The sequence below is a fragment of the Enterobacter ludwigii genome, assembly GCA_023023105.1.
GTDB classification, from domain to species: Bacteria; Pseudomonadota; Gammaproteobacteria; order Enterobacterales; family Enterobacteriaceae; genus Enterobacter; species Enterobacter adelaidei.
Genome location: CP083824.1, coordinates 4030046 through 4087716, shown reverse-complemented (window position 1 = coordinate 4087716; position 57671 = coordinate 4030046). Strand labels below are relative to the sequence as shown.

General features: G+C 52.1%; 52 protein-coding genes and 2 pseudogenes (2 of these 54 running past the window's edge). 23 read left to right on the top strand and 31 right to left on the bottom strand.

All coding sequences use genetic code 11. The features are described 5' to 3' along the window. On the top strand, nt 1–398 hold the 3' portion of the coding sequence (locus LCD46_19760) for a LysR family transcriptional regulator (protein ID UOY70247.1). Its footprint begins 505 nt before the window's first position; 398 of the gene's 903 nt are visible here — the last part of the coding sequence; its start codon lies off the left edge, out of view; the stop codon is at nt 396–398. Nucleotides 399–439: 41 nt separating this feature from the next. Here the strand turns inward: LCD46_19760 and LCD46_19755 are convergent, their stop codons facing one another. From LCD46_19755 to LCD46_19705, 11 genes are all read right to left on the bottom strand, one after another. After that, on the bottom strand, nt 440–805 hold the full coding sequence (locus tag LCD46_19755; GenBank protein UOY70246.1) for a DUF805 domain-containing protein: 366 nt from the start codon (nt 803–805) through the stop codon (nt 440–442). Between the two features lie 107 nt (nt 806–912). Next, on the bottom strand, nt 913–1899 hold the full coding sequence (locus tag LCD46_19750) for a glutathione S-transferase family protein (protein UOY70245.1): 987 nt from the start codon (nt 1897–1899) through the stop codon (nt 913–915). Between the two features lie 74 nt (nt 1900–1973). Then, on the bottom strand, nt 1974–2366 hold the full coding sequence (locus LCD46_19745) for a DoxX family protein (GenBank protein ID UOY70244.1): 393 nt from the start codon (nt 2364–2366) through the stop codon (nt 1974–1976). 221 nt (nt 2367–2587) lie between these two features. Beyond that, entirely contained in the window at nt 2588–2884 is a 297-nt protein-coding gene (locus tag LCD46_19740; protein UOY70243.1) for a YqjK-like family protein, read from the bottom strand. Continuing rightward, nucleotides 2881–3279 (bottom strand): phage holin family protein, encoded by a 399-nt coding sequence (locus LCD46_19735; protein UOY70242.1) that lies wholly within the window; start codon nt 3277–3279, stop codon nt 2881–2883. Before LCD46_19735 ends, LCD46_19740 begins: the two co-directional genes overlap by 4 nt. Before the next feature lie 2 nt (nt 3280–3281). Then, the gene (locus LCD46_19730; GenBank protein ID UOY70241.1) at nt 3282–3587 is read right to left on the bottom strand and encodes a YqjD family protein; all 306 of its coding nucleotides are present in this window, start codon (nt 3585–3587) and stop codon (nt 3282–3284) included. Nucleotides 3588–3616: 29 nt separating this feature from the next. Next, complete coding sequence (locus LCD46_19725) at nt 3617–3985, bottom strand: DUF1090 domain-containing protein (protein ID UOY70240.1); 369 nt, start codon at nt 3983–3985, stop codon at nt 3617–3619. Between the two features lie 143 nt (nt 3986–4128). Then, nucleotides 4129–4512, bottom strand: coding sequence for an EnvZ/OmpR regulon moderator MzrA (gene mzrA, locus LCD46_19720; protein UOY70239.1), 384 nt, complete (start codon nt 4510–4512; stop codon nt 4129–4131). Between the two features lie 2 nt (nt 4513–4514). Further along, nucleotides 4515–5177, bottom strand: coding sequence for a DedA family protein (locus tag LCD46_19715; protein UOY70238.1), 663 nt, complete (start codon nt 5175–5177; stop codon nt 4515–4517). Between the two features lie 343 nt (nt 5178–5520). Beyond that, nucleotides 5521–6297 (bottom strand): transcriptional regulator ExuR, encoded by a 777-nt coding sequence (gene exuR, locus LCD46_19710; protein UOY70237.1) that lies wholly within the window; start codon nt 6295–6297, stop codon nt 5521–5523. A gap of 117 nt (nt 6298–6414) precedes the next feature. After that, a complete protein-coding gene (locus tag LCD46_19705) occupies nt 6415–7713 on the bottom strand; it encodes an MFS transporter (GenBank protein ID UOY70236.1) in 1299 nt (432 codons plus the stop codon). A gap of 477 nt (nt 7714–8190) precedes the next feature. Here LCD46_19705 and uxaC point away from each other — a divergent pair, with 477 nt between their 5' ends. Both uxaC and LCD46_19695 read left to right on the top strand, forming a co-directional pair. Continuing rightward, nucleotides 8191–9603: a glucuronate isomerase gene (uxaC, locus tag LCD46_19700; protein UOY70235.1), complete on the top strand. Its 1413-nt coding sequence runs from the start codon at nt 8191–8193 to the stop codon at nt 9601–9603. A gap of 17 nt (nt 9604–9620) precedes the next feature. Further along, complete coding sequence (locus LCD46_19695; protein ID UOY70234.1) at nt 9621–11108, top strand: altronate dehydratase family protein; 1488 nt, start codon at nt 9621–9623, stop codon at nt 11106–11108. A 94-nt stretch (nt 11109–11202) separates the two neighbouring features. Here LCD46_19695 and sstT read toward each other — a convergent pair whose 3' ends face one another. The 4 genes from sstT to LCD46_19675 form a co-directional block, all read right to left on the bottom strand. Next, nucleotides 11203–12444 carry a serine/threonine transporter SstT gene (gene sstT / locus LCD46_19690; GenBank protein ID UOY70233.1) on the bottom strand — a complete coding sequence of 414 codons (1242 nt, stop codon included), beginning with the start codon at nt 12442–12444 and terminating at the stop codon, nt 11203–11205. 210 nt (nt 12445–12654) lie between these two features. Next, nucleotides 12655–13620: a TerC family protein gene (locus LCD46_19685; protein ID UOY70232.1), complete on the bottom strand. Its 966-nt coding sequence runs from the start codon at nt 13618–13620 to the stop codon at nt 12655–12657. Between the two features lie 252 nt (nt 13621–13872). Then, a complete protein-coding gene (locus LCD46_19680) occupies nt 13873–14871 on the bottom strand; it encodes a Gfo/Idh/MocA family oxidoreductase (GenBank protein UOY70231.1) in 999 nt (332 codons plus the stop codon). Nucleotides 14872–14941: 70 nt separating this feature from the next. Further along, nucleotides 14942–15445 carry a M48 family metallopeptidase gene (locus LCD46_19675; GenBank protein UOY70230.1) on the bottom strand — a complete coding sequence of 168 codons (504 nt, stop codon included), beginning with the start codon at nt 15443–15445 and terminating at the stop codon, nt 14942–14944. Nucleotides 15446–15527: 82 nt separating this feature from the next. Here LCD46_19675 and rlmG point away from each other — a divergent pair, with 82 nt between their 5' ends. Beyond that, a complete protein-coding gene (gene rlmG, locus LCD46_19670) occupies nt 15528–16664 on the top strand; it encodes a 23S rRNA (guanine(1835)-N(2))-methyltransferase RlmG (GenBank protein UOY70229.1) in 1137 nt (378 codons plus the stop codon). On the opposite strand, the gene LCD46_19665 is transcribed toward rlmG, so the two are convergent. The 3 genes from LCD46_19665 to lsrR all read right to left on the bottom strand — a co-directional run bounded on the left by LCD46_19665 (nt 16661) and on the right by lsrR (nt 21444). Next, nucleotides 16661–18682 carry an NADPH-dependent 2,4-dienoyl-CoA reductase gene (locus LCD46_19665; GenBank protein UOY70228.1) on the bottom strand — a complete coding sequence of 674 codons (2022 nt, stop codon included), beginning with the start codon at nt 18680–18682 and terminating at the stop codon, nt 16661–16663. The two genes, rlmG and LCD46_19665, sit on opposite strands and share 4 nt — an antisense overlap. A 165-nt stretch (nt 18683–18847) precedes the next feature. Continuing rightward, nucleotides 18848–20440, bottom strand: coding sequence for an autoinducer-2 kinase (gene lsrK, locus LCD46_19660; GenBank protein UOY70227.1), 1593 nt, complete (start codon nt 20438–20440; stop codon nt 18848–18850). Between the two features lie 32 nt (nt 20441–20472). Beyond that, nucleotides 20473–21444, bottom strand: a complete 972-nt coding sequence (gene lsrR / locus LCD46_19655; protein ID UOY70226.1) for a transcriptional regulator LsrR — start codon at nt 21442–21444, stop codon at nt 20473–20475. A gap of 215 nt (nt 21445–21659) precedes the next feature. Between lsrR and lsrA the strand changes: the two genes are divergently transcribed. The 6 genes from lsrA to lsrG are packed head-to-tail and all read left to right on the top strand — an operon-like array spanning nt 21660 to nt 27345. Next, nucleotides 21660–23147 carry an autoinducer 2 ABC transporter ATP-binding protein LsrA gene (gene lsrA / locus LCD46_19650; protein UOY73008.1) on the top strand — a complete coding sequence of 496 codons (1488 nt, stop codon included), beginning with the start codon at nt 21660–21662 and terminating at the stop codon, nt 23145–23147. After that, the gene (lsrC, locus tag LCD46_19645; protein ID UOY70225.1) at nt 23144–24175 is read left to right on the top strand and encodes an autoinducer 2 ABC transporter permease LsrC; all 1032 of its coding nucleotides are present in this window, start codon (nt 23144–23146) and stop codon (nt 24173–24175) included. The genes lsrA and lsrC overlap by 4 nt, the downstream gene beginning before the upstream one ends. Further along, the gene (locus LCD46_19640) at nt 24176–25153 is read left to right on the top strand and encodes an autoinducer 2 import system permease LsrD (protein ID UOY70224.1); all 978 of its coding nucleotides are present in this window, start codon (nt 24176–24178) and stop codon (nt 25151–25153) included. A 1-nt stretch (nt 25154) separates the two neighbouring features. Beyond that, nucleotides 25155–26156 carry an autoinducer 2 ABC transporter substrate-binding protein LsrB gene (gene lsrB, locus LCD46_19635; protein ID UOY70223.1) on the top strand — a complete coding sequence of 334 codons (1002 nt, stop codon included), beginning with the start codon at nt 25155–25157 and terminating at the stop codon, nt 26154–26156. Nucleotides 26157–26167: 11 nt separating this feature from the next. Beyond that, nucleotides 26168–27055 (top strand): 3-hydroxy-5-phosphonooxypentane-2,4-dione thiolase, encoded by an 888-nt coding sequence (gene lsrF / locus LCD46_19630; protein UOY70222.1) that lies wholly within the window; start codon nt 26168–26170, stop codon nt 27053–27055. After that, nucleotides 27052–27345 (top strand): (4S)-4-hydroxy-5-phosphonooxypentane-2,3-dione isomerase, encoded by a 294-nt coding sequence (gene lsrG / locus LCD46_19625; GenBank protein UOY70221.1) that lies wholly within the window; start codon nt 27052–27054, stop codon nt 27343–27345. The genes lsrF and lsrG overlap by 4 nt, the downstream gene beginning before the upstream one ends. 36 nt (nt 27346–27381) lie before the next feature. On the opposite strand, the gene ygjG is transcribed toward lsrG, so the two are convergent. Beyond that, entirely contained in the window at nt 27382–28761 is a 1380-nt protein-coding gene (gene ygjG, locus LCD46_19620; protein UOY70220.1) for a putrescine aminotransferase, read from the bottom strand. A 435-nt stretch (nt 28762–29196) separates the two neighbouring features. Here ygjG and LCD46_19615 point away from each other — a divergent pair, with 435 nt between their 5' ends. Together LCD46_19615 and LCD46_19610 are read left to right on the top strand one after the other, a co-directional pair. Continuing rightward, nucleotides 29197–30717, top strand: coding sequence for a methyl-accepting chemotaxis protein (locus tag LCD46_19615; GenBank protein ID UOY70219.1), 1521 nt, complete (start codon nt 29197–29199; stop codon nt 30715–30717). A gap of 335 nt (nt 30718–31052) precedes the next feature. Continuing rightward, entirely contained in the window at nt 31053–32612 is a 1560-nt protein-coding gene (locus LCD46_19610; protein UOY70218.1) for a methyl-accepting chemotaxis protein, read from the top strand. Here the strand turns inward: LCD46_19610 and LCD46_19605 are convergent. After that, a complete protein-coding gene (locus tag LCD46_19605; GenBank protein UOY70217.1) occupies nt 32609–33103 on the bottom strand; it encodes a PadR family transcriptional regulator in 495 nt (164 codons plus the stop codon). The genes LCD46_19610 and LCD46_19605 overlap by 4 nt on opposite strands. A 146-nt stretch (nt 33104–33249) precedes the next feature. Between LCD46_19605 and LCD46_19600 the strand changes: the two genes are divergently transcribed. After that, nucleotides 33250–34014, top strand: coding sequence for a siderophore-interacting protein (locus LCD46_19600; GenBank protein UOY70216.1), 765 nt, complete (start codon nt 33250–33252; stop codon nt 34012–34014). Here the strand turns inward: LCD46_19600 and LCD46_19595 are convergent, their stop codons facing one another. After that, on the bottom strand, nt 34015–35184 hold the full coding sequence (locus tag LCD46_19595; protein ID UOY70215.1) for a DNA repair protein: 1170 nt from the start codon (nt 35182–35184) through the stop codon (nt 34015–34017). 366 nt (nt 35185–35550) lie between these two features. Here LCD46_19595 and LCD46_19590 point away from each other — a divergent pair, with 366 nt between their 5' ends. Next, complete coding sequence (locus LCD46_19590; GenBank protein UOY70214.1) at nt 35551–36234, top strand: outer membrane beta-barrel protein; 684 nt, start codon at nt 35551–35553, stop codon at nt 36232–36234. 89 nt (nt 36235–36323) lie between these two features. On the opposite strand, the gene LCD46_19585 is transcribed toward LCD46_19590, so the two are convergent. After that, nucleotides 36324–37148 carry a hypothetical protein gene (locus LCD46_19585; protein ID UOY70213.1) on the bottom strand — a complete coding sequence of 275 codons (825 nt, stop codon included), beginning with the start codon at nt 37146–37148 and terminating at the stop codon, nt 36324–36326. A 525-nt stretch (nt 37149–37673) separates the two neighbouring features. On the opposite strand from LCD46_19585, the gene LCD46_19580 reads away from it, so the two are divergent. Together LCD46_19580 and LCD46_19575 are read left to right on the top strand one after the other, a co-directional pair. Next, the gene (locus LCD46_19580; GenBank protein UOY70212.1) at nt 37674–38162 is read left to right on the top strand and encodes a hypothetical protein; all 489 of its coding nucleotides are present in this window, start codon (nt 37674–37676) and stop codon (nt 38160–38162) included. A 540-nt stretch (nt 38163–38702) separates the two neighbouring features. Then, the gene (locus tag LCD46_19575; GenBank protein UOY70211.1) at nt 38703–40019 is read left to right on the top strand and encodes an integrase arm-type DNA-binding domain-containing protein; all 1317 of its coding nucleotides are present in this window, start codon (nt 38703–38705) and stop codon (nt 40017–40019) included. Between the two features lie 230 nt (nt 40020–40249). Here the strand turns inward: LCD46_19575 and LCD46_19570 are convergent, their stop codons facing one another. The 6 genes and pseudogenes from LCD46_19570 to ltrA all read right to left on the bottom strand — a co-directional run bounded on the left by LCD46_19570 (nt 40250) and on the right by ltrA (nt 47450). Next, nucleotides 40250–40891 (bottom strand): OmpA family protein, encoded by a 642-nt coding sequence (locus LCD46_19570; protein ID UOY70210.1) that lies wholly within the window; start codon nt 40889–40891, stop codon nt 40250–40252. 11 nt (nt 40892–40902) lie between these two features. After that, nucleotides 40903–42855 (bottom strand): hypothetical protein, encoded by a 1953-nt coding sequence (locus LCD46_19565; protein UOY70209.1) that lies wholly within the window; start codon nt 42853–42855, stop codon nt 40903–40905. Beyond that, the gene (locus LCD46_19560) at nt 42852–44123 is read right to left on the bottom strand and encodes a hypothetical protein (GenBank protein ID UOY70208.1); all 1272 of its coding nucleotides are present in this window, start codon (nt 44121–44123) and stop codon (nt 42852–42854) included. The genes LCD46_19565 and LCD46_19560 overlap by 4 nt, the downstream gene beginning before the upstream one ends. 18 nt (nt 44124–44141) lie before the next feature. Next, the gene (locus LCD46_19555) at nt 44142–45173 is read right to left on the bottom strand and encodes an ATP-binding protein (GenBank protein UOY70207.1); all 1032 of its coding nucleotides are present in this window, start codon (nt 45171–45173) and stop codon (nt 44142–44144) included. A 211-nt stretch (nt 45174–45384) separates the two neighbouring features. After that, nucleotides 45385–45861, bottom strand: a pseudogene (locus LCD46_19550) (IS3 family transposase). A gap of 80 nt (nt 45862–45941) precedes the next feature. Continuing rightward, on the bottom strand, nt 45942–47450 hold the full coding sequence (gene ltrA, locus LCD46_19545) for a group II intron reverse transcriptase/maturase (GenBank protein UOY73007.1): 1509 nt from the start codon (nt 47448–47450) through the stop codon (nt 45942–45944). Nucleotides 47451–47976: 526 nt separating this feature from the next. On the opposite strand from ltrA, the gene LCD46_19540 reads away from it, so the two are divergent. Continuing rightward, nucleotides 47977–49494: an IS66-like element ISKpn24 family transposase gene (locus LCD46_19540; GenBank protein UOY70206.1), complete on the top strand. Its 1518-nt coding sequence runs from the start codon at nt 47977–47979 to the stop codon at nt 49492–49494. 103 nt (nt 49495–49597) lie between these two features. Next, nucleotides 49598–51163 (top strand): methyl-accepting chemotaxis protein, encoded by a 1566-nt coding sequence (locus LCD46_19535; GenBank protein ID UOY70205.1) that lies wholly within the window; start codon nt 49598–49600, stop codon nt 51161–51163. Here the strand turns inward: LCD46_19535 and LCD46_19530 are convergent. After that, entirely contained in the window at nt 51160–51837 is a 678-nt protein-coding gene (locus LCD46_19530) for a PadR family transcriptional regulator (protein UOY73006.1), read from the bottom strand. The two genes, LCD46_19535 and LCD46_19530, sit on opposite strands and share 4 nt — an antisense overlap. 239 nt (nt 51838–52076) lie before the next feature. Between LCD46_19530 and LCD46_19525 the strand changes: the two genes are divergently transcribed. Next, complete coding sequence (locus LCD46_19525) at nt 52077–52859, top strand: siderophore-interacting protein (GenBank protein UOY70204.1); 783 nt, start codon at nt 52077–52079, stop codon at nt 52857–52859. On the opposite strand, the pseudogene LCD46_19520 reads toward LCD46_19525, so the two are convergent. Both LCD46_19520 and LCD46_19515 read right to left on the bottom strand, forming a co-directional pair. Further along, a pseudogene (locus LCD46_19520) lies at nt 52856–53201 on the bottom strand (AraC family transcriptional regulator). The gene LCD46_19525 and the pseudogene LCD46_19520 overlap by 4 nt on opposite strands. A gap of 25 nt (nt 53202–53226) precedes the next feature. Next, nucleotides 53227–54195 (bottom strand): IS5 family transposase, encoded by a 969-nt coding sequence (locus LCD46_19515; GenBank protein UOY70203.1) that lies wholly within the window; start codon nt 54193–54195, stop codon nt 53227–53229. Between the two features lie 130 nt (nt 54196–54325). On the opposite strand from LCD46_19515, the gene LCD46_19510 reads away from it, so the two are divergent. The 4 genes from LCD46_19510 to LCD46_19495 form a co-directional block, all read left to right on the top strand. Next, the gene (locus LCD46_19510; protein ID UOY70202.1) at nt 54326–55336 is read left to right on the top strand and encodes a hypothetical protein; all 1011 of its coding nucleotides are present in this window, start codon (nt 54326–54328) and stop codon (nt 55334–55336) included. Nucleotides 55337–55455: 119 nt separating this feature from the next. Further along, on the top strand, nt 55456–55692 hold the full coding sequence (locus LCD46_19505) for an AlpA family phage regulatory protein (protein ID UOY70201.1): 237 nt from the start codon (nt 55456–55458) through the stop codon (nt 55690–55692). 134 nt (nt 55693–55826) lie between these two features. Next, the gene (locus LCD46_19500) at nt 55827–57248 is read left to right on the top strand and encodes a DUF3987 domain-containing protein (protein ID UOY70200.1); all 1422 of its coding nucleotides are present in this window, start codon (nt 55827–55829) and stop codon (nt 57246–57248) included. 124 nt (nt 57249–57372) lie between these two features. Next, a protein-coding gene (locus LCD46_19495) for an inovirus Gp2 family protein (protein UOY70199.1) crosses the window boundary here: on the top strand, nt 57373–57671 show its 5' portion. It continues 328 nt past the right edge of the window; 299 of the gene's 627 nt are visible here — the first part of the coding sequence; the start codon lies at nt 57373–57375; the stop codon falls past the right edge of the window.

The following is a 57671-nucleotide window of genomic DNA, read 5'->3' as shown; positions in this document are numbered from 1 at the left end:
GCGTGATGAACGTCTATGTCGCTGCACCCAATCACCCGATCCATCAGGAGCCTGAGCCGCTCTCTGAAGTGACGCGCGTGAAGTATCGCGGCGTGGCGGTAGCGGATACCGCACGTGAACGTCCGGTGCTAACGGTGCAACTGCTGGATAAACAACCTCGTTTGACGGTGACTTCACTGGAAGATAAACGGCAGGCGCTGCTGGCTGGCCTGGGCGTGGCGACCATGCCGTACCCGTTTGTCGAAAAAGACATTGCAGAAGGTCGGCTGCGCGTTGTCAGCCCGGAATATAGCCACGAGGTGGATATCATTATGGCGTGGCGTCGCGATAGCATGGGCGAAGCCAAATCATGGTGTTTACGCGAAATCCCGAAGCTTTTCGCTCATTATAATAAATAGATCTGTAGGCCCGGTAAGCGCAAGCGCCACCGGGCATTGAATCAGGCATTGAGTTTAGGGTCGGCACCAAAGCGGTTTTCGCCTGGCGTGCCGCTCTGACAGTTGAAGATCAAAATGACAATCCAGCCCACAACCGGGATCAACAGCAGCAGTAACCACCACGCTGAACGATCGGTATCGTGTAGTCGGCGGAACTGTACGGCCCAGGAGGGCAACAGAATAAATATGCCGTAAATGGAGGTGAGAACACCTTCCCCGCTTGCCCGCTCCCAACCCAGAATTTTATCCACAATCCCCAGTACCAGGATGAGGATGAAGTTCACCAGAACGAACATCCAGTACTCTTTACGGCGCGCACGGCCACCAAATCCAATGTAGTTACGCAGTACTTTTAAATACCAGTCCATTTTTCCCTGCCTCTGTAATCGGTCAATCACTTGTTTTCTAAGCGATCGAGATAAGGATAGATGGAGATTGTGAATTAAAAAAGGGCATCAATTGATGCCCTTAATATTTAGCTGAAACGAACGTCACGACCGTGCGGTTCATTCAGATCCTGCCACGGGCCAATGGAGATAATGCCCGTTGGGTTGATGGTCTTATGGCTGCGGTAGTAGTGGGTGCGAATATGGTCAAAATCGACCGTTTCGGCAATACCCGGTGTCTGGTAAATGTCACGCAGGAAGCCATACAGGTTCAGGTAGTCGCTGATGCGGTGCTTATCGCATTTAAAGTGGGTGACATACACCGGATCAAAGCGCACGAGGGTAGTCCACAGACGAATATCCGTTTCCGTCAGCTGGTTGCCTGTCAGGTAGCGATGCTGACCGAGCAGTTGTTCCAGACGTGCCAGCGATTCAAACACTTTCCCGACCGCTTCGTCATACGCTTCCTGGCTGGTGGCAAAACCGGCCTTGTAGACACCGTTATTGACGTTGTCGTAAATCCAGCTGTTCAGCTCATCAATTTTCTCACGCAGTTCTACCGGGTAATAATCTCCGGCGCGAGCGCCATGGGCATCAAACGCGGTGTTGAACATGCGGATAATCTCCGCAGACTCATTGCTGACGATTGTCTGGTTTTTCTTGTCCCACAATACCGGAACGGTAACGCGCCCGGTGTAGTGCGGATCGGCACGCAGATACAGTTGGTACAGGAAATCGTGGTGATAGAGATCGTCCCCCGTTGCTGCAGGGAAATCGGCGTCAAACGTCCAGCCATTTTCCAGCATCAGCGGGTTCACCACCGAAACGGGAATTAAAGACTCAAGGCCTTTAAGCTTGCGCACAATCAGCGTGCGGTGCGCCCACGGACAGGCGAGTGAAACATAAAGATGGTAACGATCTTTCTCGGCCGCAAAACCGCCTTCGCCGCTCGGGCCTGGGGCACCATCGGCAGTCAGCCAGTTACGGAAGGCGGAAACTGAGCGCTTGAAGCGGCCTCCGGTAGATTTGGTGTCATACCAGACATCCTGCCAGATGCCGTCTACGAGTTGTCCCATTTTTTTCTCCTCCGTCAGATAGCAAAAGCGAGGAGATATCTCCTCGCTTTGTGTTCATTCAGTATAGCGTGTGCTTACCATTTCTTGTTCAGAACGCGGTCGATGCTGTATGCGCCCGGACCAGTGACGGCCAGCAGCAGGAAGCCACCCGCGATGGTCAGGTTTTTCATGAACATCAGAGAGTTCACGCCTTCCGCAAAGTTGCTGTGGAAGATAAACGCTGTCAGCACGGTAAAGCCTGCGGTAAACAACGCGGTGGTACGGGTCAGGAAGCCGAACAGCACTGCCAGACCGCCGCCGAACTCAAGCAAAATGGTCAGTGGCAGCAGGAACCCCGGCACGCCCATGGCTTCCATATACTGCTGGGTACCCGCATAACCGGTGATTTTGCCCCAACCTGCCACGATGAACAGAATTGGCATCAGAATACGCGCGACCAGTACACCAACATCTTCTAATTTTTTCATTTTATTCTCCAGGAAACCACATGAGCGGCTGAACATTATTTGTCTGCAATTCCGCGTAGATACCGCGGCGTTGCTGTCGATGGAGAGGATAATAAACGGGGCGGGTAGGAATTGTTAGCAAGGAAAACTGTCAATCTTTTTCAAAGATATTGAGTAAGGGGGAGGGGGCGAAATTTTGCCGGGTAAGCCGGGTAAAGCGTAGCCGCCACCCGGCGAGAAGGCTACCGCAGCTGCTGCTGGCGTAGCGTTGCTTTCACCAGACGCCAGGCGCTCCAGACTCCAAAGCCCCGACGTGTCCAGCGAATGAGCTTACTTGGGTGACGAACGCCCCAGATAGCCATAATGCTGGTGCCGACCAGCGCCCAGGAACGAACGTTCAGGAAGGTATTCCAGCCACGATCGAGCGGACGCGTTGCCTCGATCCAGTCGCGGCGGCTGGCTGACAGATCCAGCCTCTGCTGCTGGATCTGGCTTAACAGAAATGCTTTACGTTTCTGGCGTTCGGCTTTGTCGCTCACGGCTTGTCATCCTCCAGCAGGGCGCGATCGTTAGCCAGCTCCTGGCGCGTATGACGCAGGAAAGTGGATTTGCGTGCTTTACGCAGTGTCCATACCCCGCCAATCAACGCTGCCAGCAGCAGGACAACGGTGGTGGCAATCATCGCGTTAAGACGATACTGCGGGTCAATGGCCCAGATGATGAGTACCATCAGGCTCATCAGGCCGAACGCGGCGAAGAGCATGGTCAGTCCGAGCATCAGCAGCATCTGGAAGAGGTTTGCTTTCTCCTCTTCCAGCTCAACGACGGCCAGTCGGATGCGGGTTTCGGCAATGCCGACCAGCGTAGTTAAAATACGCTGGCCGATGCCGAGGACGTTTTTAGCAGGCCCTTGTGCGTGACGAGGATCTTCCATAATCAACGACGCGTGAGCAGGACACCCAGCACCACACCTACCGCGGCACCAATACCTACGCCCGTCCAGGGATTATCCCGAACATATTCATCAGCACGAGCAGCGGCTTCGCGAGTTTGTTTCGCCAGCGCGTCACCCGTTTCACCCAGACGATGGCGGCTCTCTTTCAGCGCTTGTTCCGCTTTGCTACGCAGTTTGCTCACTTCTTCCTTGGATTTATCGGCGGAGGAGTTCAGCACCTCTTCCAGAGTGTCGGCCAGGGATTTCAGTTCAGCGCGCAGATTTTCAGACGTCGTATCTTTTGACATGATTTTCTCCTGTTGAGATTTCCGTTAACTCAATAATCGCGAGCTTCCAGCGCTTTCAGGTCATCCTGCGCTTCTTTCAACTTCTTCTCGCGCTTAGCAATTTTTTCCGCATCCCCTTTCTCTTTCGCTTCCTGCAGGTCGCGACGGCGCTCGGCTATCTCGTCCTTCTGTTCAGCGATTTTTTTCTGGTGATCGGCACGTAGCTTGCTGTCTGAACAGTTCGCTTTCACTTCGCTCAGCGCTTTTTTAAGACCCTCAACACGATGGTGATTGTTATGCTTTTCGGCATAACCGATCTCACGCTGAATATCCTGTTCTTTCTCCTGGCAGAGAGCGTTTGCGAAGGATGCTGTGCTTAAAGAAAAAAGGGCCAGAGCCAGAGTCATGCGGAATTTCATTATCGAAACCTTCCATTGTGTTGCGGCGTAAGCCGCTATCCAAAGTTATGCGGAGTACATTTGAGGGGTGCTCCGCGTACTTAAGCATAGTAAGTAAACGGGGGATTCACCAAAGTGAGTGAAAAGATTCGGAATCCTGGAAATTATCCAAGCCGATGCGACGTATCACGAATCAATGATAACCAGGCTGTATGCTGGCTGTCATCTTCCTGCTGGGCAATGATATATCCTTGCGGCAGCGTTCGGTCGAGAACCACTTTTGCGGCGGCACTTTGCGCACGAGAATCAAACGTGATCAGTAAAACATCATCCTTCGGTGTGATGCTCTTGAAGCGGATCCCGTTCGCATCCAGATGATGCCAGACGGAAAAACCGTCTGGCACACTGGCACCCTGATTGACCGGACGAATGGCCAGCGTAGACTCCTGATGCGAAAGCGCGCTCCAGACCAGAAGCATGGCACTAATAAGCACCAGGGCGATCAGGGCGTATGCACAACGACGCAGGGAGAGCGCGGAGATAACCATTGTTAGCTCCTGGCTCCGTATTTTTTCTTCCACAGGACAACCAGTGAACCGATCAGACCGAAGACCAGCAGAACAACGGGCAGCAGCATCAGGCACGACATCAGTTGATCTTCATACTTCATGAAGACGGGGGTTTTACCCAGAGCATAACCCAGCGTTGTCAGGATCAGAACCCATAGCAGACCGCTCATCCAGTTAAAGAACTGGAAGCGTGTGCTGCTCAATCCGGAAAGACCTGCAATGGTTGGCAACAGAGTGCGTACAAAGGCGATAAAGCGGCCAATCAGCAGCGCGGAGAGCCCGTGCTTATGGAAAAGGTGGTGCGCTCGCTGGTGATAATGGGCAGGAAGATGAGAGAGCCAGTTCTGCACGAGCCTGGTATTGCCCAGCCATCGTCCCTGGATGTAACTCACCCAGCAGCCGAGGCTTGCGGCGACGGTCAGGAGTAAAATAGTTTGTGGAAACGCCATTGCCCCTTTGGCGCACAGCACGCCGACAAGCACCAGCAAGCTGTCACCAGGTAAAAAGGCGGCAGGCAGCAAACCGTTCTCAAGGAACAGGATCATAAACAAGACAAAATAGAGCATGCCAATCATGGAAGGGTTGGCCAGCGTTTCAAAATCCTGTGCCCAGAGGGCATGCAGTAGTTGGGTCAAAAGTTCCATTCAGTGTTCCTGGAAATCGGTTAACGTCACGCCTGTTATCCGGGATAAACAGCACGGCGACATTGTTGTGATTTCATTATGGTCGCTCGCGGACACATTGCGGTGTGGCCAACACTGTTCCCTGTTAATTGGCTGGTTAGCAAGCACTAACTTACAAAATAAGGAATTGAATCCAATTGTAACAAAGCCCAACGGTCTGCGTCACAGAATTTGCGGGGTGGGATGATTTTGGCGCAAGCCCAGGAAGTGAGCGAGGGGATTTACAAAGGCTGACACTATATATGTTTTGCTTACCCACTGAAGCCGGAAGGCGCAACGAAGCGCCTGCCAGCGAAAAGGCGATCTATTTTGCGCCACTGGATGCAGTATCGAGATGAACGACGGGATTATCGGCAAAAAGATAGCGGTCAGCGTTAAATTCAAAGTCGTCGCTGGTTTCATTGAACAGCATCAGCTTCGTGTTTTCCAGGTGCTGCCACATCGCCAGTTTTGCGGCATGCGGGTCTTTACGAATCAGCGCCTTAAGGATTTGATCGTGATCGTCACACCAGTTGTCGACAGTGCGGGAATCAATATGGTCGTGAAGTTTCTTCCAGTACGGGTTGTGAACGCGCTGAGTCCACATTTTCTCAACGATTGCCGCCAGCGCCGTATTTTGAGTTGCCAGGGCAACCTGAACGTGGAACTGCAGATCCCACTCTGAATCCCGGAAACATTTTTCCTTACGGGCATTCTCCTGGATTTCCATCAACTTCATGATGTCCTGCTTGGTCACCTGCGTCGCGGCAAATTCCGCAATATTGCTTTCGATCAGCTGGCGAGCCTGGAGCAGCTCAAACGGACCATAGCTGGCGAACTCCAGACTTTCGTCTGCGACCGGAGAGTGTTTCGGCTGATTAGAAATCACGTGAATGCCGGAGCCTTTGCGTACCTCAACGTAGCCTTCCACTTCCAGCATGATAATCGCTTCGCGGACAACGGTACGGCTCACGCTTTTTTCATCAGCAATGAAGCGCTCGGCGGGGAGTTTATCACCGACAAGATAGACACCTTGCTCGATACGATCTTTCAGCTCGGCAGCAAGTTGCTGATATAAACGACGTGGTTCGGTGATTTCCATATGCGCTCCAGGCAGGGTACGGCGGATGATTTGTTATACCACTTTTACGTGCCAGTCTCCAGATTTCGCCATGAAAAAAGCCGCCCGAAGGCGGCTTCTTTGATGTGAGATTTTTTACTAACTTTGTGTTGCCGGATTCCCAAGGGACTCTTTCGCCAGCTCCTCGGCTGACTTACTTTTCAGCACCGTCCAGATAACCACCGCACCCATCAGGTCGAAAATAGCCAGTACGGCGAACAGCGGGCTGAAGCCGATGGTATCTGCCAGCGCACCCACCACCAGTGCGAACATCGTACTTGCGGTCCAGGCTGCCATACCGGTCAGGCCGTTTGCTGTAGCGACTTCGTTACGACCGAAGACGTCAGAGGAAAGCGTAATCAGCGCACCGGACAGTGACTGGTGAGCAAAACCACCAATGCACAGCAGGGCGATAGCCACATATGGGCTGGTGAACAGACCGATCATGCCCGGGCCAATCATCAGCAGCGCACCCATGGTCACGACCATTTTACGGGAAACAATCAGGTTCACGCCAAACCAGCGCTGGAACAGCGGTGGCAGGTAACCCCCCACGATACAGCCCAGGTCAGCAAACAGCATCGGCATCCAGGCGAACATCGCGATCTCTTTCAGGTTAAAGCCGTAGACTTTGAACATGAACAGCGGGATCCACGCGTTAAAGGTCCCCCAGGCCGGTTCAGCCAGGAAACGCGGCAGGGCGATACCCCAGAACTGACGGGTGCCCAGGATCTGCCAGACAGACATTTTTTTGCCGTTGTTGGTCTGATGCTGCGCTTCCTGACCACCAATAATGTAGTCACGCTCTTCTTCAGACAGTTTTTTCTGATCGCGCGGATGCTTATAGAAAACCAGCCACGCCATTGCCCAGGCAAAACTCAGCACGCCAGAAATGATGAACGCCATTTGCCAGCTGTGCATCACGATAGCCCACACCACCAGCGGTGGCGCAATCATCGCACCGATGGACGAGCCCACGTTGAAGTAACCGACTGCAATGGAACGCTCTTTCGCCGGGAACCACTCGGAGCTGGCTTTCAGCCCAGCGGGGATCATCGCGGCTTCTGCCGCACCGACCGCACCACGCGCTACTGCCAAACCGCCCCAACTGCCAGCTAGCGCGGTTGCACCGCAGAACACCGCCCAGGCGATAGCGAAGAAGGCATAACCGATTTTGGTACCGAGAATATCCAGCACATAGCCAGCAACAGGCTGCATGATGGTATAAGCCGCGGAATAGGCGGCAATGATGTAGGAGTATTGCTGCGTGGAGATATGCAGCTCTTCCATCAACGTTGGCGCTGCAGCTGCCACGGTGTTACGCGTCAGGTAGCCCAGCACGGTGCCTAACGTCACCAGTGCGATCATATACCAACGTAACCCTTTAATTTTACGCATCTAAAACCTCATCTTTATGTTATTTCCGCGCCAGAGCACGGCAACGTCTCAACCGTTTCCGGGAGCAGTTGTGTAACGGGAGGGGCGTAACCGGGAGAATGTCCCGGAACGGCCCGAACCTTGCCATAAGTAAGCGTGCATAAGTCGGTATCCGTACCGTTAAACCCGATGCCCCTCACATCGGTAATGCATTCCGTCGGCTGAGTGTTTGCGACGGCGAAAAAGATAACTTGTCATACAACTTCAAAAGGTGAGTGACATCACAAATGTATGATTCTTTGTAGGGACATTATCCGTTGCGCGCAAAGCCAGTTATGGTGCGGCCTGGAGAGGGGTTTACTTCATTTGGGGTAATTTATTTGTTGACGTTTATTGATCTCACTCACGAAAAAAGCTTCGGTTGATGGAAATTGGTGTGATAACTTTGCAGCATATGAACATACGCTTTCTGACGCTCCCGTTACGAGGAAGACGATAATGACGCCGTTTATGACCGAAGATTTTCTGTTAGATACTGAATTTGCCCGCCGCCTGTACCACGACTACGCCAAAGACCAGCCAATTTTCGACTACCACTGCCATTTGCCCCCGCAGCAGGTTGCCGAAAATTACCGTTTCAAAAATCTGTATGACATCTGGCTGAAAGGTGACCACTACAAATGGCGCGCGATGCGTACCAATGGTGTGGCTGAACGTCTGTGTACTGGCGATGCGACTGACCGTGAGAAGTTTGACGCATGGGCAGCGACGGTTCCGCATACCATCGGCAACCCGCTATATCACTGGACGCACCTTGAACTGCGTCGTCCATTTGGCATTACGGGTAAGCTGCTTTCCCCGACAACGGCGGATGAAATCTGGAATCAGTGCAACACGCTGCTGGCGCAGGAGCAATTTTCTGCGCGCGGTATCATGAAGCAGATGAATGTGAAGATGGTGGGTACGACCGACGATCCGATTGACTCTCTGGAGCACCACGCCGCGATCGCCAAAGACACCGCGTTTGATATCAAAGTGCTGCCAAGCTGGCGTCCGGATAAAGCCTTCAACATCGAGCAGGCTACCTTCAACGACTACATGGCGAAGCTGGCGGAAGTCTCTGATACCGACATTCGTCGTTTCGCAGACCTGCAAACCGCGCTGACCAAACGTCTGGACCACTTTGCCGCGCACGGCTGTAAAGTCTCTGACCACGCGCTGGACGTCGTGCTGTTTGCAGAATCAAACGAAGCCGAGCTGGATAGCATCCTGGCACGTCGCTTGTCCGGTGAATCCCTGAACGAACACCAGGTTGCTCAGTTCAAAACGGCGGTACTGGTATTCCTCGGCGCAGAATATGCCCGTCGCGGCTGGGTACAGCAGTACCACATTGGTGCACTGCGTAATAATAACCAGCGCCAGTTCAAGCTGCTGGGCGCGGATGTGGGCTTCGACTCCATCAACGATCGTCCGCTGGCAGAAGAGCTGTCTAAGTTGCTGAGCAAGCAGAACGAACAAAACCTGCTGCCAAAAACCATTCTCTACTGCCTGAACCCGCGCGATAACGAAGTGTTGGGCACCATGGTCGGCAACTTCCAGGGGGAAGGGATGCCGGGCAAGATGCAGTTCGGCTCCGGCTGGTGGTTCAACGACCAGAAAGACGGCATGGAGCGTCAGATGACGCAGCTGGCGCAGCTTGGCCTGTTAAGCCGCTTTGTTGGCATGCTGACCGACAGCCGCAGCTTCCTCTCCTATACCCGTCATGAATATTTCCGCCGCATTCTGTGCCAGATGATTGGTCGCTGGGTTCACGCAGGCGAAGCGCCGGCAGATATCCAGTTGCTGGGTGAAATGGTGAGAAACATCTGCTTTAACAATGCGCGTGACTACTTCGCCATTGAACTGAACTAAGGCTGTTTGAGGTTGATATGCAATACATCAAAATCCATTCGCTGGATAACGTTGCCGTAGCGCTGGCAGATCTGACCGAGGGGACGAAAGTCACTTTTGATAATCAGTCGGTCACGTTACGCCAGGCCATTGGACGCGGACATAAATTTGCCCTGACCCCCATCGCTAAAGGGGAGAACGTGGTGAAGTATGGTTTGCCGATTGGTCATGCGCTCGCGGATATTGTGCCGGGTGAATACATTCATTCTCACAATACCCGTACTAATCTGAGCGATCTGGACGAGTACAGCTATCAACCTGATTTACCCGCGAAAGAGAGTCAGGCGGCGGATCGTGAAGTGCAGATCTACCGTCGCACCAGTGGTGAAGTGGGGATCCGCAATGAGCTGTGGATCCTCCCTACCGTCGGTTGCGTGAATGGGATTGCACGTCAAATTCAGACCCGCTTTCTGAAAGAGACCAATAATGCTGAAGGCACCGATGGCGTACATCTATTCAGCCATACTTACGGCTGCTCACAGCTCGGCGACGACCATATCAACACGCGCACCATGCTGCAAAATATGGTGCGCCATCCGAATGCCGGTGCGGTGCTGGTGATCGGTCTGGGGTGCGAAAACAATCAGGTCGATGCCTTCCGTGAGACGCTGGGCGTGTTTGACCCTGAGCGCGTACATTTTATGGTATGCCAGCACCAGGATGACGAAGTGGAAGCGGGTATTGAGCAACTCCACCAGCTGTATGAGGTGATGCGCCACGACAAACGCGAGCCGGGCAAGTTGAGCGAGCTGAAGTTTGGTCTGGAGTGCGGCGGGTCTGATGGCCTGTCTGGTATCACCGCTAATCCGATGCTGGGCCGCTTCTCGGATTACGTGATCGCCAACGGCGGCACGACGGTACTGACAGAAGTGCCGGAAATGTTCGGTGCGGAACGTATTTTGATGAGCCACTGCCGTGACGAAGAGACGTTTGAAAAAACCGTCACCATGGTGAATGACTTTAAACAGTACTTCATCGCCCACAACCAGCCGATTTATGAGAACCCGTCGCCGGGTAACAAAGCGGGTGGTATCACCACGCTGGAAGAAAAATCTCTCGGCTGCACCCAGAAAGCGGGGGCCAGCCAGGTGGTGGACGTTCTGCGTTACGGTGAGCGGCTGAAAACGCACGGCCTAAACCTGCTGAGTGCACCGGGTAACGATGCCGTGGCAACCAGTGCGCTGGCCGGGGCTGGCTGTCATATGGTGCTGTTCAGTACGGGCCGAGGTACGCCATACGGTGGTTTTGTGCCAACAGTGAAAATCGCCACCAACAGCGAGCTGGCAGCAAAGAAAAAGCACTGGATCGACTTTGATGCCGGTCAGCTCATTCACGGCAAAGCGATGTCGTCATTGCTGACGGAGTTTGTGGATACAATCGTAGAATTTGCCAACGGCAAGCAGACCTGCAACGAGAAGAATGATTTCCGCGAGCTGGCGATCTTTAAGAGTGGTGTGACGCTGTAAGTAGAGTGCGGGCTGGTGCCCTCACCCTGGCCCTCTCCCACGGGGAGAGGGTACAAACACTAAAAACGGCAACCTCAGGGTTGCCGTTTTGCTGTTAACCTCGCAGGGCGTTCTTCGCTAAACGCGCGTCTTCCGCCTGACAGGCCGCTGCGGTGAACAGCACGTCGGTAGAGGAGTTCAGCGCGGTTTCGCAGGAGTCCTGCAGCACGCCGATAATAAAGCCGACGGCCACAACCTGCATGGCAATCTCATTCGGGATACCGAACATATTACAGGCCAGCGGGATCAACAGCAGTGAACCGCCCGCCACGCCGGATGCGCCACAGGCACACAGCGACGCCACCACGCTCAACAGCAGTGCGGTTGGCAGATCCACCGGAATACCCAGCGTATTCACCGCCGCCAGCGTCAGGACGGTGATGGTGATGGCCGCACCCGCCATGTTCACGGTGGCGCCCAGTGGGATTGATACGGAATAGGTATCGCGATCCAGGTTCAGTTTCTCCGCCAGCGCCATGTTCACCGGGATGTTCGCTGCCGAACTACGGGTGAAGAAGGCGTAGACGCCGCTTTCACGCAGACAGGTCAGTACCAGCGGATACGGGTTGCGGCGGATCTGCCAGAACACCAGCAGCGGGTTGATCACCAGTGCCACCAGCAGCATACAGCCAACCAGAACGACCAGCAGCTGCGCGTAGCCCCACAGCGCGTCAAAGCCGGTGGTTGCGAGCGTGGAGGAGACCAGACCGAAGATCCCGATTGGCGCAAAACGAATCACCAGTTTCACCATGAAGGTCACGGCGTTGGACATATCGTTGACCAGATTTTTGGTGGTGTCGTTACCGTGACGCAGCGCAAAGCCCAGACCAATCGCCCAGACCAGGATGCCGATGTAGTTTCCGCTCATCAGCGCCGTGATTGGGTTGGATACCATGCTCATCAGCAGACCGCGCAGCACTTCCACAATCCCGGATGGCGGTGTGATATCGCCAGCGGCGCTGGTCAGATGCAGCGTGGACGGGAAGAGGAAGCTAAACACAACGGCTGTTAATGCAGCAGAGAAGGTACCCAGAAGATACAGGAACAGAATAGGGCGAATGTTGGTTTTTTGTCCGTGCTGATGGTTGGCAATCGACGCCATAACCAGCATAAGAACCAGTACCGGCGCGACGGCTTTCAGTGCGCCAACGAAAAGCGTACCAAGTAATCCCGTTGCTTCTGCTGCAGGCTTTGACACCATCGCCAGCAGAATACCCAGTACCAGTCCTGTCAGAATTTGTTTTACAAGACTCCCCTGCGCCAGGCGCGCAAAAAGCCCAGTTGATTGTGTGCTCATACATAATTCCTGAGTGAGATTGTGTTCCATCCTGGATGTGCTCTAAGTCACATTTATGTCCAGATGTAAGTAAATGTTTGCCTGGTTGAGTATAGGGAAACCGCATCTGGAGGGAAGCGTAAAATGCTGGATTTTACGTGTTGCGTCATGTTTTTTAACTATTAGTTAACGAGAATGCCCGGTAAGCGCAGCGCTACCGGGCAAAACACACTAAACCTGCTGCTTTCTATCGTGCTGGCGGTTAACCCAGGTATTGATAATCAGCGTCACGTTCAGAATGCCAAACACCACGCCGAGCGAAATGGCGATCGGGATATGGTAGAAATCGACAATCAGCATCTTGATACCGATAAATACCAGGATCACCGACAGGCCGTACTTCAGCATTGAGAAGCGCTCCGCCGCGCCCGCCAGCAGGAAGTACATGGCACGCAGGCCAAGAATGGCGAACAGGTTAGAGGTCAGAACGATAAACGGGTCAGTGGTCACGGCGAAGATAGCCGGGATACTGTCTACCGCGAAAATCACGTCACTCAGCTCCACCAGAATCAGCACCAGCAGCAGCGGGGTGGCAAACAGCAGGCCGTTCTTACGTACAAAGAAATGCTCACTCTCGATCTTGTCGGTCATGCGCAGATGACCACGGATCCACTTCACCAGCGGGCGATCGCCAATCGCTGAGCCATCTTCTTTTGCCAGAGCCATTTTGACCCCGGTGAACAGCAGGAACGCACCGAAGACATACAGCAGCCATTCAAACTGCGTAATCAGCCAGCTACCGGCGAAGATCATGATGGTACGCAGAACGATCGCGCCCAGCACGCCATAGACCAGCACGCGGCGCTGCAGGGCTGCAGGCACGGCAAAGTAGCTGAACAGCATCAGCCAGACGAAGACGTTATCAACCGCCAGGGCTTTTTCAATCAGATAACCGGTGAGGAAGGCGAGCGCTTGAGGATCTGCCACCGCACGGCCTTCAGTCGAGGCCAGATACCACCAAAAGGCAGCACAGAAGAGCAGGGAGAGGGTAACCCACACCAGCGACCAGACGGCAGCCTGTTTCATGGTCATGCCGTGTTCGCCACGACGCCCCTGCAAAAAGAGGTCGATCGCCAGCATGATGAGCACGACAACCGCGAATCCGCCCCACAACATTGGAGTGCCGACAGAATGCATACTATTTTCCTTACACATAAAAAAACAAAAACGGCTATGGTCAGAAGACGATAGCCGTTAGCTTTTTATGCATAGACCTCGCCTTCCGGCAAGGTCTCACTTACAACCACGAGGGTTGCCCGGCGACCGGATGCGGTATTGCACGCATCGTAATGACGATCCACCGGCAAGGAAGTTACTCCCCTTTGCGGGTAACAAAATATGTCAGACCATCGGTTTCGTCAATGGTTGACAGGGTTTCATTACACAGCTTTACGCGATAGCTTCTGCGCTCACGTCATCTGCCGGGAAGACCACGCCAGTCTGACGGCGGATCTCCGTTTGCAGTTTCGCCGTGGTGCGACTGACCGCGAGTCCAGGGTGGTTCACTTCGTTGTCTTCGACCAGACGGGCAAAGACCTCTGCCTCATAGAGCATAGTGTTAATATGCTGAGGCTGCGTCAGCTCTTGCGCTTTACCGCCGCGCGGGACAAAGCTCAGCCTCTGACACTCAGAAATTTTTTCGATAACCAGCGATCCCGCTTCACCCTGAATTTCACTTGGCAGCACAGAATCACTCACTTTTGAATGTTGCAGCGTGACGCTGAAATCCCCGTAATCCAGCGTCACTACGCCGTGCGCATCTACGCCGCTTTCCAGCAGGCTGGCTTGTGCACTGACGCTGTGTGGCTCGCCCCACAGTGCCACGGCGGAAGCCAGGCAGTAGAAACCGATATCCATAATCGAGCCGTTAGAGAAGGCCGGGTTGAAGGTGTTCGGGTTCTCGCCGTCGAGGTAACGCTGATAGCGAGATGAGTACTGGCAGTAGTTAATAAAGGCTTTACGCACTTTGCCAATTTTCGGCAGGGACTGCTGCAACAGCAGGAAGTTCGGCAGGCTGGCGGTTTTGAACGCTTCGAACAGCACCACCTGGTTTTCGCGGGCAAGCGCAATGGCGGCTTCCACTTCCTGAATATTCGAGGCCAGCGGCTTCTCGCAAATCACATGCTTTTTATGGCTGAGGAACAGCCTGGTTTGCGGGAAGTGCAGGGAGTTCGGGCTGGCAATATAGACCGCGTCAATGGCATCGCTTTGCGCCATCTCGTCGAGCGAGGTGAACAGATGTTCGACCAGGTAATCGTTCGCGAAGGTCTGCGCCTGCTCGAGGCTGCGGGAATAGACTGCGGTGAGTTTATATTTGCCGGTTTCGTGGGCGGCGTCGACGAACTGGCGTGTGATCCAGTTCGTTCCAATGACTGCGAAACGTATCATAAACGTTTACGTACTCCGTAGCTGGGAACCTTTAGCCACTGTAGCACGTCATCATGACAATTCGCGTGCGCTACTGCGCATTACCCTTTAACGATAAATGCGTAAGCCACAAACGGGTATCAAACTCCAGCTGATGGTACTGCGGCTCCATGTGGCAGCACAGGGAATAGAAGGCTTTGTCGTGCTCTTTCTCTTTCAGATGCGCCAGTTCGTGCACCACGATCATTCGCAGGAACGCTTCCGGCGCGTTACGAAATACGGTCGCAACCCGGATCTCCGCTTTGGCTTTCAGCTTGCCGCCCTGCACGCGGGAGATGGCGGTATGCAGACCAAGCGCGTTTTTCAGCACGTGGATCTTGTTATCGTACATTACCTTGTTGATCGGCGGCGCGCTCTTCAGATACCGGCTTTTCAGATCCTGCGTATACTGCCAGAGGGCTTTGTCGGTCGTGAAATCGTGGGTCCCGGGGTAGCGTTTTTCCAGCACCGCGCCGAGCTTCTGCCCGGCAATCAGGCTGCGAACCTGAGAAAGTAAATGCTCCGGGTAGCCCTGGAGATAAGTAAGTTGGTTCATCAACGCCCCAAATCGACAATAAAACGGTATACTCACGCACCCTTTTCAGGGATACGCCAAATTTTACCATTCAGGAGGGCCGATGAGCCACTTAGACAACGGTTTCCGTTCACTCAACCTTAAACGTTTCCCGGAAACGGACGACGTTAACCCACTTCAGGCGTGGGAAGCGGCAGATGAATATCTGCTGCAGCAGTTGGATGACACTGAAATCAGCGGCCCGGTTTTGATCCTGAATGATGCGTTTGGCGCGCTGGGCTGTGCGCTGGCGGAACATACGCCATACAGCATCGGTGATTCCTATTTAAGCGAGCTGGCGACGCGTGAGAACCTGCGTCATAACGACATCGAAGAATCCAGCGTGAAGTTCCTCGACAGCACTGCGGACTACCCGCAGGCACCTGGCGTGGTGCTGATTAAAGTACCCAAAACCATGGCGTTGCTTGAGCAACAACTGCGTGCGCTGCGTAAAGTCGTCACGCCAGAAACCCGCATCATTGCGGGGGCCAAAGCGCGTGATATTCACACCTCGACGCTGGAGCTGTTTGAGAAAGTGCTTGGCCCAACCACGACCACGCTGGCGTGGAAAAAAGCGCGTCTGATCAACTGTACCTTCAGTGCACCGGAGCTGGCTGATGCGCCAGAGACGCTGAGCTGGAAGCTGGAAGGAACCGACTGGACTATCTACAACCACGCGAACGTCTTCTCCCGCACCGGTCTGGATATCGGGGCGCGTTTCTTTATCGAACATCTGCCGGAAAATCTGGAAGGCGAAATTGTAGACCTGGGCTGCGGTAACGGCGTAATTGGCCTGACGCTGCTGGCGAAAAACCCGCAAGCCAGCGTGGTGTTCAGCGATGAATCGCCAATGGCGGTGGCTTCCAGTCGTCTGAACGTAGAAACCAACATGCCAGAGGCGCTGGATCGCTGCGAGTTTATGATCAACAACGCGCTGTCGGGTGTGGAGCCTTTCCGCTTCAATGCCGTTCTGTGTAACCCGCCGTTCCACCAGAAGCACGCCCTGACGGACAACGTCGCCTGGGAGATGTTCCACCACGCGCGCCGTTGCCTGAAAATTAACGGCGAGCTGTACATCGTAGCGAACCGCCATCTGGACTACTTCCACAAGCTGAAGAAGATTTTCGGTAACTGCACCACGATTGCCACCAACAACAAATTCGTGGTGCTGAAATCCGTGAAGCTGGGTCGTCGTCGCTAAATCTTCAGTGCCAGCTGGGTGCCCTGCGCAATTGCGCGCCGTGCATCCAGCTCCATCGCCACATCACATCCGCCAATCAAATGCACCGTTTTGCCCGCTTCACGCAGCGGATCGGCCAGATCGCGCTTCGGTTCCTGCCCGGCACATAAAATCACATGATCAACCTGCAGCAGCTGCGGTTCACCGCCGATCAGCACGTGCAGCCCCTCATCATCGATCTTCTGATAAGTGACCGCCGGGATCATCTTCACGCCGCGAGAGAGCAGGGTGGCGCGATGGATCCAGCCGGTGGTTTTGCCCAGCCCTTCGCCTGGTTTGCTGGCTTTACGCTGCAACATCACGATCTGACGCGGGCTTTTGGGGAGTTGCTGCCCTTCAGGGCGTAACCCACCGGACTGATTCAGGCTGGTGTCGATGCCCCATTCCACGCAAAACTCGGCAATATTCTGGCTGGTTGCTTCTCCCGGCTGGCTTAAATACATCGCGGTATCAAAACCGATCCCGCCGCAGCCGATAATCGCTACCTTTTCGCCGACCGGTACTTTGTCACGCAATACATCCAGGTAGCTCAACACTTTCGGATGATCGACGCCCTCGATCGCCGGTGTACGCGGGGCGATCCCGCTCGCCAGGATCACTTCGTCAAAATCCATCAGATCGTCTGCCTTCACAAACTGGTTAAGACGCAGATCGACCCCTGTGAGTTCGATCATCCGGCGGTAGTAGCGCAGAGTTTCATAGAACTCCTCTTTGCCGGGGATCTGTTTGGCGATATTAAACTGTCCGCCGATCTCCGTTGCGGCATCAAACAGCGTCACGCTATGTCCCCGTGAGGCGGCATTCACCGCGAATGCCAGCCCTGCCGGACCCGCGCCGACCACGGCGAGGCGTTTTTGGTTGACCACCGGTACGACGGGCATTTTGGTTTCGTGGCAGGCGCGTGGGTTGACGAGACAAGAGGTGACTTTGCCGACGAAGATCTGATCCAGACACGCCTGGTTACAGCCGATGCAGGTGTTGATCTCATCCGCGCGGCCGCTCTGCGCTTTGGACAGCAGTTCGGCATCGGCCAGGAACGGACGTGCCATCGACACCATATCGGCATCACCGCGTGAAATAACATCGTCCGCTACCTGCGGATCGTTAATACGGTTGGTGGTCACCAGCGGAATAGAGACTTTTCCTTTCAGCTTGCGCGTCACCCAGCTGAATGCCGCGCGCGGTACCGGCGTGGCGATGGTCGGAATGCGGGCTTCGTGCCAGCCGATGCCGGTGTTAATGATGGTTGCACCTGCGGCTTCAATCGCCTGTGCCAGTTGCACGGTTTCGTCTAATGTTCCACCGCCCTCCACCAGATCGAGCATCGACAGGCGGAAGACGATAATAAAATCAGCGCCCGCACGTTCACGCACGGCGCGCACCACTTCCACCGCAAAGCGCATGCGGCGGGCATAATCGCCACCCCATTCGTCGTCACGGTGGTTAGTGCGGGCGGCGAGGAATTCGTTAATCAGGTAGCCTTCTGAACCCATCACCTCGACGCCATCGTAGCCCGCTTCACGTGCCAGCGCGGCGCAGCGGGCAAAGTCATCAATCAGCGCCAGGATCTCGTCGTGGCTGAGGGCATGCGGTTTGAAGCGGTTAATGGGAGCCTGAATCGCCGAGGGTGCGACCAGATTCGGTTGATAGCTGTAGCGGCCGGTATGCAGGATTTGCAGGGCGATTTTCCCGCCTTCATTGTGCACCGCATCGGTCACAATGCGGTGGTGAGGCAGCTGTGACACATCGTTCAACACCGCACCGCCCTCCATGCCGACGCCGGAAGGCGCAGGCGCGACGCCACCAGTAACAATCAGCGCCACCCCGTGCCGGGCACGCTCGGCGTAGAAGGCCGCGAGACGTTCAGCCCCGTCCGGATGCTCTTCCAGACCGGTGTGCATAGAGCCCATTAACACGCGGTTTTTGAGCGTTGTGAACCCCAGATCAAGGGGGGCGAATAGCGACGGGTAGCGGCTCATAGTGTCTTCCAGTGTAAAATTATTGTTATGTGGTCGGATGAGTTACTAATTTAGCCAGCGTCAGCAGAAAGGTAAAAGCGGGATCAAATGATTGTGATAGAACTCAAAGAACTTCCCCGGTGGCGCTGCGCTTACCGGGGCTACAAAACTTAATCTCCCTCTCCCTCAGGGAGAGGGCCGGGGGGAGGGGGAGCGCACCAGCCCCGGAGCCTGCCACATCGACGTCGTCAGCCCGCTGTCCACCAGCCCAAGCTGGTCGGCATACACCGCCTGCCACTTCTGCATCATGCCGTCGTACAAGTCGCGGTGTTCCGGGTTCGGCGTAAACTCCCGGCTCCACTTCACCAGCCGCTCGCCCGTTGAGGCCATATCTGCAAACAGTCCCGCCCCCGTTCCGGCCGCAATCGCACAGCCCAGTGCGGTGGCCTCTTTCACTTCCGGAACGCGTACCGGCAGCCCGGTGACGTCGCTTAAAATCTGGCTCCACAAGGCACCTTTCGCTCCCCCACCGGCGAAGACGAGGCTCTCAAACGTCACGCCGGAAAAACGCGAAATCTGTGCCAGATTGCAGGCCGAAACAATTGCGGCGTTCTCTTCCAGCGCACGGAACAGCGTCGCCTTGTTGCACTTTTCCGGGTCGATAGAGAGGTTAATAAACGACGGCGCAGCGTGATACCACTGCTTAAAATGCATGGCATCGGAGAAGATCGGCATCACCCCATGTGAGCCCGCAGGCACGCGGCTGGCCATCTCTTCCAGCAGGGTGTAGGTATCCATGCCCATCCGCTCGGCAATCAGTTTTTCCTCTGCGCAGAAGGCATCACGGAACCAGCGCATAGTAAGCCCGGTGAAGAAGCTGATTGACTCCGCCTGAACCATGCCAGGAATAACGTGTGGGTTTACGCGGATATTCATCTCAGGATCGGTTCGTACCTGCGGCAGGTTGACCACCTGTTGCCAGAACGTCCCGCCTAACACTGCCGTTTGCCCGGCGCGCACCACGCCCAGCCCCAGACACCCAAGCTGCACGTCACCACCGCCCATCACCACCGGCGTCCCTTCGCGCAGACCGCTCTGCTGTGCGGCGGCTTTGGCGATCGCGCCCAGCACGGTGCCGGTTTCTTTTACCGGGGAGAGGATATCGGCGCGTAGCCCGGCCATGTCCAGCAGTGCGGGTCGCCAGTCACGGGAGAACAGATCCAACATGCCGGTCGTGCCCGCGTTCGACGGATCTACCGCCAGCTCGCCGGAGAGCTTCGCCGCCAGCCAGTCGCTGATCATGGTGATGGTCGCCGCTTTGCGGTAGATATCCGGACGATGGTGCGCCAGCCACAGCAGGCGCGGCATGGCGCTCAGGGCCAGGGTCTGGCCGGAGACGTCATACACTTCGGATTCAAAACGGTCGTCGTGGATCTCTTTGAGTTCAGCCACCTCGCGGCTGGCGCGGGCGTCGACATTAGCGCAGGCCCAGATGGCTTCGCCGTTGCGATCATACAGAACTATTCCCTCGCGCATGGAGCAGCAGGCAACGGACTGAATATCCGCCGCGCTCAGTCGCGCGCGCTCCAGCGCCTGGCGAATGCATTGGCAGGTGAGCTGCCAGTTGGTGGCGAGGTCAAATTCCATCGAGCCCGGCACGTTCTCCACGCTCAGGTGTTTCCACTCGGCCTGGCCGACGGCAATCTGGTTGCCCTGCAAATCAAAAATAACGGCGCGAACGCTGCCTGTCCCTGCATCTAACGCTAAAAGGTAACTCATGAGCTTGCCTCGTGTCAGGCGCAGGGCTGCTCTTATCCGGCCAGAGCCAGCACCGCGCGGGCTGTCGTCTCTTCCGTCACCAGGCCATTGATACGGCGACCTTTCAGTGCGGCATAAATCGCATCGGCTTTCTCTTCACCTCCGGCCACGCCAACGATGGTGGGCAACTGCGCCAGTTCATCGAGCGTGACGCCCAGTAATTCTTTATGGATCTCCAGCTCCTCGACGCATTCCCCTTCGGCATTCAGGAAGTAACCGAGAATGTCCCCCACCGCGCCTTTGCGGGCATACATCAGCTGTTCGCCTTCGCTGATATAGCCAGAGCGCAAGATCGTCGCGTCACGGCGCTGGTTCACGGAACCAATTCCCACCACTGCTACATCAGCCGCCTTTGCGGCGAGGATCACGTCCCGCACGCTGGTTTCGCGTTTTAAGATCCCGGCAACAGAAGCGGATGAAACGCGAAGCGGGGCAGGGATCATGCTGACGCTACAGGCCGCATCGAGCTGGCCGATGCCGGTCATATACGGCCCGACACCACCGGAGAGCGTCACCAGACGGATCTGCTGCGAGCTAATAAAACCGCTTAAGTGCTGCAGGCTGCTCATGGTGGTTTCACCAAATCCCACCGCTAAAAGCTGTCCGGGTTCCAGCACGCCCATCAGCGACTGCGCGGCACCAATGCCCAGTCGGACGTTCATTGGCGGCGTATTCAGGGCAGGCATCACGCGCACCAGCTTGAGCCCAAAACGCTGCTGCAATTCGGTTTCCAGCGCCAGACAGCCCTCATAACGAGAGTTGATCTGCACGCGTATCACTCCGGACTGGCGGCCCTTTTCCAGCAGGCGCGAGATCTTCAGACGCGGCAATCCGAGCCGTTCGCCAATATCGTTCTGGGTCAATCCATCGTGGTAGTAACACCACGCCACGCGAGCCACCAGCTCCTCTTCCGCCAGCGCCAGCCCGGCAAACCGACCTTCTTCCGCAGTGCGTTTATCGCTCATAATTGAACTCTTATAAAAATTTAGATCATATGTTCGTGATGACGCGGGTGGAAAGTGTGAGCCGCGCGGCAAAACGGATCTTTTAGTTTGTTTCGGGTTTATCTGGATCTTAATCAATAAAACTGTGATCCCTGCACGGTTGTAAATATAGTTCACCGTCTACGCTTTTGAACATTATTAAATCTAAAAATCATTTGTTCAATGGCGGGGCGATGATGACCTTACTTCTCGAAGCGCGTGATATCTGCAAGCAATTCTCCGGCGTGCCGGTCTTAAAAGGCATTGATTTCACGCTGTTTGCGGGTCAGGTGCATGCGCTGATGGGCGGTAATGGCGCGGGGAAATCGACGCTGATGAAGATCATTGCCGGGGTGGAGACGCCGGACAGCGGTGAACTTTCGGTATCCGGACAGTCATTTGCGCGGCTTACCCCAGCGCAGGCACACAAGCTCGGCATTTATCTGGTGCCGCAGGAGCCATTGCTGTTTCCCAACCTGACGGTGCGGGAAAACATCCTTTTTCGCCTGCCGCGTGAACGCGATCTGGATAAACGCCTGGCGGAGAAACTTCGCCAGTTGCAGTGCCAGCTTAATCTGGATGCCACTGCCAGCACTCTGGAGGTGGCGGATCAACAGATGGTGGAGATCCTGCGCGGGCTAATGCGCAATGCGACGATCCTGATCCTGGATGAGCCAACGGCTTCGCTAACACCAGGGGAAACCGAGCGGCTGTTTCGCCAGATCCGTGCGTTGCAGGAGCTGGGCGTTGGCATTGTGTTTATCTCGCATAAATTGCCGGAGATCCGCCAGCTGGCGAGTTATGTTTCAGTGATGCGCGACGGTGCCATTGTGCTCAGCGGTGAAACGGCGCACTACGACGATAACGCCCTCATTGGTGCGATGACGCCGGTTAGCCGCGATAAAGAATTAAGCGACACCCAAAAGCTGTGGCTGGCGCTGCCGGGCAACCGGCGCACGCAGGCACAGGATTTTCCGGTGCTGCGTGTTGAAACACTGACCGGGGAAGGGTTTATCGACCTCAGCCTTGAGATTTACGCCGGGGAAATTGTCGGCCTTGCCGGGCTGGTGGGCTCCGGGCGTACCGAGTTTGCCGAAACCCTCTATGGCCTGCGCCCGGTGCGCGCAGGGCGTGTCTGGCTAGAAAACCAGGATATCAGCAGCGAGTCGGTATTTTCGCGACTGGATAAGGGGCTGGTGTATCTGCCGGAAGACCGGCAGGTTTCCGGGTTGTTCCTGGATGCGCCCGTTCGCTGGAACACGGTCGCCCTGAATGAACCGTCAATCTGGCAGCAGCGCAAGCGCGAAGCGGCGGTGGTGGAGCGTTATCACCGGGCGCTGGGGATCAAACTCAATGATGCAGACCAGACCGTGCGGACGCTCTCTGGCGGTAACCAGCAAAAGGTCTTGCTAGCACGCTGTCTGGAAGCCAACCCACTGCTGCTGATTGTGGATGAACCCACGCGCGGCGTGGATGTGTCGGCGCGAGCAGACATCTACCAGCTGATAAAAAGCGTTGCCGCGCAAAACGTCGCGGTGCTGATGATCTCAAGCGATCTCGATGAATTCCCTGGGCTGGCTGACCGTGTGCTGGTAATGCACCAGGGGATGCTCAGCGGGGAGCTGCCACGCCACGCCGTCAGCCTCGACAGAATGATGTCGCTGGCCTTCGGAGGACAATCATGAAGATGTTACTGAGAAACCGTGAGCTCAGCGCGCTGCTGGCGATCCTGGCGCTGTTTGCCGTGCTGGTGGCCCTTAACCCGGCCTATTTCAGTTTTCAGACGCTGGGAATGATCTTCGCCAGTTCGCAAATTCTGATCCTGCTGGCACTGGGCGCGGCGATGGTGATGCTGACCCGCAATATTGATGTCTCTGTGGGATCGACGGTGGGGTTGTGCGCCATTGCCGTGGGGGTGGCGCTCAACAGCGGTTACAGCCTGCCGGTGGCGATGCTGTTTGCGCTGACCATTGGCGCACTGGCAGGGGCATTTAACGGTTTACTGGTTGTCGGGCTACGCATCCCGGCGATTGTCGCCACGCTCGGTACGCTGGGATTGTATCGCGGGGCGATGCTGCTCTGGACGGGCGGAAAGTGGATTGAAGGGCTGCCGCCGCAGCTGAAATCCCTCTCTGAACCTGTCGCATTCGGTCTATCGCCGCTCGGTATGGTGGTACTGTTTTTCGCGGCGGCAGGGGCGTGGACGCTCTCGCGCACCGCCTTTGGTCGTGATTTTTATGCCGTAGGCGATAACCTGGCAGCCGCGCGCCAGCTGGGTGTGGCGGTGAATCGCACGCGGATGATCGCCTTCACGCTGAACGGCATGCTGGCGGCCTGTGCCGGGATTGTCTTTGCCGCGCAGATCGGTTTTGTGCCGAACCAGACCGGAAGCGGGCTGGAGATGAAAGCTATCGCCGCCTGCGTGCTCGGCGGTATTTCGCTTTTGGGTGGCACGGGCACGCTAATTGGCGCGTTACTTGGCGCCTTCTTCCTGACGCAAATCGACACCGTGCTGGTGTTGTTTAAGCTCCCGGCCTGGTGGAACGACTTTATTGCCGGGCTGGTGCTACTTGGCGTGCTGGTGCTCGACGGACGTCTGCGCCAGGCGCTGGCGCGCCATCAGCGGGCGCTGAAGTACAGCCGTTTCCAGCCGGGAAACAAAGGGGGAAAGCACGTCACCCCGTTTCCGAAACGCAAAAAAGAGGTGGCGTAAATGAAGCTTAACTGGGAAAGCACGCTGCTGATTTTACTGGTGCTGGAGATCCTGCTTTTTGGTGCCATCAACCCGCGTATGCTGGATATCAATATGTTGCTGTTCAGCACCAGCGATTTCATCTGCATTGGCATTGTGGCACTGCCGCTGACGCTGGTGATTATCAGCGGCGGGATCGATATCTCCCTCGGCTCGACCATTAGCCTGTGCGCCATCGCGCTGGGAGTGATGATGCAGTCGGGGTGGCCGATGGCGGTGGCAATTCCGCTGACCTTACTGCTCGGCCTGCTGTGCGGTTTATTCAACGCCGCGCTTATCCACTACACCGGCATTAGCCCACTGGTGATCACTCTCGGCACGCTCTACCTCTACGGCGGCGGGGCGCTACTGCTCTCCGGTATGGCGGGGGCGACGGGCTATGAGGGCATCGGTGGCTTCCCGGACAGCTTTACCGCATTCGCTAACCTCACACTTCTCGGCTTACCGGTTCCGCTGGTGCTGTTCGCGGCGATCACCGTTTTCTTCTGGCTGATTACCCATCGCGGGCGCTTTGGCCGTCATCTGTTTCTGATTGGGCAAAACCCACGCGCAGCGCGCTATGCGGCGCTGTCGGTCAACGGCATTCCGTACGCGCTGTATGGTCTGGTCGGGGTTGCCTCGGCGATTGCCGCGCTGGTGATGGTCTCCTATTTCGGTTCCGCGCGCTCGGATTTAGGGCGCGATTTACTGATGCCTGCGCTGACCGCCGCTGTACTTGGCGGGGCCAATATCTACGGCGGTTCAGGTTCGGTAATCGGTACTGCACTGGCGGCACTGTTGGTGGGGTATCTGCAACAGGGTTTACAGATGGTCGGCATCCCCAACCAGGTGTCGAGCGCGCTGTCAGGGGCGCTGTTGGTTGTGGTGGTGATGGGACGTTCGTTGAGTCTGCACCGTGAATGGGTGCGATCTCTCTTCACAAAACTACCCGGAGCGTAAGATGAAAACAAAACTGATAGTCCTGGCGATGGCCCTTAGCATCGCATCGGCGCAGGCGGCGGACCGCATTGCCTTTATCCCGAAACTGGTGGGCGTGGGTTTCTTCACCAGCGGCGGCAACGGTGCAAAAGAGGCGGGAAAAGATCTGGGTGTGGACGTCACCTACGATGGCCCGACCGAGCCAAGCGTCTCTGGCCAGGTGCAGCTCATCAATAACTTCGTTAACCAGGGCTATAACGCGATTATCGTCTCCGCCGTGTCACCGGATGGCCTTTGTCCGGCGCTGAAGCGCGCGATGCAGCGCGGCGTAAAAGTTCTGACCTGGGACTCCGACACCAAACCGGAGTGCCGCAGCATTTACATCAACCAGGGAACGCCGGAACAGCTTGGTGGCCTGCTGGTGGAGATGGCATCGAAGCAAGTGACGAAACCGAATGCCAAAGTGGCGTTCTTCTACTCCAGCCCTACCGTCACCGACCAGAACCAGTGGGTGAAAGAGGCGAAAGCCAAAATCGAGAAAGATCATCCTCAGTGGCAGATCGTCACCACACAGTTTGGCTATAACGATGCCACCAAATCCCTGCAAACCGCAGAGGGGATCTTAAAAGCGTATCCGGATCTGGATGCGATCATCGCCCCGGATGCCAACGCGTTGCCTGCGGCAGCGCAGGCGGCGGAAAACCTCAAGCGGGAGGGGGTGGCGATCGTTGGTTTTAGTACGCCGAACGTGATGCGTCCGTACGTTGAGCGCGGCACGGTGAAAGCCTTCGGTCTGTGGGATGTCGTGCAGCAAGGCAAAATTGCGGTCAATGTCGCCGATCGTTTGCTGAAAAAAGGCGATCTTAACGTTGGCGACAGCGTGGACGTAAAAAATATCGGGGCGCTGAAGGTCGAGCCGAACAGCGTGCAGGGCTACCAGTATGAAGCGAAGGGCAACGGCATTGTGCTGCTGCCGGAGCGTGTGGTGTTCACCAAAGAGAACATCAATAAATATGATTTCTGACGGGGGAGCAAATGGCTGATTTAGACGACATCAAAGACGGTAAAGATTTTGGCATTGGCACGCCGCAGCAGAACGTGCCGTTCACCCTGAAAGGCTGCGGCTCGCTGGACTGGGGCATGCAGTCCAGGCTGGCACGCATTTTCAACCCGAAAAGCAACCGCACGGTGATGCTGGCCTTTGATCACGGCTATTTCCAGGGGCCGACTACCGGTCTTGAGCGTATCGATCTTTCGATTGCCCCGCTGTTTGGTGAAACCGACGTGCTGATGTGCACCCGCGGTATCTTGCGGAGCACCGTACCTGCCGCGACGAACAAACCGGTGGTGCTGCGCGCCTCCGGCGGTAACTCGATTCTGGGTGAGCTCTCCAACGAGTGCGTGGCGGTAGCGATGGAAGACGCGCTGCGCCTGAACGTCTGCGCGGTGGCGGCGCAGGTATACATCGGCAGCGAGTTCGAGCATCAGTCGATCAACAACATCATCAAGCTTGTCGATGCGGGCGCGCGCTACGGCATGCCGACGCTGGCAGTGACGGGCGTGGGCAAGGAGATGGCGCGCGACGCACGCTATTTCTCGCTGGCCAGCCGCATTGCCGCAGAAATGGGGGCGCAGTTCGTCAAAACCTATTATGTGGACGAAGGCTTTGAAAAAGTGACCGCCAGCTGCCCGGTGCCGATCGTCATCGCCGGGGGCAAAAAACTGCCGGAGCACGAGGCGCTGGAGATGTGCTGGCGGGCTATCGACCAGGGCGCATCCGGTGTGGATATGGGACGCAATATCTTCCAGTCCAGCGCGCCGCTGGCGATGCTGAAAGCGGTGAAGAAAGTGGTTCACGAGAATATGAGCGCTCGGGAAGCGTTCCAGTTCTGGCAGGAAGAGAAACAGGGAGAAGCAAAATGAACGTGACGTTAGTGGAGATCAACATCAAGCCTGAACGGGTGGATGAGTTTCTGGAAGTATTTCGCGCCAACCATGAAGGGGCGATCCAGGAACCGGGGAACCTGCGTTTTGACGTATTACAGGATCCAAGGGTGAAAACCCGGTTCTTTATCTACGAAGCCTATAAAGACGAAGAGGCGGTGCTGGCGCACAAGCAAACGCCGCATTATCTGGCGTGCGTGGATAAGCTCGAGGAGTTGATGTCAGAGCCGCGCAAAAAACGCAGTTTTGTGGGTTTGTTACCGGAGTAAAAACTTTCCCCCTCCAACGGGGAGGGGGAATTCAGATCACGCTTCTTCCACGCTCACCCGCAGCGCTGCCAGCGCTTTACGCGCCGCTTTCAGCACCTGCTCACACTGCTCAATGGTCAGCGTCAACGGTGGTTCAACACGGATGGTTTTCGAGTTGTTGAGCGTCCCGGCCACCAGTACCCGCTGGCGGAACATCTCGCTTGCGAAGCTATAACCGATTTCGTTATCAACAAACTCAATTGCCATCAGCATCCCTTTGCCGCGTGCGTCCTGAACCAGATCCGGGTATTCCCGTCCTAACTGGCGGAAGCCGTCCAGCAGCATGTCACCTTTCTGCTCCGCCTGAGCAGGCAGGTTTTGATCCAGCAGCACGTTGATGGTCGCCAGCGCCGCTGCACAGGCCAGCGGATTACCGCCAAAGGTTGTGGTGTGCAGGAAGGGGTTTCCGAACAGCACAGAGAATACTTCCTCGGTAGCAACCGTCGCGCCAATCGGCATCACGCCGCCGCCGAGCGCTTTCGCAAGACACAGAATATCCGGCTGAACGTTCTCGTGCTCGCAGGCAAACATCTTGCCGGTACGCCCCATCCCGGTCTGGACTTCATCGAGGATCAGTAGTGCGCCAAACTCATCGCACAGCTGACGCACGGCAGGCAGATAACCCTGCGGAGGGAGGATCACACCGCCTTCACCCTGAATCGGCTCCAGGATCACCGCCGCCACGTCATCACCGGTTTTACGGCATTCGCTCAGCACGGTGCGCATAGCGTTAATGTCACCAAACGGCACGTGGCGGAAGCCCGGCAGCAGCGGCATAAACGGTTTACGGAAGGTGGATTTAGCGGTAGCAGACAGTGCACCCAAAGATTTACCGTGGAACGCGCCGCTGGTGGCGATAAAGGTGAATTTCCCGCGCGGCGACTGGTACGCTTTGGCGAGTTTAATCGCCGCTTCGACCGATTCCGTGCCGCTGTTGCTAAAGAAGCTGTACTTCAGTTTGCCGGGCGTTAAGGCCGCCAGCGTTTTCGCGAGCATGGCGCGAAGCGGGTCGAGCAGTTCCTGGCTATGGAGAGGTTGTTTCGCAAGTTGATTCTGTACGGCGGAAACCACAACTGGATTACGGTGCCCCACGTTGAAGATACCAAAACCACCAAGGCAATCGATAAACTCCTGTCCCTGGGTGTCGACAAGCGTGTTCAGACTCCCCGCTTGCCACTCTACGGCTCCGTAATCCCCGCCGGCGGTAACAGATTTGCGATACTCCAGAAAACCTGGATTGACGTGCTCTTTAAAGTAATCGATGACCTCTCGGTTAAGTTGTTTCATCTCCTCATGATCAAGCGTTCGCTTCTCAATGAGATTCAATGCGTGCGCGGTACAGGCAAGAGCCGAGGCGCTGGAAGGTAACCTGTTCAAAATGTGCTCCCGGGGATCGCGTATCACATGATACTGCGTTAAGTATTGCAGGGATTACGCCACTTCAGCTGACTTAACGAAAATCGGGATAAACGCCAGGTTAAAATTATGTTGCACAATATTTAATCATGCCGATACAACCGAAACGGGATTTCGCTATCCATGGCAGCGAGCTTAAAAAGACGCGGGAAAAGGCAATCGCACCAAAGTGGGGCATTTGCTGCTACTTAAGTGGGCGTTAACACATCATGCTTTGCAGGTAATTTCTTTGCGAAAGTATTTGAAATCAATGAATTATAAAATCTCACAAAAAGTGCGGTTTAAGTGAAATCTGCGATCTCTATCAAGTTTAACAACTAAAGATAAATTGTTTACCGCCGAAAAAACATAAATCCACAAAATTAACATTCAAATAACCTGCAAGGGATGCTCACGATGTCTTCTCCAATCTATGTCAGCCAGAATGAATATCCTCTGGATGATGACACCACCTTAATGTCTACCACAGACATCCATAGCTACATTACACACGCTAACGACACGTTTGTGCAGGTGAGCGGTTATGAGCTCGACGCGCTGACGGGCCAGCCGCACAATATGGTGCGCCACCCGGATATGCCAAAGGCGGCATTTGCCGATATGTGGTACACCCTGCAACAGGGCGAGCCGTGGAGCGGGATTGTCAAAAACCGACGTAAAAACGGCGACCACTACTGGGTTCGTGCTAACGCAGTGCCGATGGTGCGTCACGGGCAGGTGACGGGCTATATGTCCATCCGCACCAGAGCCACGGAACAAGAGATTGCCACCGTGGAGCCTCTCTACCGGGCGCTGAATGACGGAAGCTGTAAGAAACGTATTCATAAAGGGCTGGTGGTACGTAAAGGCTGGTTGGGGAAACTCCCGGCAATGCCGCTGCGCTGGCGCGTTCGCAGCGTGATGGCGGCGCTTTTTGCTGTGCTCGCGGCCACGCTGGTCACGACTTCCGCAGGCTGGATACCGATCGCGGCGGCTGCGGTGGTGATGCTGCTGGGAACGCTGATGTTTGAGCAGCAGATTGTCCGTCCGGTAGAGAATGTGGCGCGCCAGGCGTTGAAAGTGGCGACCGGTGAGCGCAACAGCGTACAGCACCTGAACCGCAGCGACGAACTGGGGCTCACCTTGCGTGCGGTAGGACAACTGGGGCTGATGTGCCGCTGGTTAATCAATGACGTATCAAGCCAGGTGGTGAGCGTGCGCGATGGTAGCGACAAGCTTGCGCAGGGTAATGAAGATTTGAACGATCGCACGCGCCAGACCGTAGCGAATGTACAGCAGACCGTCGCGACAATGAACCAGATGGCGGCTTCTGTTCAGAGTAACTCTGAAACCGCCGCAGAAGTGGACAAACTTTCCGTGGCCGCAAGCAGTGCGGCAACGAAGGGGGGGAATGCGATGCAGACCGTGGTGAAAACCATGGATGATATCGCCGACAGCACGCAGCGCATTGGTTCGATTACCTCCTTGATTAATGACATCGCTTTCCAGACCAATATTCTGGCGCTCAACGCGGCGGTTGAAGCAGCAAGGGCGGGTGAACAGGGCAAAGGTTTTGCTGTGGTCGCGGGCGAAGTTCGCCATCTCGCCAGCCGCAGCGCCAGTGCGGCTAATGATATTCGTAAGCTTATTGATGCCAGCGCCAGCAAGGTGCAGTCCGGCTCTGAACAGGTTCACGCCGCAGGCCGTACAATGGATGACATCGTTGAGCAGGTGAAAAACGTGACCCAGCTTATTGCCCAGATTAGCCACGCGACCTCCGAGCAGGCAACTGGATTGTCTGAGTTAACCCGTGCCGTGGCAGAGCTGGACAGCATCACGCAGAAAAACGCCGACCTGGTCGAGGAAAGCGCGCACATTTCCGCCATGGTGAAACACCGCGCCGGACGTCTTAAGGATGCGGTGACGGTTCTCCATTGAGTGAGTCATGTTCCAGTAAAGCCGTTTATTCCTTACGGAATAAACGGCTTTATTATTTGAGGTTGTAATTATTGATGTGTTTTATTGTTAATTTAATATTAAATAACTAAAAAAATCATCTCAGTTATTTATTCCTGCCTAAGCCAATTTTCCACGATGCTATTTTGAAAAAGCCTCATCCGATGGTTGAGTAACGATCGATGGGGCATTATTAATAGCCTCTACCTATCTATTGTGATGGTTATGAAATAAAAAACGATCAAAGTCATAAAGTTAGAGAATTCGTTACCGATAACAGCGATCGTCTGAGAAATAATCACATCGATGGAGAAAATATGTTCTTAAATGACGTAAAGATCGGCACGAAATTATTTCTGGCATTTGGGCTATTAATTGTCCTGATGGTGGTGAGTGCGAGTTTGTCCTTGCTGAGTCTGAACCGGGCCAATAACGGGATGCAATCTATCATTACCAGTGACTATCCTACGACGGTAAAAGCGAACCAGTTAATCGACAACTTCCAGGAATTTATTGGCACTCAGCAGCTCATGTTGCTGGATGAACAGGGGACCTATACGGCGCAATCGCAACAGCGTCTGAAGGAGATCAGCGGGAATATCACCGTGCTCCTGGGTGAGCTGAACAACGCGCTGCATGATGCGAAATCACAGCAGGCACTGGCGGATATCCGCGGTGTGCGTCAGCAGTATCTGGACTCGCGTTACCGTATTTTACAGGCAGTGCAGAATAACGATCGCGCGGGTGCTATCAGGGAGATGATGACCACGACCCTTAACCTGCAGCAGGAGTACAAAGCGAAGGTGCAGGCGCTGATTGCCATTCAGAACACCGAAATGCACGACGCAGGTGCGCAGGTGGAGGGGGACTTCAGAACCAACCGTCTGCTGCTGATCCTGATTACCCTTTTCAGCGTGGCGGCAGGCAGCCTGATTGGCTGGTTTATCGTACGCTCGATTACCCGTCCTCTGGGCCAGGCCGTGACTTTTGCTGAAGCCATCGCCGAGGGTGACCTGACCGGCAGCATCACGCCGCACGGTAAAGACGAAACGGGTCAACTGCTGCATGCGCTGATGGAGATGAAAACACGCCTGATGGACATTGTGCAGCAGGTGCAAACTGGCTCAGAGAATATCTCCAGCGCTGCCGCGCAGATTGTGGCCGGTAACCAGGATCTGGCCGCGCGCACGGAAGAGCAGGCAAGCTCTGTTGAACAGACCGCCGCTTCCATGGAGCAGATCACCGCTACGGTGAAAAACACCGCGTCGCATACCGGTGAGGCGACCACCCTCTCAGCAGATGCCGCCACGGTGGTTAAAAACAACGGTGAGATGATGAAGCAGGTGACCAGCAAAATGCGCCTGATTAATGAGACCTCGAACCGGATGTCCGACATTATCGACCTGATCGACGCCATTGCTTTCCAGACTAACATTCTGGCGTTGAATGCGGCAGTGGAAGCGGCACGTGCGGGTGAGCATGGCCGTGGCTTTGCGGTTGTGGCGGGCGAGGTGCGTCAGCTTGCTCAGAAAAGCGCATCGTCTGCCAGTGAAATTCGTGAGCTGATTGAGAGCTCCACCAGCCAGACCCAGGACGGGATGAACCTGGTCGAAAAAGCGAGTGGGCTGATCAACGGGATGGTCGGTAACGTGGAAGAGATGGACGTTATTCTGCGTGAGATCCGCCAGGCCAGCCATGAGCAGACGGAGGGGATCTCGCAGATCAACAGCGCGATTGGACTGATTGATGCCACCACCCAGCAAAACTCTGCGCTGGTGGAGGAGTCCGTCGCGGCGGCGGCATCCCTTAACGAACAGGCGATGCATCTGAAAGAGCTGGTACGCGTCTTCCGGGTGGGCGAGCACGCACCGGCTTAATCCAGCTGGGAGATCTCCAGCGCTGCGCGGTCGATTACGCCGATGATCTGCTTAAGCTGCGCATCGCTGAGCTCTCCCTGATTGACCTTCAGGTCTAATACCGCTTTGAAGTTATCCAGCGCCCGCTTCATCTGCGGGTTTTTTCGCAACTGGAAACCGACGGAACGCGCTTTGATACGCGCCTGTATGTGCGCCAGCTGTTCCTGATTTTCATCCAGCCATTGCTGACCCGCCACGGTAATCGTAATGCTCTTACGGCCGTTTTCTTCTTCCTTAATGAGGATAAAGGCCTGATCCTGTAGATAATCCAGAGTCGGGTAGATTACGCCCGGGCTTGGGGTGTAATTCCCCTGAGTCATGTTTTCGATCTCTTTGATCAGCTCGTAGCCGTGGCTCGCATTGCGCGTCAGGATATCCAGAATCACCAGACGCAGATCGCCGTGGCCAAAAAAGCGCGGTCGACGTCCGCCGCCATCGTGTTCGTGTCGCATACTGTGTCCTTCGTTTTGATATATCTAAACTATATCTAAGATATATTCAGATGCAATCTAAAAGATCTTGCATTCTTGCTGATTAGCAATCATTATCATTTAAAATTGATTTAGATATATCGTATTCACCTGAGAAGGGTCTAAAAATGACATCTACCCGTTACCCACAGCGTGTTCGTAATGACCTGCGTTTTCGCGAGCTGACGGTGCTCCGCGCTGAGCGCGTTAGCGCGGGTTTCCAGCGCATTGTTTTAGGCGGTGAGGCGCTGGAGGGCTTTAGCTCCCGTGGCTTTGATGACCACACCAAAGTCTTTTTCCCGGCTCCAGGGACGACGTTTGTGCCTCCGGTAGTCACCGATGACGGCATCGACTGGGGTGACGGCGTACGTCCTCAGGCGCGCGACTATACGCCGCTGTATGACGCGGTAAATCATGAGCTGGTGCTCGATTTCTTCGTTCATGATGGTGGTATTGCCAGCCACTGGGCGGTCGAGGCGAAGGCGGGTGATAAGCTGACGATCGGCGGTCCACGCGGTTCGCTGGTGGTACCGGAAGATTATGCCTGGCAGCTGTATGTCTGCGATGAGTCCGGCATGCCCGCGCTGCGCCGCCGTTTAGAAGGCATCGCAAAACTGCCTGTTCGCCCGGGCGTTCATGCAGTGGTGACGGTTGGGGATGAATCTTATAAGGATTATCTGGCACACCTGAGCACGTTCGACATCACCTGGATTGTTGGCTATAGCGAGCAGGCTGTGGCGGACCATCTGGCGACGCTAACCGTTCCGGCGGAAGATTACTTTATCTGGCTGACCGGTGAAGGGAAGGTAGTGAAAAGCCTCAGCCGCCAGTTTGAATCCGAAACGATTGATCCGCAGCTGGTGCGTGCCAGCGCTTACTGGCACGCTAAATAATCAGGCTGCAGAATCCAGTTGCGCTTCGCTCACCTGATGTTCGAGCGAGGCGCGAACTTCGTGCAGCGCTTTCTCCTGCTGAGCGAAGTAGGCTTCCATATTGCTCAGCGACGACACCAGAAGCCAGGATTCCTCTTTCTCCAGCTCCGCCAGCTCGTTCACTAAAATGTCGATTTGCTCGCGGACCTGCGCCATTTTTTTGCGGATACGTTCCAGATCGTTCAGCCTGTCGCTGGCCATCAGCGGCTCGAAGCCTTGCTGCAGGCGCGCCACCAGAGAGCGTATGGCTTTGACGTCGCCACGCTGTTTGGCCTGGTTGAGCTGCGCCATCATCGCGTTGGCTTCTTCTTTCAGATCGTCGGCCACCAGATCCGGGTGGCAAAGCTTGCTCGCCTGGCGCCAGAGGCGCTTCAGTTCGTTCTGATCTTCTTCCGAGAGATCCTTTCCTTTACGCAGACGCACTTCGGCATCGTGGTGCTGCTCGCGGTATTTCTCGTACTCTTCGTTGGCTTCGTCGCGCGCCTGACGCGCAGGCTCTTCTTCGCGCGTTAAGCCGCTTTCAAGCTCCAGCGCTTCGGCCAGCAGGTTGGCAATCAGGTTACTTTGCTGCTGCAAATGTTTGCGTGCTTCAGCGGCTTGCACGGAATCGGCAGGCAGATCGCGCCAGCGCTGGGTGAGCGTTGCCAGTACTTCTACAGCCTGCGCCATATACTGCTGGCAGCGACGGTAATCTTCCTCGCGACGACGCGCTTCCGCCTGTTGACGACGCAGGTTCAGCTCCGCCAGCGTTTTGCGCAGGGCGAGGATCTGCTGCATCAGCGGGCCGAGGCGGGAGAAATAAAGATCGTTGAACTCATCCAGCTGCTGCACCCGCGCATTGCGGCGATCTATAAGATCGCGCAGACGCTCTTCCAGCGCCTTCAGCTCCAGCTTGCTGGCCGCCACCTGTGGATCGCGCCACTGGGTGATTGCGCGTTGGCTCTGTAGCCAGGCGGTAATGGCCGCAATGGCCGCGGTGTAGTTCTTCTGCTCAAGCGCCACGACGATTGCCTGTAGCTCATCGTCAAACGCTTCATTTTTCAGGCGTGTCAGCTGGCTCTGGATGATGTCGTCATCTTCCAGTTCAATGGCATTTTTAATGATTTCTAGCCGTTTGATCGGTGTGCTCATGATGCTTTCGCTTTGGCGCTTAAGTATTTGAGTTAAGGTTAGTTGTTGTAAAAGCTACAGGAAATAATACACACGGATGATGATCGGCGCGATGGGGGATTTCTTTAGTTTTGCAGTTTGTGAAGGTGGAGGGGAAGTGAGACGCTTCACGCAGTCCGTTGAAAATCTCATATATTAATTCATTGAAACTACTAATTATTGTTAGAAAAATAAGACCAGTCCCTACGTAACATTACCAGGTAAAACCCATAATCACCCGAATAGTTTGCCCGTGACGGGCCATTTACTATCCCTCTCACTGACTATTTTTCCTGACATCGGCGGACGACTGTTCGACGTGCGGAATATTTTTTCAACGGAGTAGAGATGAGTATGAAAGCTATTTTAGCCGCCCTGCCGATCGCGATGATCCCGGCTACGGTTCTGGCAGCAAATACCGAAGAAGTGTATTACGGTTCCGCAAAATACCTGCAGATTGAACAGCGAGCCAAAGAGATGGATACCAGTTCCCGTCCGGGTGTCGGGCAGTTTGTGGGTGGTAAACAAAAAGAGCACTTAGGCGGTGCGGCGATTGCTGCGGGATACCGGTTTGGTAATGGCTGGCGCACTGAAGGTGAATACACCTTTAAGCAGAAAACCGAATACACCAACGGCTCCAGCGCCTTCCCTAACGGTTTTGATCATCTTCAGACTGAAACAGAACGTCTGATGCTGAACGTCTATCGTGATTATGAGTTGGGCTACGGCGTCTCTGTTTACGGTACCGCAGGGCTTGGTGTGAGCAGGATTAAAGCCGACGGCTGGCAGGGTAATCCTGGCCGTGAATACGGTTCGACGACGCAAAACAACCTGACTTACGCATTAGGCGCAGGCGTAAGTTACACGCCGGTTGATCGTCTCTATGTCGATTTGGGTTATCGCTATATCGATATGGGTAAGATCGAAAGTGGATATAACAACTATGCGAACATGCGTGGCTTAAAAGATGAGCAGATGAAAGCGCACATCGTCTCTAATGAATTTACCCTTGGCATGCGTTATGTCTTTTAACCTGTTGTAAATGTCACTGCTTTAAAACAGGGCCAACGCCGTGGGAATACGGGGTTGGCTTTTTTGTGTTTTTTTTAAACTCAGATTGGCTACATTGATATTCGTTCTTCTTTATTATTTTTAATTTCATTTTTATTTTCCAAAGAACGCTTGTAGTTTACAACCTGTAAATTAGCACGAATAAATTGCCACAGTGAAAACAACCATACTACACCGATAGTCAGGTATATATATGCCAAAGCAAGTAAATACTTTTTAGATGTGTTTATTGTGGCTATTTCTTGTTCAAGCCACCGTTGATAAGATTGGCTGTTATTCAACAGCTTATTGCATGCCAGAGCAAAAACTGAGTCATTAGGTATTAGCTTACGGGAGTTTATACAATCTTCTTTGCTATGGATTGTTGCATTGTTAATAGTACCAGATTGCGATGTAATTATTAATGTATCTTTGGATAAATAATAAGTAAATGTTCCAAAATCAATTTTAGCAAAACCATACGCTATAGAGTTTTGCGTATACCAAAAAAAAGAACCTGTCAAAATTAACATCGTGCCGAGAATAATTGATGTTATTTTTTTCCTGGTAGGAATTTTTTTGGTGATATCGCCCCAGGAGCTAGTAAGGAGGAAAGATGATGGTTTTAATTTTCCTTCATTCAGTCCAAGCTGGATTAAACGGATATCATTAATATTTGAGATGTTGATGCCATTTATGATTTTAAATAATTGAATATCAAACCATTTATTATCCATGTGTTTCATTTTTGAGTCTGTATACCCTACACCAAAATAGCGTAATGCAAATCGTAATAAATTCGACAAACCATGCGCCCTATTCAGGGCTACAGCAAAGAGAGTTGCGTAGACAACGTAACGTGTAAAATCCTTATTGCCCAATAAATTACCGATCATGTTTAGCCTCAATGTTGTGTGATACGTTATAAAACGGCATTAAGTCGAAAATCTTTAACGTGTGGAGTAATTGGTTGCTTATAAATGCTCTCGCATCTCTCAGCAACTCGCTCATGCGCTGCGCAACATGATTCGCACCCGCCTAAGGTTTTGGAGCCTAAGCATTTTTCATTTTTTTCTTCAAAACATATCGCCAGACCGTGTCAGTGCTGGCGGCGTTTAAGCAAACCATATACAAAAATGCGCGATGCCAATCGTGGTGCGGGCTGGCGTGATATTGTGTTGGAGTCTGAAACTGAAAAAAATTCTTGGATACGTTGCTAATGACTGGTTATTCTTTGTTCGAGTTCAGAGCAATAGGGATGAGATATGGACGCTAAACCGGTTGCATTAGGGATTCTCGATGGGATCTCCTCTATACCAAATACAGCTTACATGGGGGTTGTAAGAAGCTGGGAGGGAAGCGGACTTGCCGGGGAAAGCGCCAAACAAAGAAACCAGGTTGAGACGTAGCGTTTTTTCTATATGCTCAAGAGCTTGGGTAATGCTGAGTCACCTTTGCGAAGGCTGATTACTATCGTTTTCACCTCGTTCTATCAGAAACTCAATGATGAAGGTAAAGAGGCCGTAAACAATAAATTGGGTTACGGAGCCGGAAGCATTGGTGGGCGAACAGGTGGGCAAATTGTACTGGCTCAGACAACCGCAAGTCTGATGTTGAATCGCCTGGCGATTGATCAGGCGTACAAACATTTTATCCGGTTCAGTGCTTCAGCCGCGTTAAACGTCGTGATGTTTCAGGGGATTATTGAAGAATCAGCCAGAGCGTCAAGACGGATGAAAGCCAAATATCCCTCTACATACGCCAGGGTGTCAAAAGAGAATCTGGATATGGTCTACTTTCTCGTTGAACAGCAGTTAGAGCCTTACCTCGTGTTCATTGAAGGACATCCTATGGATTGCAAAGGAATACAGAATGAAATTTGTAAAATCGTTAATGTCCCACGCAATTGAGGGAACCATCACCTCTCTGGCTGTGATTTTTGCTATGGGGTCATTCTTCTGGTTTGAAAGTACATGGATGAAATTCGCCGGGTGTTTTGGGGCATTGATAGTTGGCTATGTGCTTTCATACGGGGCGGCAAAAATCAGAGGCGGGTAATAAAAAAATCATACAATGCTATGCAGGATGCAGCCTGGCGAATGCTTGAGAAAAAAATCCAGGGGACAAAAAGGGGACACTCGCAATTCCCACAACAAAAAAGCCACTCACTAGAGTGGCTTAATTATATGATTATAAAGCTAAAATTTGGTGGCCCCTGCTGGACTTGAACCAGCGACCAAGCGATTATGAGTCATAAAATTGGCATGTTTTTAATTGTTCGCCATTGTCTCTGTTTGTGTTTCTAATTGTCTATAATCAATCAGTTATGAAGTTGTTTTTGTTTCTGATTGGTTCTCTCATTTCCCCATTGTACTATCCTTACCTGACCCATTACCTGACCCAAAATGGGCATTGGGTCAGGTAACGCTTATCCTCATAAAGGTAACCTCATGGCCGCTAATCTTACCGAGACTGCTATACGTGGATTGAAGACAAAAAGTACGTCGTACTACGTGTGGAGCAACAGTGCTCAGCGTGGTACTGGCAGGCTTGGCGTTAAGGTTCAGCCTTCAGGCAGCAAGGTTTTTTATTTCCTTTACTACGTTGAGAAAGGGAAGAAAGAGAAGTTCATCCAGTTGGGCATCTGGCCTGAGATGAAACTGGTGACGGCCAATGAGCTGGCGAAAAAGTATGGTGCCTGGCTTGTTGAAGGAAAAGAGCCCCAGCAAGAGCTTGAGCAACAGCGCCTGGCCGAACAGCACATCATGCAACTTCATCGCTCGCAGGGATCGTTTAAAGAGCTGGTACATGGCTACGTTAACAAGATGAAGCTCGACAATAAGCGGACCTGGGCTGATGTTCTGAAGCGTCTTGAAAAAGAGTGCTACACGGTTATCCCTCGAGAAACCAAAGCGAAAGATGTCACGCCATTACAGATCAAAACGATCTTATCTGGCATCATCCAGCGTGATGCAGTGGTCCATGCGAATCGAATTCGTTCCTACCTGATGGCGGCTTTTAACTACGGTCTTAAAGCCGATAACGATCCGATGAATACCAGCGTGGGTATTACGTTCGGCCTTGAAGTTAATCCGGTATCGGCCATACCAAAGCAGTCCTCGGCGGAGAAAGTGGGTGATACATGGTTAACGCTGGAGGAGCTACGTTTTGTCATGGAGCAGTTCGCTCAGGCAACTAACGTTGGGCCGCTGATGCAGCATCTGATTCGCTTCTGTGTTTATGCTGGTGGGCAGCGTCCGTTTGAAATGATTGCCAGCCAGTGGAGTGCAATTGACTGGCAGCAAAAGACATTGCTGGTCATAGCCGATGTATCGAAAAACAAGCGTGAGCATCTGATCCCGCTGGCTGAATCGGCACTACAGGAATTAGCCTCAGTGAAAGAACTGACTAAGGAAAGCAACAGTCCCTATATCTTCCCGCTATCAACCAACGGTGAGCGACCGGTACGCACTGATAGCCTGGCGCGTTCCATCATGTATTTCCGGGCTTTTAATCCTGAGTTTAAAGTTTTCACAGCGCGAGATTTACGTCGCACTTGTAAAACGCTGATGGGGGAGGCGGGGATCAGCAAAGAGATCCGCGACCGTATCCAGAATCACGCTTTGAATGACGTCAGCTCTAAACACTATGATCGTTATGACTACCTGACTGAAAAGCGTAGGGCGCTTGAGATCTGGGAAGACAGGGTCAACAACTATCAGCGGCAGCAGGAAAATAACGTTGTGAACCTGTTTGGGCGGAAGTAGCATTTATCTGGACAAGGCTACCAGGTAAGAACGTTGTGTGGCTGGTGTTCTCTGCGGCATCAAAAAATTGCGATGCCGCAGAGATACTGGCGGAGGGCTATACGAGACTTTCTTCTTTATTTCGGTGACCGCCTGAGCGGTCACGTCTAATAAATGGCAGTACATTGAAGGCGGCACAGGCTCTCGCCTTTAGCACGTAGACACTCCGATTAATATCACGCTAGGTAATACTACTTTTCTGGCAACACGAACCGAACTTCAATGCGACGCTGACGAGCATCTTCCGGTGCAACACCGGGAATAGGCTGCGAGTCACCATATCCGGCAACAATCACTCGGCGTGCAAAAGCCTGAGCAAGATCGCCAACTATAAATTTACGCGCCTCTCTTGCACGCGCTGCCGATAAGGTAAAATTATCGTCATAGACAGTGCAGAAACTTTCAAAGTTAGTCACCGGACGGGTAACTGGAAGATTATCCGTATACCCTTCAATATAAACTTGTCCGCTTCTAAATTCGGTAAGAAATCTGACGACCTGCGTTTCAATCGTCGCCAATGCCTGGCTTGCCTGAGATGCAATGCAGGCGCTGCCGCGATTGAAAACTCCATCACGCAACGTAATTTTTTGCGAGTTGACATCCAGCGCAACTAAGCCCTCATTTGCCGTTCCATCAAGTGTGGTTTTAATACTTCCCAACATTTCCCCTACTCGGGCTCGCTGGGCATTGACTCCCTGTTCCATTTCCTGCTTATGCTTAATATCTGACCATGTTTTCTGTAGTACAGACATCACCAGCAGTAACATAACTACAGCCATTACTCCCGACATCAGGTCGGAGATCGAGACCCACTCATTAGGTTTATCTTTCATGAGTGAGCACCTCAGACTGCATCATTAACGATGTTCATGGTCGATAACGTTTGGTCGATATGTTGTAATGTATTGGCAAGTGGCGTCAGGCTTTTTTCAATTTGCTGAACCAGGTGGTTCCGTTCTGGCGGTGACAGCATTTTACGAATCCCTCCCAGCTCTTCCAGAGAACGGATCAATCTGTCATCGAGCGAAGAAAGTGCAGCAGAGGCATCAGTATTACTCAGCATTTCATCACGTAATGATTCAATGCTGTGCACCAGTTTACCGACACCTGCAGTGACCCTGTCCATTCCCGGCTGAAGAGGGCTCTCTTTCTGCATGAGCTGGAGTTGATTCACCAGCGTTTCAATCGCATCTGCATTTCTTTCACCTGATGTCGTCATCTCCGCATAACGGTTGTTCAGGCTGGCTACTTGCCGATTGCTGCTGGATACCGCTGTTAGTCCGTTAACTATTTGCTCACGCAAATCATCAACCAGTTTTGTCATAGCGATCACTTTTTCATTTAAAGTTTCACTGGTGATCATAAATTCACGCTGCGCATCACGCTGAGTTTTCATCGATTGATCGATGGAAATTCGAACTTCACTCATTGTGGTGCCAACGTTTTGAGAAAGGTCGGTAACTGCACTGGAAATGCCATCTGTTGCATTTGCCATACTGGTGGATATCGATTCCATATTCTGGCTAAAACTTTCGCCCATTTGGGAGATGGTGGAACCAAGATCGGTTTTAACCGTACCTAACATATCGGTAATGCCTGTACGGAAATCACCGATAACCTGTTGCAAATCACCGGCGGAATTCCCCATTTCTTGTGCTGCCGATGACATTTTTTCGGCTGAATGTTGAATGGCAGACAGGTTACTACTGTTGGTATTAATGAAGTGCTGTAACGATTCTCGGGTCGTCGTTAACTCTGTTATCTGTTGTTGCCCTTGCACAGACTGATCTTTGGTACCCTTAACGATATTGTTTTGAATTTCACGCAAGAGGTCTTGCAGTTTTACCAATTGCTCATTTTGGTTAATACGCTGTTGTTCAGCGTTATCACCCTGACCGGCGATCCTCATATATATCGCGGCTACCTCGGCATGGTGTGAATGGTTAACTTGCCGGGAATTTTCGCTTTCCTCGTGAATACTGTTGCATACGTGCTGCAATCCATCGATATGTTGCTGCTGAGTACTACGGGATATATCTGTCAATTGTTCCAGATATGTTTCCTGTATTTTGCGTTGTTGTGCGGCAGCATGGCCCTGCTCAATCAGGGGCTGTAAAAACGACTCCATACCTGAAGAGAACTTGCTCAGCAACTGCCGTGTGGCTTCACTTTCCACCTGCATTCTGTCGTTCAAACCCTGTAATGCTGCCAGATACTGTAACCGGGTCTCTTTATGTTCAGCGCGCTTTTGCTCTCGTGACTGGTCGAACACTTGCTTCATCTGCTGTGCGCACCAGCGTAAACGCTTCTCGTCATATCCTAACCCAGCAGCACAGGCTTTAAGGATCAGATACGCCATGATCCCCCATGTCGACGTTTTAAATTTCGTCCCCAGCCCTTCCATCATCCCCATCAGATTCGACATGGCGTTATCCATGCCTGCGGAGTTAGCATCAATCAAAATATCCGATGCTTTATTAAGGGCAATTCCCAGACCGAGGAAAGTGCCTAGCAACCCTAAAATTAACAAAATGCCCGGCATGATATCGGCCATTTTTTCTGCTGGACTGGCAACTGCTGCGCTGATTTCGTTGACTGAACCATGATCAACATCGAGATGGTCTGCCCCATTATTCAGTGCATCACCTTGCCATTTTCTGTCCCAAAAGCGCTGATTTGCCTGCCAGAGCAATAAACCAATCGTCAGTAAAACCAAAAAAAGCATTGTGCCGCCAAACAGCATCTGAATGACGTCGAATTCCGGCAATATAAAGGCAAAAAATTCATGAAACGTCATGCTGCCACCTCGACAAGCTTGCTTGCACGTGCGCGGCTGGCTTTTTCAAAGATATTGGCAAAATCGATAATTAAGCTTTGTTGCTCGGTATTAAGTTCTTCCCAACGCTTACCAAACTGAGCACACTCAATAATAATCATCCCAACCGTGCTGCTGTCTTCCATCAAATATTCTTGGTCAGCAAATTCTTCAGGCTCTTTTTCTAGCATTTGCAGAAATCCTTCTGCTGCAAAAACATAATTACGCATTTCATTGGTTCGTTTGCGTTTTGTTTCCATCTCAGCCTGTTGCACTGGTAAACGAGCTTCCAGGTCGTTGAGCATTGGTACTTCATCTTCCTGAAGATCACCAAGGCGCTGGCCAATCTGTAGACGTCGCAGAAGTACTTGTTCTTTCGACAGACCGTCATTCAGCGATTTCCATTCATTTTCCATATCCTGCAGGTTATACCCCCAGGCCATTATCATTTCTTCGAACACGAAGGGGATAAGTTTCTTGCCAAAACGCGCCATCACAACACGATCCAGGCGTTGCGTTGCCTCATCGCTCAACTGAGGGTTAGGTTTTAGCAATTCGTTGCCAGTTTCAATAAGAAACAGGTCGTCATCGGTTATCGTATCAATGTCCTGCGCACGCGTAAGATGCTGCTCAGTATCTTTCAGTAACTTCTGCGAAGCGCGTAACCGCAGATAATGTTCGAAATCGTTGATCTGAATGTTATCCAGGACGTCCTTAATACGCGTTGAGAGTTGGGCATATAAGGTAATCAGGCTCGCCAGATCAACAGCACTCGCTGCTTCCCCGCGCATCTGGTTACGCGCTTCGCGTAAAGCTTGCTCATGCTCACTGGCCTCATCCATTTCTTCAGGTGTAAGAAACAAATCTTTAAGTTGTTTGGCTTTATTAATTGCCCACTCAATGGCCTTGCCAATACGTTTCGCCAGATCACTCTTATCCCATTCGACCAACAGCCCCAACGCTTTATCCAGCGCTTTCAAAGCGCCACCCACCCACGGGAATTGTGGCAACATCTTTTCAGCTAATTTTGCTGCGTTTTGCACGATAGGGCGAATAACATTACTGATAAATGGCTTCACCTTTTCCCAGATGCTCTTTACACTTCCCACAAAGGTCTCAGCTTTCTCTGCCATCCAGGAAACGGTTTTAGCTGCGGTTTCTTTAATACCATTCCATACCCGGCTGGCAGTGCTTGCCAATCCACTTGCTACGCTGCTGCAAAAACTGCCGACACTTGACCAGAAACCCATAATCTTCTCCTGTTGTTTTTATTGGATACCTAATAATTTTTTTGCTGTGTTGACTTCACTGGCTGTACGTCCCGAATGATTGGCTATCGCTTGGTGGGAGGCCAAAACTTGTTCTATCGCACTCCGTAAATGAGCGATGTTAAGTTGTGCAGTCTCTCCGGTGCGTTCTGCTTCCAGCAGCACTTTAGGCAGTGCCAGACGCATACAGGTACGGATCTCTCGTCCTGCCAGTCCTTCGGATAGTTCGCTTGCGGCGGTGAGAAGAGTTTCTCTTTCTTCTGCGAGTGGAATTTCAGCAACCACGAATTTGTTCCAGAGATGGTAACGGGCTGTAAGATCAGGAAGCGTAAATTCAACGTGATAGCCAATACGGCTGCGGAACGCCTCATCATAGTTACGTGCGAAATTAGTCGCGAAAACTACAATGCCGTCAAAACGCTCCAGCTCGATCAGTAACGTAGAGCGCATCGCATTAACTTCATTATCAACGCCTTGTGTGACAGAGGAGAGTCGTTTCCCCAGTAACGTGTCGGCTTCATCGAAAAAGAGCAGCGCTCCGGTTTCCTTAGCCTGCGCAAAAGCAGCCTGGATATTTTTAGCCGTTTCTCCCATAAACTTGCTTTCCAGTTCTGCAATACCAAGAGCAATAAAGGGCATTCGTAACTGTCCAGCCAGTGCCTCGGCGCAAAGTGTTTTCCCGGTGCCGGGAGGGCCATAAAAATTTAGTATCGCCGTCGACCCCATAGGATCAACGACTGAAAAATTCCATTCCTGGTAGATCGTTGTATGAAAACGCAGACGAGCCATGCATTCATCAAGAGAGGAGCGGGTGGTCTGGGATAAGATGACATCTTTATCTAGAGTAAATCTCGGGTCTGTCGGTATATTTTTTTTTCCATTTTCGTCGTCATCTTGTGGAGATAACGGCTGTCTAAACGGTGCTGAATTGTTACTGTGCGCTGACATAAGATCTTCATTCATAGAGAGATGTTTAAGTTCCGTTAAACCAGGGCTGTCTTGTCCCTGAAAAATTATCATATTGATAATCATGTGAAATATAACTTTAGGTGTTATCGGCCTGTGGCTTGGTCACTTGAGTAAAAAAATTTCGGAAAGTGTACTACCGCAGTCAGTGCACAGTCAGCGCTGCTTGTTGCGTTCTGCTGCTAACGAGTAGTTGGCTGTGAAAGTCATCCTTCAGTGGCGCTATTTTTTGAACATATGAGTGCATGAAATCGTCAACTGAATCGCCACGGATAATCTAGACACTTCCGAGCCGTTGATAATACTGGTTTTCATATTCTGTCGGTGACATCTGATCGCCGGAACCATGCCGACGCTTACTGTTATAAAACATTTCGATGTAATCAAAAATATCGCTGCGGGCTTCTTCCCGCGTTCCGTAGATTTTTTTCTTTATCCGTTCGCGTTTCAGCAACTGGAAAAAGCTTTCTGCAACCGCATTATCATGGCAGTTACCGCGACGGCTCATGCTGCCCTCCAGACCGTGTGATTTCAGGAACGACTGCCACTCATGGCTTGTGTACTGACTGCCCTGATCCGAATGAACCAGCACCTGTTTTTGGGGATTACGCCGCCATACAGCCATTAGCAGAGCGTTCAGGACAATGTCCTTTGTCATCCGGGATTGCATGGACCAGCCGATAATTTTGCGTGAGAACAGATCAACCACCACGGCAAGATACAGCCAGCCTTCGTGGGTCCTGAGTAGAGTAAGAGGCAGGGCGTAGTCGGACTATTTCCCTGCCTCTCCTCCCCGAACCGGACGTGCACCTTTCAGCGCATCCGGCTCTCCATTTAAATGCTGGCGAACGCCATTGCCACTTCTGTAAAGCGCGATGTATACGTGTTTCTGGTCTCCGTCCTCAGATAGGGATTACCTTCGGGTAGCCGCCAGCGGAACAGCTTCTTGCCTTGCCCCACCAACCGGTACAGTATTTCGCCGCTGAGCTTGCCGTGATTGGTTTTACCAAATAAAACCCACGTTTTGCTCTGACCCGGTTTCGGTGATTTACACCACCACCTCATCAGGGAAGCGATACCTGTACGGTATTTGCGGGCCAGCCAGTGAGCCAGCTTCCAGAACACGACACGGTCGATATAACTGAAGACTTTGGCCTTAAAATCAACGAACTTATAGAACATGGCCCAGCCTTTCAGTTTTCGGTTGAGTTGTTCAGCCATATCGACTTTGCTTTCACTGTAGTTGCCTGATAACAGTGCTGTCAGCGATGCGGCGAAGTTTCTGGCTTTCTCCTGCGGGATCGTTGAGACCACTCGCATCTCGCCATAACGACTGCGTTTGCGAATGATCCTGTGCCCCAGAAAGATAAAGCCGTCATTAACATGGGTGATTTTAGTCTTATCCATGTTCAGCCTGAGTTTCAGACTGCCTTCGAGCACACCCCGACACTCCTCCCTGATGGCTTCCGCCTGTGCTTTGGTGCCTTTGACGATGAGGACAAAATCATCGGCATAGCGGCAGTACGCCACCGCGGGTTTCCACTGCCAGTTTTCTCTGACCGCCGTACTTCGGCCCCGTTGGATACTGTTATTCCAGTACCACCGATCTTTTCTGGCTTTCCCGCTCAGGTAGCGCTCATGCAGGTATTGATCGAACTCATTCAGCATGATGTTCGATAATAGCGGCGATATAACACCGCCCTGTGGTACACCTTCACTGGCCGCCCGAAAGAGACCGACATCGATATGTCCCGCCTTGATGGTTTTCCACAGCAGAGTCATGAAACGTGCGTCACTGATCCTGCGGCGTACAGCCTTCATCAGCAGTCGATGATGTACGGTGTCGAAGTAACTGGACAGGTCGCCTTCAATCACCCAGCGTCCCCGGGTTTCACCACAGTCTGTGAGCTGTAATTTCACCGTGCGGATCGCGTGGTGGACACTGCGCTCAGGCCGGAAGCCATATGAGAGCGTATGAAAATCACTCTCCCATATCGGCTCCATCGCCATCAGCATGGCCCGCTGAACAATACGATCCCGCAACGCGGGGATACCCAGTGGTCGCAGTTTGCCGTTGCTTTTAGGGATGTAAACCCGTCTGGCGGGCAAGGGCTGGTAGTGGCCTGAGAGTAATTCATCCCTGAGGATTTGCAGCTCAACAGCCAGTCTGGCCTGTAGCATTGTTTTATTCACGCCATCAACGCCGGGGGTATGGGCCCCCTTTGATGAAAGCGTGATCCGCGCCGCTTCAGCCAGCCATTCTGGTTGTGTTATCAGACGCAGCAGCCGTTGAATCCGTAGGGACGGATCGGTGGCTGCCCATGTGGCAAGCTTGCGTTGCATTTCGCTGATTATCAAAGGTCTTCACCTCGTTAGGTCAGTTAATTCACGTCGCAAACACATTCAAACTGCTTCCCTTCGCCATGTAATGGGCTTTCCCCATCGCGGACTACTACGGAAGCTCCGCCAGCCAGCGCGTCATCGGAGCCATGCCCCCTTAACATCCGTCGCTGACCTTCCCCGGTTTACCTGCCTGGACTCAGGCATACTGAGGAGGCTGCCCGTCGCACTCTTTATCCTTGCTTGCCGCAAGTTGGCAGAAGTCAGCAACGCAAGCGTGATAGACGCTGCTGCCCCGGTGTTTCGCATACATGTCAAAACACCTTCGACCGGCAGTGCTTACGTATCACTGCCAGTTCCTCCTGCACGGCCTGTCAGATCACGTAGGCCGTGGTGACGTTTTCAACCCACAGAGGCGGATTAACGGGTTCATGTTCTTCAGCCTTTCAGTACTTAACCTTGAGGATCATCTCGGCTTAGTGATCTCGCCTCAATCCCCGTTGTCAGCGGGTTACATCACCCTGCGGGCATGCCGCAGGTCACTGCCGCTCAGGTTGCCGAACAGGAGGCGCTGAACCGTGCCCTTCTGGAAAAACTGAACGAGCGTGAACGCGAAATAGATCACCTGCAGGCGCAACTGGATAAGCTGCGCCGGATGAACTTCGGCAGCCGCTCCGAAAAAGTCTCCCGCCGTATCGCGCAGATGGAAGCCGACCTTAAGCAGTTGCAGAAAGAAAGCGATACCCTTACCGGCCGGGTGGATGACCCGGCCGTGCAGCGCCCGCTGCGGCAGACCCGTACCCGCAAACCGTTCCCTGAATCACTTCCCCGTGACGAAAAACGGCTGCTGCCGGCAGCGTCATGCTGCCCGGAATGTGGTGGTGCGCTGAGTTACCTGGGTGAAGATGCCGCCGAACAGCTGGAGCTGATGCGCAGCGCCTTCCGGGTTATCCGGACAGTACGTGAAAAGCATGCCTGTACTCAGTGCGATGCCATCGTGCAGGCCCCCGCGCCTTCACGGCCCATCGAGCGGGGTATCGCAGGACCGGGGCTGCTGGCCCGCGTGCTGAGTTCAAAGTATGCAGAGCACACCCCGCTGTACCGCCAGTCTGAAATATACGGCCGCCAGGGTGTGGAGCTGAGCCGCTCACTGCTGTCGGGCTGGGTGGATGCGTGTTGCCGGCTACTGTCACCGCTGGAAGGGGCGCTTCAGGACTATGTGCTGACTGACGGTAAGCTCCATGCTGATGACACGCCTGTCCCGGTGCTGTTGCCAGGTAATAAGAAAACGAAGACCGGGCGGTTATGGACCTACGTTCGTGACGACCGTAACGCCGGGTCAGAGCTGGCGCCGGCAGTGTGGTTCGCTTACAGCCCGGACAGAAAAGGTATCCACCCGCAGAGCCATCTCGCTGGCTTCAGCGGTGTTCTGCAGGCGGATGCGTACGCCGGGTTCAACGAACTGTACCGCAATGGACAGATAACGGAAGCTGCCTGCTGGGCTCATGCCCGCCGCAAGATCCACGATGTGCACGTTCGCACCCCGTCAGCGCTGACGGAGGAAGCCCTGAAACGGATCGGTGAGTTATATGCCATCGAGGCGGAAATAAGGGGGATGCCGGCGAAGCGACGCCTTGCAGAACGTCAGCAAAAAGCTAAACCGCGGCTGAAATCCCTGGAAAGCTGGCTGCGTGAAAAGGTGAAAACGCTGTCGCGACACTCAGAACTGGCGAAAGCGTTAACGTACGTACTGAACCAGTGGCCGGCGCTGGCTTACTATACTGACGACGGCTGGGCCGAGGCAGATAACAACATAGCTGAGAATGCGCTACGGATGGTCAGCCTGGGCCGCAAAAACTACCTGTTCTTCGGTTCGGATCATGGAGGAGAGCGGGGAGCGCTGCTGTACAGCCTGATCGGGACATGCAAACTGAACGGAGTGGAGCCAGAAAGCTACCTCCGTTATGTCCTTGACGTCATTGCTGACTGGCCGATAAACCGGGTCAGCGAACTACTCCCCTGGCGCGTAGCACTGCCAACTGAATAACACATCCCCGTCAATACGGTTCTCGCTGCACGCTTACTAAAGTTATGTGAGTGATGACCGATAAGGATGTCTGTCTGAAGAAAACTGTCTCCAGGGAGAAAATATGTTCTTGCATAACGTAAAGATTCGCTCGAAATTATTTATCGCGTTTGGTTTGTTTGTTGTACTGATGATGGTGAGTTCGGGCCTTTCGCTGTTGAGTCTGGATCGTAGTAACAGTGGGATGCAGAACATCATTACCACTGACTATCCGATTACGGTAAAAGCCAATCTGCTCATTGATAATTTTCAGGAGATTGTCAGTACTCAACAATTGATGTTATTGGATGAGGAAGGTAAATGGACTCAGGCGTCCCAGAAAAAGCTCGATACCATCAGCCAGCAAATTTCTGCTCTGCTGGATGCGCTGAGTGCAGCGCCTCTCAATGATGCATCCAAAAAAATTATTGCGGAAATCCGCGATGTGCGTGAGCAGTATGTGGCTTCCCGATTCCGCATTCTGCAGGCGCTGCAGAATCACGATCGCTCTGGTGCGATGCACGAGATGATGACCCGCACAGTGAATGTGCAGCAGGCTTATAAAGCAAAAGTGCAGGAATTGATCGCCATTGAAAATGCCAAGATGCAGAAGGCGGGCGCTCAGGTGGAATACGATTTCCACACCAATCGCGCACTGTTGATTACTCTGGCGCTGATAAGCATTGCTGCCGGTTGTGTGATGGGTTGGTATATTGTGCGCTCAATTACCCGACCCCTTAACGAAGCCGTACAGTTTGCCGAGGCGATTGCGCAGGGCGATCTCACTCGCAACATCAGTATGGAACGAAAGGATGAGACCGGTGTGCTGCTGCAAGCGCTGATGGCAATGAAAACCCGACTGTTAGAGATTGTCGAGGAAGTGCAAAACGGCTCCGAGAATATCTCTGCTGCGGCGGCACAGATTGTCGCGGGTAATCAGGATTTGGCTGCGCGTACCGAAGAACAGGCAAGCTCGGTAGAACAGACCGCAGCGTCGATGGAACAAATTACTGCGACGGTCAAAACGACGGCAGACCATACCCATGAAGCGACGAAGCTGTCTACCGGAGCGGCGACGGTCGTGAAAAACAACGGTGAGATGATGAATCAGGTGACGCAGAAAATACGCGTGATTAATGAAACCTCTAACCGTATGTCAGAAATTATCAACCTGATAGATTCGATTGCTTTTCAAACCAATATTTTGGCGCTGAATGCGGCTGTCGAAGCAGCGCGCGCTGGTGAGCACGGGCGTGGTTTTGCGGTAGTTGCCGGAGAAGTGCGTCAACTGGCGCAAAAAAGCGCATCGTCTGCCAGCGAGATCCGCAATCTGATTGAAGACTCCACCAGTCATACCCGGGAAGGGCTGGCGTTGGTTGAAAAAGCCAACGCGTTGATCAATGGAATGGTCACTAACGTTGAAGATATGGATGTGATATTACGGGAAATCGCTCAGGCCAGCCGCGAGCAGACGGACGGTATTTCGCAGATTAACAGTGCGATTGGCCTGATCGACACCACCACGCAACAGAACTCCTGTCTGGTAGAAGAGTCCGTTGCGGCAGCGGCGTCATTAAACGAACAGGCATTACACTTAAAAGAGATGATCAAAGTGTTCCGCGTGCGTAAAGAAGACGCGCAGCCTGCTTAATCAAGCTGGGTGATGTCCAGCGATGCGCGATCGATAATACCGATGATCTTCTTGATTTGCGCTTCGCTGGTGTCACCGTGATTGACCCGCAGATCCAGCACGGCTTTAAAATTCTCCAGTGCTCTTTTCATCTGTGGATTCTTGCGTAATTCAAAGCCGACACTGCGTGCTTTAATACGTTCGTGGATATGTTCCAGATGTTCCTGGTTCTCTTCCAGCCATTGCAGGCCTTGCTCCGTGATTGTTATTTGCTTACGTCCACCTTCCTCGTCACGGATAGCAATAAGCGACTGATCCTGCAAGAAATCCAGTGTCGGATAAATCACGCCCGGGCTTGGGGTGTAATTACCCTGAGTCAATGTTTCAATCGCTTTGATTAGCTCATAACCGTGACTGGCATCGCGGGTCAAAATATCCAGAATCACCAGACGTAATTCGCCGTGGCCGAAGAAGCGCTGACGTCGACCGCCACCACCGCCGCGCCCGTGTCGGTGTCCGCAGCCATGCTCATGGTGGTGTTCTTTGTCACAGCCTTCGTGACGACGTTCTTCACCTTTGCAGCAACCTTCGTGGTGTTCTCTGTGGTGATCTTCGTGGCGATGTCCTTCGCTTTTACTGCAGCCTTCGTGCTGGTGTTCTGCATGTTTGCAGCAACCTTCATGATGATCCTGCATCATTCATCTCCTGATGTTATTTAGATATATCTAATTTATATCTAAATTTTTTATGTTTGCAAGTCTACTCGTAAATATTAATCTAGTTGATTGATTTGTATGTTTTTATTTTTACTCATGACGTTTGAGATGGTCCATCCTAACCCTATCAAAAAAGTTCTTGCAATATTCTCAATTAGCAATCATTATCATTTGAGATTTGTTTAGATATATCTAATCTCTGTCACGAAGGCGAAAAAATGACAAATAACACTTCACGCTATCCACAGCGCGTTCGCAATGAGCTGCGCTTCCGTGAACTGACCGTCCTGCGCGTTGAACGTATCAGCGCAGGTTTTCAACGCATTGTATTGGGCGGTGATGCTCTGGATGGTTTTAGCTCACAGGGTTTTGACGACCATACCAAGGTCTTTTTCCCGGAACCGGGCAGTCACTTTGTACCACCCGTAGTGACGGATGAGGGGATTGTCTGGCCAGAGGGTGTGCGTCCGGTATCCCGTGATTACACGCCGTTGTATGACCAGGCACGCCATGAACTGGCGCTGGATTTTTATATCCACGACGGCGGAGTGGCGTGTACGTGGGCGATGAATGCGCGTGAAGGTGACAAATTGACGATTGGCGGACCACGTGGCTCGCTGGTGGTGCCAGAGGATTATGCGTACCAGGTTTATGTGTGTGATGAATCTGGAATGCCTGCGCTACGTCGTCGGCTGGAGGCGATCGGTCGTTTAGCGGTACGTCCAAACGTGACGGCGCTGGTCAGCGTACGCGATACAGCGTATCAGGACTATTTTGCTCATCTCGACGGTTTTACAATTCAGTGGTTTGTCGGCCATGACGAACAGGCAGTGAATGAGCAGCTTTCACAACTGACCGTGCCTGCACAGGATTATTTCATTTGGATAACTGGTGAAGGAAAAGTGGTGAAAAACCTGAGCACCCGCTTTGCTACTGAGGCTTTCGATCAGCAGTTGGTGCGTGCAGCGGCTTACTGGCATCAACGTCGGAACGTTAATTAATAATGTGACGGTGAAACGCCAAACGCCTGGCGGAATGCATAACTAAACGCTGCGGTGCTTGAATACCCCACATCGAGCGCCACGGCGGTTACGCTTTTATTTTTCTTCAGCATGAGTACGGACTCCAGAATTCGCATTTTTTGCTTCCAGACGCTGAAGGGTAATCCGGTTTCTTTTTTGAAATGGCGCGAAAAGGTACGGGCAGACATACCCAAATGTTGTGCCCAATACTCAACTGAATGTTCCAGCGCCGGAGACGCTTGTATTGTTCGGCACACTTTGGTTAATTCGCGATCCTGTGGCCACGGTAAGGCTTTGTTGAATAAATCAGATTTCGGGTAAGTCTCCCCCGTAGCGGGTTGTGTTTTCAGGCAATACGCACGCTTTCAGGCATACCTGCTTTCGTCATTTTGTTCAGCGCTCGTACCAGGGCCATAGCCTCCGCAACCTGACCATCGTAGTCACGCAGCGTCAGTGAACCCCCGAACAGCTGTTTTACCCGGTACATCGCCGTTTCCGCTATCGAGCGACGGTTGTAATCTGTTGTCCATTTCCACCGCGCATTACTCCCGGTCATTCGCTGATTAGCCACTGCACGGTTACGGTCTGCATATTCACCGGGCCAGTAACCCGCACCTTTTCGGGGAGGGATAAGCGCGCTGATTTTCTTACGCCGCAGTTCATCGTGACAGAGCCGGGTGTCGTAAGCGCCGTCTGCCGATGCTGCCCTGATTTTTCTGTGAGTCTGCCGGATAAGACCCGGGAAGGCTTCTGAGTCCGTCACATTGTTCAGCGACAGGTCTGCACAGATGATTTCATGTGTGTTGCTGTCAACTGCCAGATGCAACTTTCGCCATATACGACGGCGTTCTTTGCCGTGTTTTTTGACTTTCCATTCGCCTTCACCAAAGACCTTCAGCCCGGTGGAATCAATCACCAGATGCGCGATTTCACCCCGGGTGAACGTTTTGAAACTGACATTAACCGACTTTGCGCGCTTGCTGACACTGGTGTAATCCGGGCAGCGCAACGGAACATTCATCAGTGTAAAAATGGAATCAATAAAACCCTGTGCAGCCCGCAGGGTCAACCTGAACACGCGTTTAATGACCAGAACGGTGGTGATGGCGAGATCAGAATAGCGCTGAGGTCTTCCCCGTGATGAAGGCGTTGTCGACTCATACCAGTCCTGAATAGCTTCATCATCCAGCCAGAAAGTTATGGAGCCACGGTTGATGAGGGCTTTATTGTAGGTGGGCCAGTTGGTGATTTTGAACTTTTGCTTTGCCACGGAACGGTCTGCGTTGTCGGGAAGATGCGTGATCTGATCCTTCAACTCAGCAAAAGTTCGATTTATTCAACAAAGCCGTATCCGCAATAAGTATCTTAATTTCTGAACAAGGCTACTGATTTTATTGATATAAATTGATAGCATCATTGTGTGGAAAATATCATAAGGAAGTAAAATGAAAGCTGGGTCTTATTTTTATTCTTTAAAATTAGTTTCTGATAAATTGAAGATAGATCCTGAGTTGATCGTTGATGAGTGGCTTCAACATAGGGTTTCATTGTATATGAAATTGAATTCTTTGCCCTGTAGAATTATTCGGTATATTGGTGCCGATTCTTTTTTGTTGAAATACGAGATTTTAAAAATAAAAAATGGAATGGATTATTATCAACATGAGTTAATGCCGGAATTCAAAGTTAGACAATTCCATCCAACCAAGAATACCGACATTGATGCCAGGTTAATAAATAATGACCTTGGAATATCCCGTTTTACATATAGTGGTTATGCGTATGGTTATTGGAGATTGAAACCAACAAAAACAGCCCATTTTTTAAAAGAAAAAATTATATCACCAGGCCTAAATATTGTGTTAAGTGATAATGAAGTCCTTGAGAGTATCACTATTCATGGGCGAGATGATAGTGATTATTTAATTTTGTCCAATGAGGCGTCAGAAATTTTAGTTGAGGTGTATGTTGATAGTAAATCTTTTGATTTTTTGCAGAATTATTATTTATTAAGTGATGAAGTGGAAGTTTCTAAAGACAGCATTGATTATAATTATTGTGATATAAAAAAGTCAGTGGATTCAATTCCGTTTATTGAACACTATAGAGCGGCGCTATATATTTTTATACATGAATGGTGGGGGGCGGGATCATCTGAGGAAGTAGTGATTAATAAATTGGTCACACATCTTGAAATGAGTCATCAACTAAAAGTTAAGCATTCAACTGTTAAACGATGGGCTGAAAAACCGCAAATAAATGCAAAATATAGAAGCATGTCTGATCAGAAAAAAGTTTTGTCCATTTTAATTTCTGAGTACTGTAGTACGAAAAACATTAAAAAAGAACCTATGGCAGTTGCATCTTTGTTGAATGAATTTATTCACTCTGAGAAATATTGTTTTAACTGTGAAGTCACTTTTAGTGAACTAGAGGTAGCCACATGGATAATTTAATCATAATACATAAAAATTTTGTCTTACTAAGTGGCTATTAACTGCTTAGTAAGACAAGAATGACTTTCTTGAGTTGTAAATCTGATACATGCTTCTTTTACCAAAACAATGGAGGCAGTATGAAAACAACATTCAAGTATCCAACATCAAGCGAACGCTTGCAGATCCTGCGCAACTATGGCGAACCCCATGATCGCCTCGTACGTGAAAAAGAACGTCAGTGCATCACATCGATATCTCGTTCAACGGCTTGGAAACTGGAGCAAGTTGGTCAGTTTCCGTTGCGTAAGTCTATTGGGTTGAAGTCCTGTGGTTGGTTGTTAAGCGATCTGCTTTGCTGGATTAACGAACGTTAGGATCCAGAGGTTTTGTGCTTTTATTTTTTTGTTTTTTTCTGAATGCTCCGTGTTCATCCTGCTATTTCTGCAATTAATAGCGGAATGGCAACTTGAGCGAAACTTTTTAACGTTAATTTTATTAGAGGTATTGCATGTTTAACGCTCGTCCTTTTCCTATTGATTCGTTTCCTCAGATTATCAGAAATGCGGTTTATGAAGTGGAACAGCACACGCAGGCTCCTCAGGCTTTGATTGCCGCATCGGTACTGGGAGTTATTTCGCTTGCATGCCAGAACCGTATTGATGTGTGCCGACTGAATAATTTGCGCAGTCCGGTATCACTTTTCTTACTGACGCTGGCGGAATCTGGTGAACGCAAAAGTACTGTGGACAAACTACTGATGAAGCCATTGTATCAACTGGAAGAAGAATGGTTTGAAAAATATAACCATGACTTGGTTGTCTGGAGGAATGAAGAAACGGTTTTTAACATTGAAAAGAAAGCCCTGATGTCAAAACTGAAGTCAGATATTCGCAAGAATAAAGATCACTCGGCAACGAATGAACGTCTGAAAGAGTTTCTGGAGTCGCATCTTAGAGCACCAGTGAGGTTCAAGCAGATATTTAACGACGCTACACCTGCGGCTATTAAGGATTACCTCTGTGGCTACTGGCGTTCTATCGGTATTATGTCTGATGAGGCTGGTACCATTTTTAATGGTTATACGCTGAACGAACTCCCTTTTATCAACAAAATGTGGGATGGTGCAACTTTTTCCATGGATAGGAAAAGCGAACCAGAGAAATTAATCAAAAATGCCAGACTGACGTTAGGTTTGATGGTTCAGCCTGATATATTTAAAGGTTATCTGCAACGTAAAGGTGATGCAGCTAAAGGTATCGGATTCTTCGCACGGTGCTTGATATGTCAGCCTGATTCAAAGCAAGGTTCCAGAATAATCTCCAGCCCAGTTATTTCAAGTGAACATTTGCCGATATTCCATCAGCGACTGATGGAGATAGTTAACGAAAATATTGCTAGAGATAATCAAAATGAACGTCTTTGTCTGCGCTTCTTGGTAGAAGCGGAAAATCGCTGGATAGAATTTTATAACAAGGTGGAGTCAGATATGGGCTTACTTGGCACCTTAACAGACTTTAAAGACTATGCATCTAAGGTCGCAGAAAATACGGCAAGAGTGGCCGCTCTTCTGCATTTTTTTAATGGCAATGATGGAGATATACCTCTTTCTGCAGTCGAAGATGCTGTGAGGATATCGACCTGGTATCTAAATGAGTACATCCACTTATTTTCTAAGCCTCAAGAATTTACTCTGGCAATCTCGGAGGCGGATGAGCTTTATTGGTGGATAAAAAACCATTGTAATCGCCTTGTAGTACCTTACATTACTAAAAATACCATCCTCCAATATGGACCTAATAAATTCAGGAGTCGTAGTAAAGCAAATGAATTGCTGAGTGCTTTGTTCTCTCAAAATAAAATCCTTGTAGGGAAGAGGGGGAAAACTACATTAATAGCTATCGCTGGTTTGAACCCCGCAACTTCATTCTAAGTAAATGTTTTAATTCAGGAGTAAAAATGAACCATGAGCCCACCTCAGTTAAGGGTTTATTATCATGATAGGTAATATATATTAGATTCATCACTTACTTCAATATCATAAAACTGGATGCTATATGACATACGATAGTGAATACGGATCACACGTATCCCTATATCGGGATAGAATCAAACAGGTTATTGATGACTCTCTCAATGAACATCCTAATTCAATGATTCTACGTGTTGATCTGCATGACCCAATTGATACAGAAAATATGGATAACCCATTCTTTCAACCCAGGGTTGACTCTGGTGCTATATCTCGCTTTACTAGTGCGTTAAAAGCAAAGCTTGAACACGATAAGCATATTAAAACTCAACGAAAAGACTGGCCTGAGAGTCGACATTCTACCTTACGTTACGCATGGGTTAG

Bases quoted from the DNA above. Each gene is read 5' to 3' on its own strand.
- lsrR (UOY70226.1), bottom strand. From the start codon at position 21,444: ATGAGCGATAAACGCACTGCGGAAGAAGGTCGGTTTGCCGGGCTGGCG.
- LCD46_19555 (UOY70207.1), bottom strand. From the start codon at position 45,173: ATGATTATCAATATGATAATTTTTCAGGGACAAGACAGCCCTGGTTTA.
- LCD46_19565 (UOY70209.1), bottom strand. From the start codon at position 42,855: ATGACGTTTCATGAATTTTTTGCCTTTATATTGCCGGAATTCGACGTC.
- LCD46_19640 (UOY70224.1), top strand. From the start codon at position 24,176: ATGAAGCTTAACTGGGAAAGCACGCTGCTGATTTTACTGGTGCTGGAG.
- LCD46_19755 (UOY70246.1), bottom strand. From the start codon at position 805: ATGGACTGGTATTTAAAAGTACTGCGTAACTACATTGGATTTGGTGGC.
- LCD46_19580 (UOY70212.1), top strand. From the start codon at position 37,674: ATGCTCAAGAGCTTGGGTAATGCTGAGTCACCTTTGCGAAGGCTGATT.
- mzrA (UOY70239.1), bottom strand. From the start codon at position 4,512: ATGGTTATCTCCGCGCTCTCCCTGCGTCGTTGTGCATACGCCCTGATC.
- exuR (UOY70237.1), bottom strand. From the start codon at position 6,297: ATGGAAATCACCGAACCACGTCGTTTATATCAGCAACTTGCTGCCGAG.
- LCD46_19615 (UOY70219.1), top strand. From the start codon at position 29,197: ATGTCTTCTCCAATCTATGTCAGCCAGAATGAATATCCTCTGGATGAT.
- LCD46_19595 (UOY70215.1), bottom strand. From the start codon at position 35,184: ATGAGCACACCGATCAAACGGCTAGAAATCATTAAAAATGCCATTGAA.
- LCD46_19610 (UOY70218.1), top strand. From the start codon at position 31,053: ATGTTCTTAAATGACGTAAAGATCGGCACGAAATTATTTCTGGCATTT.
- LCD46_19680 (UOY70231.1), bottom strand. From the start codon at position 14,871: ATGATACGTTTCGCAGTCATTGGAACGAACTGGATCACACGCCAGTTC.
- LCD46_19735 (UOY70242.1), bottom strand. From the start codon at position 3,279: ATGGAAGATCCTCGTCACGCACAAGGGCCTGCTAAAAACGTCCTCGGC.
- LCD46_19510 (UOY70202.1), top strand. From the start codon at position 54,326: ATGAAAGCTGGGTCTTATTTTTATTCTTTAAAATTAGTTTCTGATAAA.
- LCD46_19585 (UOY70213.1), bottom strand. From the start codon at position 37,148: ATGATCGGTAATTTATTGGGCAATAAGGATTTTACACGTTACGTTGTC.
- ltrA (UOY73007.1), bottom strand. From the start codon at position 47,450: ATGCAACGCAAGCTTGCCACATGGGCAGCCACCGATCCGTCCCTACGG.
- LCD46_19715 (UOY70238.1), bottom strand. From the start codon at position 5,177: ATGGAACTTTTGACCCAACTACTGCATGCCCTCTGGGCACAGGATTTT.
- lsrG (UOY70221.1), top strand. From the start codon at position 27,052: ATGAACGTGACGTTAGTGGAGATCAACATCAAGCCTGAACGGGTGGAT.
- LCD46_19605 (UOY70217.1), bottom strand. From the start codon at position 33,103: ATGCGACACGAACACGATGGCGGCGGACGTCGACCGCGCTTTTTTGGC.
- LCD46_19535 (UOY70205.1), top strand. From the start codon at position 49,598: ATGTTCTTGCATAACGTAAAGATTCGCTCGAAATTATTTATCGCGTTT.
- LCD46_19570 (UOY70210.1), bottom strand. From the start codon at position 40,891: ATGAAAGATAAACCTAATGAGTGGGTCTCGATCTCCGACCTGATGTCG.
- uxaC (UOY70235.1), top strand. From the start codon at position 8,191: ATGACGCCGTTTATGACCGAAGATTTTCTGTTAGATACTGAATTTGCC.
- LCD46_19750 (UOY70245.1), bottom strand. From the start codon at position 1,899: ATGGGACAACTCGTAGACGGCATCTGGCAGGATGTCTGGTATGACACC.
- LCD46_19540 (UOY70206.1), top strand. From the start codon at position 47,977: ATGCCGCAGGTCACTGCCGCTCAGGTTGCCGAACAGGAGGCGCTGAAC.
- LCD46_19725 (UOY70240.1), bottom strand. From the start codon at position 3,985: ATGAAATTCCGCATGACTCTGGCTCTGGCCCTTTTTTCTTTAAGCACA.
- LCD46_19675 (UOY70230.1), bottom strand. From the start codon at position 15,445: ATGAACCAACTTACTTATCTCCAGGGCTACCCGGAGCATTTACTTTCT.
- LCD46_19500 (UOY70200.1), top strand. From the start codon at position 55,827: ATGTTTAACGCTCGTCCTTTTCCTATTGATTCGTTTCCTCAGATTATC.
- LCD46_19525 (UOY70204.1), top strand. From the start codon at position 52,077: ATGACAAATAACACTTCACGCTATCCACAGCGCGTTCGCAATGAGCTG.
- LCD46_19575 (UOY70211.1), top strand. From the start codon at position 38,703: ATGGCCGCTAATCTTACCGAGACTGCTATACGTGGATTGAAGACAAAA.
- LCD46_19590 (UOY70214.1), top strand. From the start codon at position 35,551: ATGAGTATGAAAGCTATTTTAGCCGCCCTGCCGATCGCGATGATCCCG.
- LCD46_19505 (UOY70201.1), top strand. From the start codon at position 55,456: ATGAAAACAACATTCAAGTATCCAACATCAAGCGAACGCTTGCAGATC.
- rlmG (UOY70229.1), top strand. From the start codon at position 15,528: ATGAGCCACTTAGACAACGGTTTCCGTTCACTCAACCTTAAACGTTTC.
- LCD46_19685 (UOY70232.1), bottom strand. From the start codon at position 13,620: ATGCATTCTGTCGGCACTCCAATGTTGTGGGGCGGATTCGCGGTTGTC.
- sstT (UOY70233.1), bottom strand. From the start codon at position 12,444: ATGAGCACACAATCAACTGGGCTTTTTGCGCGCCTGGCGCAGGGGAGT.
- lsrC (UOY70225.1), top strand. From the start codon at position 23,144: ATGAAGATGTTACTGAGAAACCGTGAGCTCAGCGCGCTGCTGGCGATC.
- lsrA (UOY73008.1), top strand. From the start codon at position 21,660: ATGACCTTACTTCTCGAAGCGCGTGATATCTGCAAGCAATTCTCCGGC.
- lsrK (UOY70227.1), bottom strand. From the start codon at position 20,440: ATGAGTTACCTTTTAGCGTTAGATGCAGGGACAGGCAGCGTTCGCGCC.
- LCD46_19665 (UOY70228.1), bottom strand. From the start codon at position 18,682: ATGAGCCGCTACCCGTCGCTATTCGCCCCCCTTGATCTGGGGTTCACA.
- lsrF (UOY70222.1), top strand. From the start codon at position 26,168: ATGGCTGATTTAGACGACATCAAAGACGGTAAAGATTTTGGCATTGGC.
- LCD46_19560 (UOY70208.1), bottom strand. From the start codon at position 44,123: ATGGGTTTCTGGTCAAGTGTCGGCAGTTTTTGCAGCAGCGTAGCAAGT.
- LCD46_19730 (UOY70241.1), bottom strand. From the start codon at position 3,587: ATGTCAAAAGATACGACGTCTGAAAATCTGCGCGCTGAACTGAAATCC.
- LCD46_19600 (UOY70216.1), top strand. From the start codon at position 33,250: ATGACATCTACCCGTTACCCACAGCGTGTTCGTAATGACCTGCGTTTT.
- LCD46_19745 (UOY70244.1), bottom strand. From the start codon at position 2,366: ATGAAAAAATTAGAAGATGTTGGTGTACTGGTCGCGCGTATTCTGATG.
- LCD46_19695 (UOY70234.1), top strand. From the start codon at position 9,621: ATGCAATACATCAAAATCCATTCGCTGGATAACGTTGCCGTAGCGCTG.
- lsrB (UOY70223.1), top strand. From the start codon at position 25,155: ATGAAAACAAAACTGATAGTCCTGGCGATGGCCCTTAGCATCGCATCG.
- LCD46_19705 (UOY70236.1), bottom strand. From the start codon at position 7,713: ATGCGTAAAATTAAAGGGTTACGTTGGTATATGATCGCACTGGTGACG.
- LCD46_19530 (UOY73006.1), bottom strand. From the start codon at position 51,837: ATGCAGGATCATCATGAAGGTTGCTGCAAACATGCAGAACACCAGCAC.